This is a genomic window from Parapedobacter defluvii, from assembly GCF_014642075.1.
GTDB lineage: Bacteria > Bacteroidota > Bacteroidia > Sphingobacteriales > Sphingobacteriaceae > Parapedobacter > Parapedobacter defluvii.
The window spans coordinates 57,672-115,342 of record NZ_BMIK01000008.1 but is presented as its reverse complement, the minus strand read 5'-3'; the positions used below and the strand labels follow the sequence as shown (position 1 = coordinate 115,342).

Annotated in this window: 45 protein-coding genes (2 of these 45 cut by a window edge); 17 read left to right on the top strand and 28 right to left on the bottom strand. The window is 46.2% G+C overall.

From position 1 onward, the window contains the following. Both IEX60_RS12955 and mnmC2 read left to right on the top strand, forming a co-directional pair. On the top strand, positions 1-615 hold the 3' portion of the coding sequence (locus IEX60_RS12955) for a replication-associated recombination protein A (protein ID WP_188751281.1). Its footprint begins 666 nt before the window's first position; 615 of the gene's 1,281 nt are visible here — the last part of the coding sequence; its start codon lies off the left edge, out of view; its stop codon occupies positions 613-615. Further along, positions 605-1,279 (top strand): tRNA (5-methylaminomethyl-2-thiouridine)(34)-methyltransferase MnmC2, encoded by a 675-nt coding sequence (gene mnmC2 / locus IEX60_RS12950; protein ID WP_188751279.1) that lies wholly within the window; start codon positions 605-607, stop codon positions 1,277-1,279. Before IEX60_RS12955 ends, mnmC2 begins: the two co-directional genes overlap by 11 nt. Before the next feature lie 3 nt (positions 1,280-1,282). Here mnmC2 and IEX60_RS12945 read toward each other — a convergent pair whose 3' ends face one another. The 6 genes from IEX60_RS12945 to IEX60_RS12920 all read right to left on the bottom strand — a co-directional run bounded on the left by IEX60_RS12945 (position 1,283) and on the right by IEX60_RS12920 (position 6,937). Next, positions 1,283-1,780: an FKBP-type peptidyl-prolyl cis-trans isomerase gene (locus IEX60_RS12945; RefSeq protein ID WP_188751277.1), complete on the bottom strand. Its 498-nt coding sequence runs from the start codon at positions 1,778-1,780 to the stop codon at positions 1,283-1,285. Positions 1,781-1,819: 39 nt separating this feature from the next. Continuing rightward, entirely contained in the window at positions 1,820-3,826 is a 2,007-nt protein-coding gene (locus tag IEX60_RS12940) for a thioredoxin domain-containing protein (protein ID WP_188751276.1), read from the bottom strand. A gap of 40 nt (positions 3,827-3,866) precedes the next feature. Continuing rightward, a complete protein-coding gene (locus IEX60_RS12935; RefSeq protein WP_188751275.1) occupies positions 3,867-4,364 on the bottom strand; it encodes a SixA phosphatase family protein in 498 nt (165 codons plus the stop codon). A gap of 51 nt (positions 4,365-4,415) precedes the next feature. Further along, positions 4,416-5,399 (bottom strand): glycosyltransferase family protein, encoded by a 984-nt coding sequence (locus tag IEX60_RS12930; protein ID WP_188751274.1) that lies wholly within the window; start codon positions 5,397-5,399, stop codon positions 4,416-4,418. Positions 5,400-5,590: 191 nt separating this feature from the next. Further along, positions 5,591-6,376, bottom strand: a complete 786-nt coding sequence (locus tag IEX60_RS12925) for a glycosyltransferase family 2 protein (protein ID WP_188751273.1) — start codon at positions 6,374-6,376, stop codon at positions 5,591-5,593. Positions 6,377-6,403: 27 nt separating this feature from the next. After that, positions 6,404-6,937, bottom strand: coding sequence for a hypothetical protein (locus IEX60_RS12920; protein WP_188751272.1), 534 nt, complete (start codon positions 6,935-6,937; stop codon positions 6,404-6,406). A gap of 487 nt (positions 6,938-7,424) precedes the next feature. Here IEX60_RS12920 and IEX60_RS12915 point away from each other — a divergent pair, with 487 nt between their 5' ends. Together IEX60_RS12915 and IEX60_RS12910 are read left to right on the top strand one after the other, a co-directional pair. Continuing rightward, on the top strand, positions 7,425-8,228 hold the full coding sequence (locus IEX60_RS12915; protein ID WP_188751271.1) for a glycosyltransferase family 2 protein: 804 nt from the start codon (positions 7,425-7,427) through the stop codon (positions 8,226-8,228). A 12-nt stretch (positions 8,229-8,240) separates the two neighbouring features. Then, on the top strand, positions 8,241-9,194 hold the full coding sequence (locus tag IEX60_RS12910) for a glycosyltransferase family 10 domain-containing protein (RefSeq protein WP_188751270.1): 954 nt from the start codon (positions 8,241-8,243) through the stop codon (positions 9,192-9,194). On the opposite strand, the gene IEX60_RS12905 is transcribed toward IEX60_RS12910, so the two are convergent. From IEX60_RS12905 to IEX60_RS12875, 7 genes are all read right to left on the bottom strand, one after another. Further along, entirely contained in the window at positions 9,191-10,315 is a 1,125-nt protein-coding gene (locus IEX60_RS12905; protein ID WP_188751269.1) for a glycosyltransferase family 2 protein, read from the bottom strand. The two genes, IEX60_RS12910 and IEX60_RS12905, sit on opposite strands and share 4 nt — an antisense overlap. Positions 10,316-10,343: 28 nt before the next feature. Next, the gene (locus IEX60_RS12900) at positions 10,344-11,402 is read right to left on the bottom strand and encodes a glycosyltransferase (protein WP_188751268.1); all 1,059 of its coding nucleotides are present in this window, start codon (positions 11,400-11,402) and stop codon (positions 10,344-10,346) included. After that, the gene (locus IEX60_RS12895) at positions 11,366-12,292 is read right to left on the bottom strand and encodes a glycosyltransferase family 2 protein (protein WP_188751267.1); all 927 of its coding nucleotides are present in this window, start codon (positions 12,290-12,292) and stop codon (positions 11,366-11,368) included. Before IEX60_RS12895 ends, IEX60_RS12900 begins: the two co-directional genes overlap by 37 nt. A 92-nt stretch (positions 12,293-12,384) precedes the next feature. Continuing rightward, positions 12,385-13,152 (bottom strand): glycosyltransferase family 2 protein, encoded by a 768-nt coding sequence (locus IEX60_RS12890; RefSeq protein ID WP_188751266.1) that lies wholly within the window; start codon positions 13,150-13,152, stop codon positions 12,385-12,387. After that, positions 13,149-13,877, bottom strand: a complete 729-nt coding sequence (locus IEX60_RS12885; protein ID WP_229717553.1) for a glycosyltransferase — start codon at positions 13,875-13,877, stop codon at positions 13,149-13,151. The genes IEX60_RS12890 and IEX60_RS12885 overlap by 4 nt, the downstream gene beginning before the upstream one ends. 4 nt (positions 13,878-13,881) lie before the next feature. Continuing rightward, positions 13,882-14,640 carry a glycosyltransferase domain-containing protein gene (locus IEX60_RS12880; RefSeq protein ID WP_188751265.1) on the bottom strand — a complete coding sequence of 253 codons (759 nt, stop codon included), beginning with the start codon at positions 14,638-14,640 and terminating at the stop codon, positions 13,882-13,884. Next, complete coding sequence (locus IEX60_RS12875) at positions 14,637-15,461, bottom strand: glycosyltransferase (protein ID WP_262892318.1); 825 nt, start codon at positions 15,459-15,461, stop codon at positions 14,637-14,639. Before IEX60_RS12875 ends, IEX60_RS12880 begins: the two co-directional genes overlap by 4 nt. A 182-nt stretch (positions 15,462-15,643) precedes the next feature. Here IEX60_RS12875 and IEX60_RS12870 point away from each other — a divergent pair, with 182 nt between their 5' ends. Next, positions 15,644-16,507, top strand: coding sequence for an alpha-1,2-fucosyltransferase (locus IEX60_RS12870; protein WP_188751263.1), 864 nt, complete (start codon positions 15,644-15,646; stop codon positions 16,505-16,507). Between the two features lie 30 nt (positions 16,508-16,537). Here the strand turns inward: IEX60_RS12870 and IEX60_RS12865 are convergent, their stop codons facing one another. From IEX60_RS12865 to uvrB, 4 genes are all read right to left on the bottom strand, one after another. Beyond that, the gene (locus tag IEX60_RS12865; RefSeq protein ID WP_188751262.1) at positions 16,538-17,662 is read right to left on the bottom strand and encodes a glycosyltransferase family 4 protein; all 1,125 of its coding nucleotides are present in this window, start codon (positions 17,660-17,662) and stop codon (positions 16,538-16,540) included. Next, on the bottom strand, positions 17,659-18,693 hold the full coding sequence (locus IEX60_RS12860) for a glycosyltransferase family 9 protein (protein ID WP_229717552.1): 1,035 nt from the start codon (positions 18,691-18,693) through the stop codon (positions 17,659-17,661). The genes IEX60_RS12865 and IEX60_RS12860 overlap by 4 nt, the downstream gene beginning before the upstream one ends. Then, complete coding sequence (locus IEX60_RS12855; protein WP_188751445.1) at positions 18,693-19,298, bottom strand: DUF4254 domain-containing protein; 606 nt, start codon at positions 19,296-19,298, stop codon at positions 18,693-18,695. Before IEX60_RS12855 ends, IEX60_RS12860 begins: the two co-directional genes overlap by 1 nt. Before the next feature lie 246 nt (positions 19,299-19,544). Continuing rightward, a complete protein-coding gene (gene uvrB, locus IEX60_RS12850; RefSeq protein ID WP_188751261.1) occupies positions 19,545-21,578 on the bottom strand; it encodes an excinuclease ABC subunit UvrB in 2,034 nt (677 codons plus the stop codon). A gap of 92 nt (positions 21,579-21,670) precedes the next feature. Between uvrB and upp the strand changes: the two genes are divergently transcribed. Next, positions 21,671-22,315, top strand: a complete 645-nt coding sequence (upp, locus tag IEX60_RS12845; RefSeq protein ID WP_188751443.1) for a uracil phosphoribosyltransferase — start codon at positions 21,671-21,673, stop codon at positions 22,313-22,315. Positions 22,316-22,481: 166 nt separating this feature from the next. Further along, entirely contained in the window at positions 22,482-22,955 is a 474-nt protein-coding gene (locus IEX60_RS12840) for a ribonuclease H-like YkuK family protein (RefSeq protein ID WP_188751260.1), read from the top strand. A gap of 14 nt (positions 22,956-22,969) precedes the next feature. Here IEX60_RS12840 and IEX60_RS12835 read toward each other — a convergent pair whose 3' ends face one another. From IEX60_RS12835 to IEX60_RS12825, 3 genes are all read right to left on the bottom strand, one after another. Then, entirely contained in the window at positions 22,970-24,799 is a 1,830-nt protein-coding gene (locus IEX60_RS12835) for a glycoside hydrolase family 20 protein (protein ID WP_188751259.1), read from the bottom strand. A gap of 66 nt (positions 24,800-24,865) precedes the next feature. Then, positions 24,866-26,068 (bottom strand): beta-galactosidase, encoded by a 1,203-nt coding sequence (locus IEX60_RS12830; protein ID WP_188751258.1) that lies wholly within the window; start codon positions 26,066-26,068, stop codon positions 24,866-24,868. A 55-nt stretch (positions 26,069-26,123) separates the two neighbouring features. After that, positions 26,124-27,812: a GH39 family glycosyl hydrolase gene (locus tag IEX60_RS12825; protein ID WP_188751256.1), complete on the bottom strand. Its 1,689-nt coding sequence runs from the start codon at positions 27,810-27,812 to the stop codon at positions 26,124-26,126. A 290-nt stretch (positions 27,813-28,102) separates the two neighbouring features. Between IEX60_RS12825 and IEX60_RS12820 the strand changes: the two genes are divergently transcribed. From IEX60_RS12820 to IEX60_RS12790, 7 genes are all read left to right on the top strand, one after another. Further along, positions 28,103-28,987 carry a ComEC/Rec2 family competence protein gene (locus tag IEX60_RS12820; protein WP_188751253.1) on the top strand — a complete coding sequence of 295 codons (885 nt, stop codon included), beginning with the start codon at positions 28,103-28,105 and terminating at the stop codon, positions 28,985-28,987. 11 nt (positions 28,988-28,998) lie between these two features. Next, positions 28,999-29,589, top strand: coding sequence for an RNA polymerase sigma factor (locus IEX60_RS12815; RefSeq protein ID WP_188751251.1), 591 nt, complete (start codon positions 28,999-29,001; stop codon positions 29,587-29,589). 51 nt (positions 29,590-29,640) lie between these two features. Next, the gene (locus IEX60_RS12810) at positions 29,641-30,798 is read left to right on the top strand and encodes a FecR family protein (protein ID WP_188751249.1); all 1,158 of its coding nucleotides are present in this window, start codon (positions 29,641-29,643) and stop codon (positions 30,796-30,798) included. Positions 30,799-30,969: 171 nt separating this feature from the next. Next, on the top strand, positions 30,970-34,404 hold the full coding sequence (locus tag IEX60_RS12805; protein WP_229717550.1) for a TonB-dependent receptor: 3,435 nt from the start codon (positions 30,970-30,972) through the stop codon (positions 34,402-34,404). A gap of 20 nt (positions 34,405-34,424) precedes the next feature. Further along, on the top strand, positions 34,425-36,182 hold the full coding sequence (locus tag IEX60_RS12800; RefSeq protein ID WP_188751246.1) for a RagB/SusD family nutrient uptake outer membrane protein: 1,758 nt from the start codon (positions 34,425-34,427) through the stop codon (positions 36,180-36,182). Between the two features lie 42 nt (positions 36,183-36,224). Beyond that, the gene (locus tag IEX60_RS12795; RefSeq protein WP_188751244.1) at positions 36,225-37,184 is read left to right on the top strand and encodes an IPT/TIG domain-containing protein; all 960 of its coding nucleotides are present in this window, start codon (positions 36,225-36,227) and stop codon (positions 37,182-37,184) included. Positions 37,185-37,232: 48 nt separating this feature from the next. Continuing rightward, positions 37,233-38,216, top strand: a complete 984-nt coding sequence (locus IEX60_RS12790) for a hypothetical protein (protein WP_188751242.1) — start codon at positions 37,233-37,235, stop codon at positions 38,214-38,216. 81 nt (positions 38,217-38,297) lie between these two features. On the opposite strand, the gene IEX60_RS12785 is transcribed toward IEX60_RS12790, so the two are convergent. From IEX60_RS12785 to IEX60_RS12755, 7 genes are all read right to left on the bottom strand, one after another. Continuing rightward, on the bottom strand, positions 38,298-40,094 hold the full coding sequence (locus IEX60_RS12785) for a RagB/SusD family nutrient uptake outer membrane protein (protein ID WP_188751240.1): 1,797 nt from the start codon (positions 40,092-40,094) through the stop codon (positions 38,298-38,300). 5 nt (positions 40,095-40,099) lie between these two features. Next, positions 40,100-43,186 (bottom strand): SusC/RagA family TonB-linked outer membrane protein, encoded by a 3,087-nt coding sequence (locus IEX60_RS12780; RefSeq protein ID WP_188751238.1) that lies wholly within the window; start codon positions 43,184-43,186, stop codon positions 40,100-40,102. Positions 43,187-43,376: 190 nt separating this feature from the next. Continuing rightward, positions 43,377-44,327: a TIM barrel protein gene (locus IEX60_RS12775; protein ID WP_188751236.1), complete on the bottom strand. Its 951-nt coding sequence runs from the start codon at positions 44,325-44,327 to the stop codon at positions 43,377-43,379. A 99-nt stretch (positions 44,328-44,426) separates the two neighbouring features. Continuing rightward, positions 44,427-46,544: an outer membrane protein assembly factor BamB family protein gene (locus tag IEX60_RS12770; RefSeq protein WP_188751234.1), complete on the bottom strand. Its 2,118-nt coding sequence runs from the start codon at positions 46,542-46,544 to the stop codon at positions 44,427-44,429. A 12-nt stretch (positions 46,545-46,556) separates the two neighbouring features. Further along, positions 46,557-47,453 carry a phytanoyl-CoA dioxygenase family protein gene (locus IEX60_RS12765; RefSeq protein WP_188751232.1) on the bottom strand — a complete coding sequence of 299 codons (897 nt, stop codon included), beginning with the start codon at positions 47,451-47,453 and terminating at the stop codon, positions 46,557-46,559. A 29-nt stretch (positions 47,454-47,482) separates the two neighbouring features. Next, complete coding sequence (locus tag IEX60_RS12760) at positions 47,483-48,640, bottom strand: Gfo/Idh/MocA family protein (RefSeq protein WP_188751231.1); 1,158 nt, start codon at positions 48,638-48,640, stop codon at positions 47,483-47,485. 11 nt (positions 48,641-48,651) lie between these two features. Continuing rightward, positions 48,652-49,506, bottom strand: a complete 855-nt coding sequence (locus tag IEX60_RS12755; RefSeq protein WP_188751229.1) for a sugar phosphate isomerase/epimerase family protein — start codon at positions 49,504-49,506, stop codon at positions 48,652-48,654. 257 nt (positions 49,507-49,763) lie between these two features. Here IEX60_RS12755 and IEX60_RS12750 point away from each other — a divergent pair, with 257 nt between their 5' ends. Further along, entirely contained in the window at positions 49,764-50,816 is a 1,053-nt protein-coding gene (locus IEX60_RS12750) for a LacI family DNA-binding transcriptional regulator (protein WP_188751227.1), read from the top strand. Between the two features lie 53 nt (positions 50,817-50,869). Here the strand turns inward: IEX60_RS12750 and IEX60_RS12745 are convergent, their stop codons facing one another. Further along, on the bottom strand, positions 50,870-53,134 hold the full coding sequence (locus IEX60_RS12745) for a glycoside hydrolase family 20 protein (RefSeq protein ID WP_188751225.1): 2,265 nt from the start codon (positions 53,132-53,134) through the stop codon (positions 50,870-50,872). Between the two features lie 98 nt (positions 53,135-53,232). Here IEX60_RS12745 and IEX60_RS12740 point away from each other — a divergent pair, with 98 nt between their 5' ends. Beyond that, a complete protein-coding gene (locus IEX60_RS12740; protein WP_188751223.1) occupies positions 53,233-56,124 on the top strand; it encodes a triple tyrosine motif-containing protein in 2,892 nt (963 codons plus the stop codon). 221 nt (positions 56,125-56,345) lie between these two features. Beyond that, a protein-coding gene (locus IEX60_RS12735) for a SusC/RagA family TonB-linked outer membrane protein (protein WP_188751221.1) crosses the window boundary here: on the top strand, positions 56,346-57,671 show its 5' portion. The gene runs 1,800 nt beyond the window's last position; 1,326 of the gene's 3,126 nt are visible here — the first part of the coding sequence; its start codon is at positions 56,346-56,348; its stop codon lies beyond the right edge, outside the window.

Below are 57,671 nucleotides of genomic sequence, written 5' to 3'. Positions count from 1 at the left end.
GTGCTCAAGCAGGTACAGCAAAACATGGCTATCTATGATAAGACGGGTGAACAGCATTACGACATCATTTCGGCCTTTATCAAATCCATCCGGGGTAGCGATCCGAATGCGGCGGTGTATTGGCTGGCCCGTATGATTGAAGGTGGGGAAGACCCGCTCTTTATCGCCCGTAGGTTACTTATTCTTGCCTCGGAGGATATCGGCAACGCCAATCCGAATGCACTGCTGCTTGCCAATAATTGCTTTCAGGCGGTGAATGTGATCGGCTGGCCCGAATCCCGCATTATCCTTTCGCAGACCGTTACGTACCTGGCATCATCCGCCAAAAGCAATGCTGCTTACCAAGCCATTAACAAGGCACAGGCCCTGGTTAAGCAGACGGGCGATTTGTCTGTTCCATTGCACATCCGCAATGCCCCAACTAAACTGATGAAACAGTTGAATTACGGAAAAGATTATCAGTATGCCCACGATTACGAAGGAAATTTTGTAAGTCAGGAGTTTATGCCTGACAGTCTGAGCGGCACGAAACTTTATGATCCGGGAAAAAATCCTGCCGAGGAAAAACTACGCGAAAAATTACGGCAAAACTGGAAAGACAAATATGGATATTAAGTCATTCGTGATCACGGGCGACGGTTCGAAAACCCTGTATCATGCCGGAATCGGCGAGCACTACCACTCCCGGCATGGTGCAGTACAGGAAAGCAAGCATGTTTTTGTCGGCATGGGATTGTCTTATTTTTTGGAGTTGAACCACCCGAAAGCGGTGTCCGTGCTGGAAATCGGACTGGGTACAGGGCTCAATTTTTTGTTGAGTGCCGACTATTGTGCGGGAGTCGACGTTCAGCTTGACTATGTAGGCGTTGAAGCCTACCCGCTATCGGCAGAAATGGTTGCACAGACCGGCTATGGACAGTATATATCATCCAGCTTATGGTATTCTTTTCTTGCGCAGTATACGGATAGCTGGCACAACACACAAACGTTAGCCGCGGATTGCCTGCTAACCGGCATACACCAGGAAATATTACAGTTTACTACCGATAAACGGTTTGACATTTTGTATTTCGATGCGTTTGCCGCAGTTCGGCAACCGGAAATGTGGACAGCGGAAACGTTACAGCACGTTGCCGGCTTTTTGAAAGCGGAGGGCGTATTTGTAACTTATGCCATCACAGGACATTTGAAACGAACGCTGAGGGAACTGGGCTTTACGGTCGAAAAAGTGCCCGGAGCACCCGGTAAGAGAGAAATGCTCCGAGCCATTAAAATTTAATAATTAGTGATGATGCGAGCCATCTGGACCATGCGAATGGCCGTGTGCCAATTCATCTGCCGTTGCTTCACGTACGGATAATACTTCAATGGAAAAATGCAGATTTTGACCCGCCATTGGATGATTCAGGTCAACCACTACCACTTCCGGGCTTACCTCGGTCACCTTACCCCGGAATTGATTCCCCTGGTTATCCTGCAAAGGTAGAATCTGCCCCACGGCGGGAACACCACTTTCCTTGAACATATCAATGGGCAGCGTAGCAATTGCCTGCTCATTAATTTCGCCATATGCATCTTCTGCGGCCAGCTCAAAGTCGGTCGTGTCTCCGGCTTCAAGCCCGGCAATATTTTCTTCGAATTTTGGCAGCATCATGCCCACACCGAACAGAAAGTCCAGGGGATTGTCCCGGCCAGCTTCTTCAACGAATGTTCTTTCTCCATTTTCCACGGTGTGGAGTTTGTAGGTCAGCGTAACAACGCTGTTGGGTTCAATAGTCATCTTTGTTTTAAAATTGAGGGACATACAATGCCCCAGTTATCATTGTGTAATTAATTGCAATAATGCGTCGACGTTGTCAACAGGCAGGCTGCATGTTTTACCGTGGCACACATACGCCTGGACCGTATCCCTTACCCTTCCTGTTAACAAAGGAAGGCCTTCATTTGTTCCGCCCAAAATTAATTTATTGGGAATGTAGGCAGTATCCAATTCCCGCCGTATCATCTGCCATCCTGGTCCGGTAATTAGTATTTCATAACAACCGAACACCTCTTCTAGTAACTGAATTGCCCAGTTGGAATATGCCGAGCCATATGCGGCCATCTGCGGAACAACATTGGCCAATACTTGTGAGGCAACATCCGTATACCGCTGCTCGTCAAAAATCAGGCCCAACCTATTCAGTGATCTTACGATACTTGAAGTGGAAGATGGGATGACATTATCCATTACCTCTTGCTTACGGGCGATAAGCTGTTCGGCAAGCGCCGAAGTGTAGTAGAATGAAGTGGTCGGTCTGTCATAAAAATGATCCAGCACGTAATTCAATAAACGTTTTGCTTCGTACAACCAGGTTTCGTCAAACGTCGCTTCATAGAGTGCGACATAGGCTTCTAGGCAAAAAGCATAATCATCCAGAAACCCCCTAAGTAACTTACCATTTGTCGCCGGTTGATGCAACAGCCCTCCGTCATCGGCATAGAGGTATTGACGGATAAATGCTGCGTTGTTCAACGCACAATCTAGGTACTCCGATACATCAAATACGCGAAATGCATCAACAAACCCTTTAAGCATCAATGCATTCCAAGAGGTCAGCTGCTTATTGTCCAGGCCCGGTCGCACCCGTTTGTTTCGGTAATCTAGCAGCATTTGTTTGCCCGCTGCTAGATAAGTACTCCATTCCTCGGCGGAAAAACCCGCTTCTTGTGCCATTTTGTCTGCATCGACATCGATTTTCAGCACGTTCGTATGTTCCTCTTCCCAGTTTCCGGTTTCGGTAACTCCAAAGTAGCGAATAAATAATTCGGCATCTTCACCCAATACATGCTCAATTTCAGCCCTTTGGAAGGTATAGAACTTTCCTTCTACTCCCTCGCTGTCGGCATCTAGTGCACAGTAAAACCCCCTTTGGGGACTGGTCATTTCGCGCTGCACCCATTCCAGTGTTTCGGTTACCACCCGTTTATACTGTTCAGTAGGCCGGTGCTGCCATGCTTCCGTATACAGGCTGACCAATTGAGCATTGTCATAGAGCATCTTTTCAAAATGCGGGATATGCCACCGGCCATCCACCGAATACCGCGCAAATCCTCCTCCTACATGATCATAAATACCTCCGGAAGCAATCTTCCGTAAGGTAAGATGTACCTGTTCTATGATTTCAGGATCTTTTGTCAACACACCATACCGCAGCAAAAACAACCAATTGTTGGGCATGGGGAATTTAGGTACGCGTCTATGCCCACCTTCCTCCTTGTCAAAAAGGCGCCGCCACGGCGAGACAATGGCTTCCAAATCGGGTAAGCTATAGGTTTCGGGAATCCTGCTTATCGGCAGTTGTTCACTCTGCTGGATGCCCTCGGTGAGCCGTTGCGCATAATCTATTGCCACCTCCGGTTGTTCCCGCCACATTTCGGCCAGCTGCAGGAGTACGTTTTTCCAGTCGGCCGGCCTGAAATAGGTGCCTCCATAAATCGGTCTACTGTCCGGCAAGCAAATGCAGTTGAGCGGCCATCCTCCTTGGTTGGTCATGAGTTGCACTGCAATCATGTAAAGCTGGTCGATATCCGGCCGCTCTTCGCGATCTACTTTGATGGATACGAAATACCGGTTCATCACCGCAGCGATGTCTTCGTCCTCAAAACTTTCGCGCTCCATCACATGGCACCAGTGACAGGCTGAATAGCCGATGCTGACAATAATTAATTTGTTTTCTGCACGGGCTTTCGCTAATGCTTCCTCTCCCCAGGGATACCACTCAACGGGATTATGCTGATGTTGCAACAGATAGGGGGACGTTTCGTTATGGAGCCGATTAGCCATGTGGAGGTAAAGGTAAGCTTTTTATTTTTTATGGGATGCGCTATGCTTCCTGCTTCGGGTAGGTAAACCATAGCTGACTGCCTAAGCCGCCGCTAATGGACGCCCAATTGTCAGCGCTATCGAACCGGATATGTACCAATCCACATGGGGGGAGATTATAAATCTGCTCATCGGTAAGGTAGTTGATTAACAACGTAAGCCCCGGATTATGCCCGAAAAGGGCAACACTGTGGTAGCGATCGTCAAACTCACCAATGACCTTCAGCAGGGTTGCGGGCAACGCTTCGTAAATACGGGCATCGGTTTGGATGGCACCAATCGGTATTTCTAATTGGCTTGCAAATAATTGCGCAGTAGTCAAAGCTCGTTTTGCAGGGCTGCTCACCAACAATTCTGGCTTGGTCGCGTATGCCTTCAATCGTTCCGCTATTTTCGGGGCGTCCGTAAATCCGCGCGTGTTAAGGGGCCGATCGAAGTCGCTGACGTCGAAGCTCCAATCTGATTTTGCATGTCTGATCACGAACAAATCCCTAGCCATGGGAAAATGGTTACAATAATCATGCCCATCGGACATTTACAAAGTTCACCCTTAAACGGTGCGTATACCTACCATTTTCTTGAGGCCTCGCTTAAATGATTTGCGAAAGCGTTTAAATTCCGCCTTGAAAATACGACGTTTTTTCTTTTGTTTTACCTCAGGCGATATTCGGTCGAGTATATTCAGCAGGACATCGGCAGATGCCACAACATCCAGTTTCTCTTCAGCGATTTCTCGAAGGCGTTCGCCGTCACAGGCATTATACTTTTCAAATTCTGCTGCCAACTCGTTTTCCGTATATATATGATTCCGGAAACGACCGGAACAATTAGCCTGCACAAACGAATTAAATAAGTCCGGATACAGGTACCCATCCCCTTTGTTGCCGTTGTACACCCGATAGTCAAAGACGACACATGGACGGCCGCAGGCCATTGCATCGTAGATGGAACGCCCAATCCCCACCACCATATCGGCTTTATTGATTTCCCGTTCAATTGTGAAATTCGGGTTTATATGCTTGTGGAACGACACGAATTCCAACCCTAATTTGTTGCACACATTCTGCAACATTGCGTTGCCCTCCTCACTTTGACAAAGCGACAGCACCTTCTTTAACTGTTCATTGGGAGGGGTCATCGGCCGCTTTTGCTCCAGGTCAAGCCCATTAAGCACCAATCGGTTTGGGAAGCCCTTGCTATCTAAACTATCGCATATTTCTCTGGAAATTCCTACGTGATAATCTGCATATATCGAGGGAAATTCCAGCTCAAGGATCGCACCATGACAAATTTGGATAATCGGACCTTTTCCACGCAATGCGTCTACGGTAACATTGTGCGTGGTAAGGATCAAGTCGTAACGTTCTTTGCTCAAATGACGTACACCAAGTTCATTCCTGACATAGTCGGACAACCTCCCTTGTACCATGGCAAAGAACTCCACATCTACATCGTCTCGCTGTTTTAATTGTTTGATGAGATCACAGGTATACAACTCCGCACCGCCGACGCGGTCTAAGGAGTAGATACCCACCAATACTGTTTTTTTCGCTTGCAATACTCGTCCTCACAAAAGCAATTTGGTGAATTCTGCTTAATAGGGGCACAAACAACAGGCCAAAGGGAAGGTTTGCAACGCGAAAATTACATAATATTGAGTTCGTACAGCAAATCATTCGGACATGCATCACCGCCAACGGGCGTTGCTTTTCTGAACAGGTTTAACTACTGAAACTTTTTCACACCCAACGCTTTCAACCAACGAAATCCTTTCGATGATTGTATCCTTTTCAGGATTTGCAGTGTGTGTTCGTGCTGTTCATAGTCGTCGAGAAAACGCCCAAAATGCTTCCGCAGAAATTGCCGGCGTTCGCGGTTAATTTGCTCAAAATTTACCGGATCGGAGCTCATCCCATTCATATCGAATGTACCAACAACGTCGGGGATATACTTAACAGACACGTTTTCCTTTACGATAACTTTGGTAAAAAAGGCCCAGTCAGCGACAATTTTGTATTCGGTTTCATATAATCCATATTTTTCAAATAAATCGCTGCGGATAAAGGTAGAAAGGTGTCCGATTGTTTGGTTCAAAAAATGCCCAAACGTCAATTTTTCAGGAAAATAATGGATCCTATACGTATCGGTCCATACTTGCTTTAGGTTACCGTAAATAATGGCCTCCCCCGTAAGTTTCGGCATTGCATTTTCAATAACCGTATGATCGAACAGCTGATCGCCGCTGTTGAGAAAAAGCAAATAACTGCCTGTTGCCAATGCGATGCCTTTGTTCATTGCATCGTATACTCCCGTGTCCTTTTCCGAAATCCACCTGTCGATAAAAGAAGTATTCTGCATTAACGCTACACTTCCGTCGGTAGAGGAACCATCTATTACAATGTATTCAAAGTCCTGACAAGATTGATTAGCAATGGATGCCAATGTCTTTGAAAGCCCTTCTTTATTGTTAAGATTGACCGTAATGATGGATAATTGATGGTTTGTTTTCAATTTGTTATTCGTTTGCAACGGTTATCATTAATAGGTAGATGGGCTATCCAGATTACCATCCTCGTCAAATTTCCACGAGGCGGATTCCGAGGATGTTTGCATGTAATAACGCTGTTCTTCCGAAAGGTTTTTCGGATCAAGATACCAACCCATGTGTTTACTGGTGAAGTTTCCACCAAGCCGGATGGCTTCATAAAACCGCCTCATTTTTGCGTTAAATTTTGATGGATACTTTGGCTTGTAGAGCGCAAAGGTCGTATCAATGTCTGCATGGAATACGTCCTTTTCCAATTCGTCTGTCCAATACTGCCGTTCCCAGTTTAATACTTTTTCTTTTAGCGGAAAATAGTCCGGAATGGTATCAATTTCCAGGGCAAATCCTACTTTTTGTATTCCGAAGTGGTATTTATCCATTTTCTTTAACATAACTTCCATAAAATTGGAAGGAAGCTTCGGATTGGGTAAAATATCCGGATCAGTGATCACATAATATCCCTGTCCATATTTTTGCTGTAGCTGTTCATGCTCGAAAAAAACCATATGGCCATAATTTTCCGGCATGATTTCTACCGTAACGGTTCTCTTTATCGTTTCATAATAATCTAAAAGGGGAGGGTAACTTGAGTTGTTATCTATGATAACAATGTTTTTCAGTTTTCTATCCTGAAGAAATGTTACCAAATTCTTCAGATTGGTGAGTTGATTAAAGTTTATAATAATAACCGGAATAGTTAAGGGATTTTTCCGTTGCATACCTACCAGCTTATTAAAAGCGTGGATATAATAGTATTGTATATGATAGCGTATAAAGTGTTTTATTTTTTTTGTTGTTTTACCCATTACAGTTGTATAACGTCCCGGTGTCAGCAATTGCTACTCAACCGTAAAAACAAGCGACAAGTGCAGTCAAAGATAACTAACCCTTCGTAAAGATCGCAACGATGCTAAGGAAGATACAGGTACGAGCTAACAATTCTTACCAAAAATTCGTTATTTTTGCAGGAATACGCCATGAGATCGTTTACAAGATTCGAAGTTTAAGCGCAATATGCACATCAGTTCGTCACTTATCATATCGACTTACAATTGGCCGGAAGCGCTTGATTTGTGTTTAAAAAGCGTACTGGACCAACACCAGCTTCCCGATGAAATTATCATTGCGGATGATGGCTCGGGGGACGAAACCCGGGCGCTCATTCAACGGTATCAGAACGACTCACCCAAACCCATCAAACATGTGTGGCATTCAGACGAGGGTTTCCGCAAGACGATTATCCTGAACACAGCAGTTAAGGAGGCAAAGGGTGCGTACCTCATACAAATAGATGGAGACATCATCGTCCATCCCGAGTTTGTGCGTGATCACTTAAGCGTGGCGAAACAGGGACAATTTATCCGGGGAAGCCGTGCCATGCTCGACAGTTCCACAACGCGGCATGCCCTACAAGTGCGGCGGACACACTTCGGCCCTTTTTCAAAAGGAGTTAAGCACCGCTTAAACGCCCTGCACATCCCCGCTCTTTCGTCCTTTATTCGAACGGACCCATACAATCCGGCTGACGTCAAGGGTTGCAATATGGCCTACTGGAAATCGGATTTTGTCTTGGTCAACGGCTACAATAATGACTTGACTGGGTGGGGTCATGAAGACATCGAACTTGCTGCTCGGTTCGTGAACAACGGTATCCGAAAACGTCACCTGAAATGGGCTGCAGTCTGCTTCCACATCGACCACCCGCACAACTCCCGCGCAAACGAATCGGCCAACAAAGCGGTATACGAACGGGTGCTCTCCTCGGGTACCAAACAATGTACCAATGGCTATAATTCAACCCTGAACCAACCACAATGATTTTCAACGACCATGCATGTCAAGCGTCTTCTCCAAAAAATTGGATGGTATCGAGAGCCTGCTAATTACACCTACCTACCCGACGAAAATCACATCGAATTACTTAATTTCTGGACGTCCCAGCCACGCGAGGAAATATGGCTGTATCAATTCATTCTGCAGCATGTAGGCTCCAGGCTGTCTAAGGATAACGGTGTTTTGTTGAGCTCCGTATTCGGTCCCAGGAACGCCATCAAGGAAAGCAGGAGCCGCATAAAAGTATTTTATACGGGCGAGAATGTAAGAAGATTCCACGAATACCGTGACCACTGCCTGAATGATGTTGATATATCGCTTGGGTTCGATGATATAAATCATCCCAAATACGTCCGTTTTCCCATTTGGATATTTTATTTTTTCGGTATTACGCAGACACAGCAGGAAATCCAATATGTATTAGATAACTTCTCGCTCCCCCCTCCACCGGAACGCGGCTTCTGTTCGCTGGTATCAAGCCATGATAAAAACGGCATTCGGACCGGACTCTTCCACGCATTGGGCCGCATCGAACAGGTAACCAGTGCAGGCCGATTGCTAAACAATTCCGATGTGTTGCGAACCCGGTATAACGACGACAAAACAGAAATGCTCCGGGCTTTCAATTTTAATATCTGCCCGGAAAACACGGATTACCCCGGATACGTGACGGAGAAGCTCTTCCAATGTTTCCGGGCCAGTACAGTCCCCATCTATTGGGGCAGTGGTAACGAGCCGGAACCGGATATCGTAAATCCCGACGCCGTGCTTTTCTATCAAGGGAAACATTCCCTCAACCAGCTTGTCCGGCGGGTGGAAGAACTCCATCGGGACCCGGAAAAGTACCGGGCATTTTTAAGACAGCCAAAGTTCAAACCTGCGGCTGCCGCACATATCTGGGAACGAATAAATCTCTTGCGTGAAAAACTGGTTAATCTGGTTAACGGTTAACGCAAACACAAGTAACCTAAAAGCAATAACACAAAAATGTACAACACCCATTTCACGATCTTATAGGTATTGAACTGAAAAAAACCATTTCTGTGATGCTGCCCTTTGAACTCGAATCGCTCGCCAATACCTTTTAAGCGCCCTCTGCGAAGGTTTGCCATAAGCATACCGGTGGAGTACGCAAATTTCAACCGCAGGACATAGTAAAGTATCGGAACCGTCACAGATGCATGCCGTTTAGCAAGCTGTATCCATGTTGCAATTGCCTCAGCAACCACAACCCAACCGAACACGGTTATCCATACAACTAACCCCGAAGAAGAAGCAATAGCAGCCACGGGCAGCACTACAACCATTAAAAATAAAGTCTCCGGAGTATTAGGAAAATCATAGTACGCATATTGGGGATTAAACGCTGCCAGGTAGCTGTTCCCTTCGCCATATCGGAAATGACGCACAAAGTCCGGTTTACCTTCTTTCCACCACGGGTGGCAAACCACCGCTTCCTTCAATGTCCTGTAGTCCCCGCATTGGTTTTTATCACGCACGCTCAAAAAGAAATCCACGTCCTCCCCGCCCCCGAATTTCGGGTATTTTTCCGAAAACCTGATGTCGCCCACGGCACTGCGCTTCACCATCATGTTAGCCGTAGCTCCCCACGAAAATGACGGGGTTTTTTCCGCGATACCGAAAATCATCATCGATCCATTCATCAGCAGTGCTTTTGCAAAGGCCGTGGGCGGAGGTGGCAGCTTAACCAAACCGATGAAACCAATTTCTTCCGGATATCGTTCTATCGCATTCACATAGTGAAACAAAAGCTCATTTTCTGCTCGGATGTCATCGTCCAAAAATAACACCCATTGACCTGTACCTGCTTCCATCCCCCTGTTCCGGCTCAAAGAAGCACCAAGGTTATAGGGATTTATCAATAAGGTAACCAAACCGGTTGCGGCATATGACTCGATTTGCGGTGAGATCTTTACGGCAGGATTATCTACAACGATAAAATAATTAAACGACCAACCTTCCGGTTTTGGCAGGTCAATCAGGGGGATGATATACTTCTCCTCTAACCGATACGAGGGGATAACAATATCAATATTTTTTTTGCTTTGCATTATCACAACCTATCCTACTTTTACTCAATCAACGCAATTTCAATCGATCTATAACAAAGTTCACGCATTTGGGTAATTGTTTTCGGTGAATACCATATAAACTGGTCATGCTTCCGATATAAGTTGCCAACTTGATCTTTTTCGCGGGAGTGGCATTCCATAACCAGGAACCATACCGTTTGATAACTTTAAATCCAAATTTAAAGGCTGTCTGCGGTTGGGGAGCCCATTCTTCCCGGTATTCCGGAATCAGTTCGGCAATAGCTGCATGAAAGTCCAGATTACTACCGAACGCCAACCGCCCCATATACTGCAAATTGGCTCGCTTTGCCGGGATAAGATGCGCAACTCCGAGACGGGGCGATTGCCCCGCAGCGAAACCTTCCCGTACACATAACATGACCATTTGGATGTCTTCTCCACTGGCCAATGTTGCCCCCTTCCTACCAGTCGCCGACAGTTCACCTCCTTTTACCCACGAAACATATGGTTTGAGAATATCCATGCACATGGCTAGACCTGTTCCAAATGGATAACACGGTTGCCAATTTCGGATGGACGCAAATTCTGTGAATCTGATCTCCTTTCCCTGAAAAATATGATAAGCAAGCCCCTCCAGACCATTTGCTATCCCATCTGTGAATTCAACCTCCACATGGCCGGGACCCCAAGCCCCCACGGATGGATGCCTTCTGCGAAGCTCACGCAGTTCCTGTAAGTAAGTTGGTTCAACTTCATTGTCATCATCAAGAAACAATGCCCATTGCCCCTGAGCAGCCCCTATGCCGGCGATCCGGGCATTCACTAGCCCCTGTTCCTTGGCCGGGACAAGGCGGGTATCAGGGCTATTGTTTAAGAAATGCCGCACATATGGACGTTCCGCTAATGGAGGAACGCTGTTGTTGTCAACGACAATCGTTTCGACGCCAATTCCACGCTTGTCCAATAGCCGTACAGCTTCCAAGCACCGAAGCAGCAAGCGATCATCGGGATTGAAAGAGCATATAATGATACTATAGTCCATGTTTGAGATCCGAATGACAATTGCGTTCAATGTTTCCGGGAAGGATGTTTCCAATTGTCCCATATCGCACTTCCCAGCACTTTGACATAACTTGTTTTTTTCGAAGCAGGTTTACGAAAATACGACATAATTGTGTTTTGAACTTGCGTATCAAACCTTTGCCGTCTTCTCCAAAAATCTCTAAATTTAGCTTTATAACCGACTTTATATTCTACATCCCCAATGATTCCTTCTTTGTAAACTGTGCTAAGCAGGTGTAGTTCTTCGACAAAATTATAGCCCGAGCTGTATGCCGGTCCGCTCACATCACCATCGTGTTTGCGAAAATAATTCAGCGCTCTTCCATCGATATTTACCGTGCCTGTCAACGCCAACCGGATCCAAAACAACCAATCGCCACAAAACCGGTAGTCCAAAAAATCCTTTTTTAGGCCAGCATATAACTCTCTCCGCCAAATGGCCATACTCGCATTCCAGATAGCATTACCCTTTACCATGTGTTCCCGCACAAACCGGTCTCCCCGCAGGGATTCCTGAAGTCTGGGATAGTGCGACTGAGATTTGATGCGACCTTCGTCGTCTACCATATAACACTGGCAATAACTGATTACGCAACGACTATCTGCTTCCAAAGGCGGCAATAACGATGCTAAGAGGTTACACTCGCACCAATCATCGCTTTCTGCAATCCAAATATATTTCCCTTTCGCAAGCACGATTCCTTTTTCCCATTGCTTAAATGGACTCCCGCTATTCTCCTCATTATATACAATATGTGATACACTGGTATTTCCACGATAGGATTCAATGATATCCTGACTACCATCCGTCGAACAGTCATCCAACAGAATGATCTCAAAATCTTGGAAAGTTTGTGCAAGCACACTATCAATACGCCTCCGCAAGTACTTTGCATGATTATAGTTTGGGATAATCACAGAAACCGTAGGCATATCTTCTTTTAAAGGTTACACTCATTTCTTGCATACCGTTGCCGGTAATTAACTAAACGAGCAAAAAATTGTTTTCGATACACGGGTTACCCTTATTTCAACAGTCCGAGAAAAGCCAACAGTTTATTGTATGGCTTAGACCAGGTACGGTGGATGCGTAACGGACCACCCAATACATGCCTAAAAAATTCAGTATGCCGGGCATTGAGCAAATCGTTTATCTGTTTTTTCAACTTCCGGGTCCGTATCCGTTTGGAATTGGGCCGGATGCGGTATTGGTAACCGATCATCGGCAACCGGACCACTTCCCCACCGTTTTTAAGCATCGAGATCCAAAAATCCCAGTCTTCTCGCCCTTTCATTTCCGGGCAGTAGCCTCCTGCTTGCTTCCAATCCGACTTCCGGTAGAGCGCGCTGACATGGAGAATATTTTTCCGCGCCAACAAGCGGATATCAAACTCCGGCAGCTTGCGGCGGCCGCTCTTGTCGCCAAAAAATTCACCTTCTGCAGTTACAACCTTTACCTGGGGATGGGCTTCCAATACATGGACCGCTTCGGCGATGAATCCCGGACAGATCCGGTCATCGCCGTCCAACGGCAAGATGTAGGTACCTTTTGCTTCGCTGATACCATAATTCCGTGCTACGGATACACCCTGGTTTTCTTGTTGCAAAAAGGAAATATGATCCAAACGCCTAGCGTAATCTTTGGCAATCGCGGCACCGCCGTCTGTGGATCCATCGTCAACCAAAATGATTTCCATGGGCCGATATGTAGATTCCAGTGCCCAATCAATAGTCTGAGCCAAAAACCCTTCCATGTTGTAAAATGGAATGACGATGGATACCAACGGGTTCATATCTTGTCCCTTCTTTTCAGAAACTTAAGTAGATAATATTTTAACGGGTTGGTATACTTCAGTTGTTTCCAGGGCCGGCTGCCATGTGGCCTATGCCAAACGGGAACATCGTACAGCAGGTAGTTTTTAAACCCCATATCCGTTGCCTGGTAGGAAATAAAGGTATCAAACCAATCTTTTGATTCATTGAGATGAACAAAATCATACTGTTGGAGAAACTCGAGCGAGATCAATGTACAACAGAAACTCAAGCTCTTTTTTGTCTCAATACTACCGGATTCAATGGATTGGTCTTTAAAACGCAGGTAGGGAAAATTGACCGTTCCCTTTTCATCGACCGTAACCGCACCAATAAGGCCTGCATTCGTATGCTGCTTATAAAATTCAAGCAACCGCTCAAACGTATCCGGCTTGACAATGACATCAGACTCTACGATAATTAAGGGGAGACTTTCCTTCAACGCCTGCTGCTGTGCATCCTGGAGGACACGCCTGTAATTGGGTGAAGGGTGACTGGTCAGGTCTTCAAGATGAATTAACCGATAGCCGAATGACCGCTTTTGCTGCTCAAGTACTTCTTTCGTTTCTGCAAGGCTGAAGTCGTTATAAACGATGTGTTTGACCGTCGTTTTACTTGCGTGGACTGCCCGTATGGTTTCCAGTGTGTTTTCGATGGCATCTTTGACTGGAGTAACAACAATTGCTCTGATAGCCGGGAATTCCATTTGCCTATTTATGAATTTTAACCAGTCCCAACCGTTCCTTCCACCGAAATTTCCATAATTTGGCGGTCCAGTCTTTCCGATGTTTTCCTAACATATAAAAATAACCATTTCCTCTGCGGATATCCCCCGGAATTATCCGATACGTAAATCCATGTTTCCACGCAACATAATTGAAGCTTAATTGATCCCGTTTGCTATAGCTTTTGACCATGTACCACCAATCTTCCATTACCCGGATGAGCTGTGGATCATGATGCCTGCGAACCAAGACCGTACCGACTATCAATCCCATACGTTCCGGATATTGGTGGGCACGTAAAAATTCAATATGTTGCTTCATTACCTGTGGATCATCTTTATAAATTCCTTGGTGCTCTGCCAGCTGTTTTAAAAAGTTATACTCGCTATAAATGCAATTGCGCGGGTCACGTTTAGCCTGCTCGTGGTCAAAACAAGCCATTGCGTAATCAGCCAATACCGTCTCAACCAATCTGTCCGGATTGCCGATAACAAGCATATTACCGTCTATAAAGATACTGATCTCATAATCGGGAAAAAATAAATGAGGATTAATTTTTATGAACCGGTTGCTCCGCGTGTAATCTCCTGGAACCGGTGGTTCAATCAGCCGGATTTGCCAGGGTGAAGCCTTCAGGGACGGATTATCGGTGAAACATACGAAATCCCATCCGGCTATTTCCTTTTGGGGCAATAATCCCTCATAGTTTCCAAATATGGCTGTGTATATAACTTTTTGGCTCATCCAACAAGTGACAGCTTTTCAATTCCGTTTAGACACCGGTACTGCCGTGAGGCTTGCTTTTGGCGGAGCAATGTCATATTTTCTTCCTGCGAACTCCAGCTTTCCACATGATACAAATGGTACTGTACCGCAAAGTGCTTGACTGATACAATCCGATAGCCCATTCCCTTGAAACGCCATATCAAATCGATGTCTTCACCAACCGCGGGCCGGGTATAGTCTTCGTCAAATCCATTGATGGCCAACATAGCCTCCTTATAACAGGAAAAATTACACCCTTTTATCGAACTAATGCCGAGCATACGGACAATAGCGTTTGAAAGCGGATTAAGCGGTATATACAGGGCTTCTTCCACAAACTGCGCCCCATCTTTCCGTAATTGCCGGATACGCCCCAATATGCTCCGCTGAAAACACGGCACCGGTGTTTTTTGCAGCTCGCTGCTGAAAAGCGGGCCGAGCTTGACACGTTTACCGGCAAGGATATCTTTCTGACAGGCTAAACGTACATGATTTTCAATAAAATGCGTATGGAGCACACAGTCGCCATCGATAAAAATCAGGTAATCGCCGGAAGCGGCAACAATTGCCCGGTTTAAGGCCTCATTTTTCCGCCATCCCCTGTCTTTCTGGGTAAGGTGGATCAGCGTCAGATCACTTTCATACCCTGCGAGGAATTCCTGCATTTCCCGGCTATCGCCATCTTCTGAAACAATTACCTCATCCGGCTTCCGTGTTTGATAGCGAAGACTGGCAAGCACTGCATTCAAGAACAACGTATTTTTATATACTGATATGATTAAACTGGTTTTAACAGACATACATACATAAACGTTGGCCATCCAATTGGGTTGCTCCATTTGCGCAAAGATAGCGAAATTGAACAAAGACAAAAGCGCGAATCAGCCGATCCGGTGATATTATCAACGTTTGTTTGAGATTTTGGTTATTTTGCTATTTTTGGTCCGACTAATTGTAAATCAATGGAACCACCAATCCAATAATGATCATTTTCAACGAACAGAAAAATCAACTTTGTAATCGCCTGTTTGCTTTTCTACCGTCCATTGCTTTTGCATTGGAGAACAATGAAAAGATGTTGGTACTATTTTTTTCGGAGAAGTATCTATCCTTGTTTCCGAATTTGGCCCAACACAAATTGATAAAATTCTCGCTGTCTTGTAAAGATGTTTATCCCAAAGGATGGCTAAAGGCACTTTACCTGATCACAAAAGGAATCGGTAAGACAGCAGTTTTCGGGCGCAAAGAATTCTCTTTTCTGGATGTATCCCGCAACAGGACCCGGCTCCTTTTTGTAAGGGGCTGGAAAGATCGGTACGCGCCATCCTACCTCGCAAAACATCACGAAGCGATCCAAACCTTATTCGAGCCAACCATTCATGTCAAAACAATGGTAAACAGCGCCTTGCCTTTGAGCGAAGATACGGTACTAATTGGCGTGCATATAAGACGTGGCGACTACAAAAACTATAAGAATGGAATCTACTATTATAGCGACGATGTATATGCTCATTATATGGACCAACTTCAATCAATCCTATCTTCACAGGACAAAAAAGTCAGCTTTCTGCTCTGCTCCAACGAGCCTATTTCCGAAACCTTACTACTGAATTATCCGGTTATCCGAATACCCACAAATGATCCTATGATGGAATTGCATGCACTTTCATGCTGTGATTTCCTCATCGGTCCGCCCAGCACATTTTCCCAGTGGGCATCCTTCATCGGGAAAGTTCCCCTAAAATTCATTAGGAGTAAAGACGAAGAAACCTTTACCCTTTCGGATTTCAATTATATCTTGTCGATCGACCGTTTCAACAATGTCAATCATCCTATTGCTTACTAGCCATCGCAACCAACACCATCAGCAAGCGCATTAATCGGTCGGAACTAACCCTCGGTACAACCGCATCAATTGGTCCGCAATACGGTCATCATCAAAGTGCTGGCTATAAGTAAATCCGCCTCTGATCATTCGTTGACGCAGCTTGGAATCGGTCAGCACCGTACGAAGCGCATCCGAAAGTTCCTCGGCATCCCCAGGAGACACATAACAGCTATGGGGACCTCCGGCTTCGTGAAAACATCCGGTATTTGAAGTGATAACGGGTACCCCCGAGTACAACGCTTCGATAATTGGTATGCCAAAACCTTCGAATAAAGAAGGGTAAACAAAAAGAAGTGCGGATTGATAGAGCACTGCCAACTCATCGATGGTGGTTCCATGGATAAACGTCACCTTAGAAGTGAACTGTCTTTTCTCCATGTAGTCGACAAGTTCCTTTACATATGGCGTTGCTTTTCCAGCAATTACCAAATGTATATCCAGATGCTCAATGGCTTTGACAATGAGCAGGGCATTTTTGCGGGTTTCGATGGTTCCCACGTTGAGTATAAAATCGGGAGGCAGCCCGTATTTGTCACGAATAGCCTGTTTGTCGATTACTGAATACTGCCGCTTGAATGCTGGATGACAGCCCTGGTAAACCACGGTTACTTTGTTGGCGTCAACTTTCAGAAAGTCGACGACATCACGCTTGGTCTGTTCGCTGATAGCTATTACCCGGTCTGCGTGATGGGCAGCATACTTAAACTTATGAAAATAAATGGTCCGGTCAATCTTGGAATACAATTCGGGATACCGTAAAAAAATCAAGTCATGGATGGTGACCACACTTTTGATACCTCGTGTCGAGAGTCCGATTGGCAGTTCACCCGAAAGGCCATGAAACAGTTGAATACCATCGTCCGGAAGATCGTGTATGACATTACGTTGCCGCCACAGATTATAAAACAATCGGTCGAACTGCGACCGCGGCAGTCGCTCAACCACTGTTGCGGTTCCGGATTGAAATAGCCGGTGCACGGCGGGTTTCGGATTATACAGGTAATAGGTATTTTCAGGGTGGTATTTGCTCAGCATCCGTACAAGATCACGCCCGTAATTACCCAATCCTGTACGGTTATGAAATATACGCTTGGCCTCGTAACCGATGTTCATAATCCAATTTCCCGAAGTTTATCAATAACCATTTCAGGTGCAATGAGCTCCATGCTGTCTACACCGTCACACAGGCAGGGTTTGTTGCCATAGATCGAACTCGGCCGGGAAGGATGGTCCACCTGAATGCAATCTTCCAGTTGCTGTCCATAGCCCAAAAACCCCGCATACGGATGTGTAGCTCCCCAGATCGACAGCACGCGCACGCCCATGAGCGATGCCATGTGCATATTTGCTGAATCCATACTGAGCATGACATCCAAATGGGAAATGATAGCCAGCTCCTGCTGTAAAGTAAATCGGCCAACCAGGCTGCGCACGTTTCTAAACCGCTCCTGCCAGTTGTCAGCTACGCGTTGCTCCGCTGTGCCGCCGCCGAAAATGAAAACAGCATGTCCCTGCCGGTCAAGATAATCAATCACTACCTCCATACGCTCAAGCGGGTAGACCTTGGGAAAATGCTGTGCGAAAGGAGCGATACCGACCTTAACGGACTGGATGCCTGAAAATAAGGGCACAGCTACTTCAGGGAGAGACAACGGCAACGGCCGCAACGTATGGCTCAGGGTAATGGGATAGCCTAACTTCCGAAAGACATCCGCATACCGCTCTACCGTGGGCTTCAGTTGTTTCCGTATCTTATTGTGCGGTCTTGTAAGTGCCTTTTTTTCTTTTCTACCCTTATCCAGTTGGCTTACCGGAATTCCTTTTAACCGAAACAGTATAGCTAGCAACCTACTACGAAGGCTATAGTGCAAATCTGCTATCGCCCGGGGAGTATACTGCTGCAGTTCTTTGAAGAGTCGATAAATCCCGCGTATCCCTTTGTGTATACCTTGGGGATAAAATGGATGAAAGATGAGACCAGGGATATTCAGAAAAAAAGGCTTAAATACTTCCCGGCTTACTACTACCAAGGTAAGATCAGGTTGTTGGACCGCCACTTCACGCAATAGGGTCGCTGCCATGGCCACATCGCCCATGGCAGAAAACCGGAAGACCAACAGGGTGGGATTCATTTCCCGTTTCATCACTTTCTCGCTGCATAGAGCACTGGATTTAGGGATGCGTCGTTGTACATTTTCATCTGTTTGTATACTTTCATGTACTTTCTGCCCGTACGGATATCTTCCAACAACTCGTCAATACTCCGACAAAGATCTTCATGCTGGCGGAGCAATATCATGAGCTTCTCCATACACGATGCAACATGGCGGGGAGATGCATCTATTTTTTGAGTTTCCTGGCGCATGTGGTAAATCTTTAAACACAGGATAGACAAACGGTCCAACGCCCACGCAGGGCTTTCCGTATTGATCCGTGCGTCCCTGCGTGGCGACACATGCGAGAAATAACGAAGAAAATAATTATCAATAAATTCGACAGTGTCCGTACGTAACTGATTTGACTCATCAATCCGTCGTTTCCACTCCAAGCCGACAATCGGCTCGATATCCGGATCCCGAACCTCGTCTTCCATATGCCACTGCATGGTATCGATCCAACATTTCCGATACAAAAGATACTCCAGGGTGTGATCGGGATAAGGGTTATGGAAGGGACAATCGATGGAATCAAAAATGTGATAATTTTCAATTACTTGTTCGAATATACGGTTTGCCTTTTCACTAATCATCATATATTGTTCGGAATTAATAGATAACAGCTAAAACATCTTATTCACACTATACGAAAAATGATTCCGAAATGCTACAAATACAGTCTATTTAACAAATCATTCACCCGTTCTTATTGACTTATAAACAATTAGATTGCATTTTGTTTTTCATATTCCCTTAACATAAGCATAAAAATGATGCCAGTTGTGGAAAACAACAGCTTTTCTGTGGTTATATTTCTACGGAACAGGATGGACAGACTGTCAATTGCCGAATAAATCTGCATAGGTTTTTTCCAATGAAAACATTTCGTCGCGGAGTTTGGCAGCCTGAAGGAAGTCCATTTCCTTGGCGGCTTTCTCCATATCTTTGCGTACCTTCTCTATCGCCTGCCGCATCTGTGGCTTGCTCATATATTGTACCAGCGGGTCTGCTGCTACGGCACTGGTCGGTTCGGGTTCCACATAGATTTTCGCTTCGCCGCCCTTAAAGTCGGCTACGGAGGTCTGCTCCAATATAGCTTCGCGCGATTTACCCACAGTTCGTGGCGTGATACCGTGTTCTTCGTTATAGCGGATCTGCTTTTCCCGACGGCGATTGGTTTCATCGATTGTTACCCGCATACTTTCGGTAATGGTATCCGCATACATAATTACGCGGCCCTTGTCGTTGCGGGCAGCACGGCCGATGGTCTGAATGAGCGAACGTTCTGACCGCAGGAACCCCTCTTTATCGGCATCCAGGATAGCCACCAACGTAACCTCGGGCAGGTCCAGCCCCTCACGCAACAAGTTGATTCCTACCAACACATCAAACTCGCCCAGGCGGAGTCCACGTAAAATTTCCACACGTTCCAATGTCTTGACTTCCGAATGGATGTATCGGACACGGATACCTAATTTAGACATGTATTTGGTCAGCTCCTCCGCCATCCGCTTGGTCAAGGTGGTTACTAACACCCTACCTCCTTCTTTGGTCACACGGTCTACCTCGTCCAGCAAATCGTCTACTTGATTGACCACTGGACGGATTTCAATCTGTGGATCCAGCAAGCCTGTAGGCCGTATTACTTGCTCAACAACCACCCCTTCGGTTTTCTGTAGTTCATAATCGCCGGGGGTCGCACTGACATAGATGGTCTGGGTTACCAACGATTCAAACTCGGGGAAATTGAGCGGCCGATTATCCAATGCGGCAGGTAGACGGAAACCAAATTCAACCAACGAGAGCTTGCGGGAACGATCGCCTCCATACATCGCACGGATCTGCGGAATGGTTACGTGGCTTTCATCAATTACCATCAGGTAATCATCGGGGAAGTAGTCCAACAAACAGAAGGGGCGCATACCCGGTTGCCGTCCGTCAAAGAAACGCGAATAATTCTCGATGCCACTGCAATATCCCAGTTCCCGCATCATCTCTAAATCGTAATTAACGCGTTCCTCCAGCCGTTTAGCCTCCAACGGCTTCCCATCGATCAGCAATTGTTCTTTCCGCAACTCCAGCTCTTCTCCGATAGCCCACAGCGAATTGACAAACTTTTCCCGTGGTGTGACAAACAGGTTTGCCGGATACAACGCCATGGTTTCCATTTTTTCCAGCGTCTTACCCGAAATGGGATCAATGACACTCAGCTCATCGACTTCATCCCCAAAAAAGGAAATTCGGTACGCTTCGTCCATATAAGCGGGAAAAACGTCTACGGTATCCCCTTTGACACGGAATGTGCCCCGCTTAAAATCGGTGGTGGTACGCGCATATAAAATCTCCACCAGCCGATGCAGAAAGGCATTTCGGCTCACGACTGTGCCAACCCCGAAGCGAAATACCGAACGGGAGAAGTCTTCGGGATTACCCATACCGTAGATGCACGACACAGAGGAAACCACGATCACATCGCGCCGGCCCGACATCAAAGCAGAAGTGGTACGTAACCGTAGCTTTTCAATTTCATCGTTAATAGCCAAATCTTTTTCAATGTACGTATTGCTTGACGCTATATACGCTTCCGGTTGGTAATAATCATAATAAGAAACAAAGTAATTAACTGCGTTCTCTGGAAAAAATTGCTTGAACTCCCCATAAAGTTGGGCTGCCAATGTCTTGTTATGGCTCAAAATCAATGTTGGCTTCTGAGTTTGCTGGATGACATTCGCAATCGTGAATGTTTTGCCGGAGCCGGTAACCCCCAGCAGCGTTTGGTACATTTCGCCGGCATTGACCCCTTCGACCAGTTGACGGATGGCCTCCGGTTGGTCACCCGTAGGTGTATATTCGGAAGTGAGCTTGAATTTCATCTATACTGAGCCATAAAACCAAGATAGACTTGGATTGTTTAAGACAAGAATACAAAGGTAACAAATAAGAAGTAAATTGGTTATATTTGAACATGCTCAACGTCCTGACTAAACAGAATAGCGCCGCCAATCATTTCCTTGCCGAAATCCGTGACAAGGATCTGCAACAAGACCGCATGCGCTTTCGCCGAAACCTTGAACGTTTGGGCGAAATCTTCGCCTACGAAATCAGTAAAACACTGACCTATGTACCTGCTGAGATCGAAACCCCGCTGGGCATTGCTGAAACCTCTCTCTTATCCGAACAACCCGTACTGGCCACCGTCCTTCGGGCCGGCATCCCTATGCATCAGGGTATGTTAAATGTATTTGACCAAGCGGATTGTGCTTTCATTGGTGCTTACCGAAAAACCAAAAAAAGTGGTACATTCGAAATCCGCAAGGAATACGTAAGCACCGTCAACCTGGATAACCGAACACTGATTCTTATCGATCCGATGTTAGCAACAGGCAAGACGGTTGTGCTTACCTGTAAAGAGCTACTTGATGATTTTGCCATCAAGTCGCTCATCGTCGTATCTGCGATCGCCAGTGAAGAGGGCATCACACACGTACAAGCCTTCTTACCACAAGCGCAACTCTGGGTGGGCAACATAGACAGCGAGCTAACCAGCAAGGCCTATATCGTTCCGGGATTGGGCGATGCGGGAGATCTCGCTTATGGGATGAAGGAATAGTCGGTTATCGGCTTTCAGATGACGGTTATCAGCCAACGGTGTTCAAAACCGATTGAATGTTAATAAAAACTTCACACTAAGTTATTGGGGTTAAGGCACTTTAATTGGTAACTTTATATCGTATATCAATTGCGTTCTTTTCCGTATCCATTAAAACCCATCTTTTATGACTTGGAAAAAATTCAGCGGCGAACCCATCCGCCAACCCATTCTCGACGAAGTATCTGCTACCATTGCGCGCGAATACCAGTTGGGCAATAAACTCAAAGTCTGCATCGGAACCGACTCACAGGTGAAAGGTGCAATTACGGAATTTGCCACCGTTATTGTGTTTGTCCGTGAAAAGAAAGGAGGTTTCATGTATATCCATCAAGACCGGACCTCTCTTAAAATGAGCATCAAGGAGCGCATGCTGGCCGAAGTACAGCGTTCCATTGAGACTGCCTATTCACTTTGCGACACATTGGACCGCTACGAGGTTGATCTGGAAGTACATGCCGATATCAACACGAACCCCATGTTCAAATCTAACCAGGCGTTACACGACGCTATGGGCTACATTCTGAGTATGGGGTTCGTGTTCAAGGCTAAACCCGAAGCATTTGCCAGCTCAGCCTGTGCGAATAAGGTGGTGCAGTAATCGGGAGGAGCTCATTACTCGATAACGACGGAATCAGATGGCAATGTGGTATCTCCCATCAGAAATGCCTTCATATCCATGTAGTACGATAGCGGTGGAACGGCGTTCTCTTTTAAATAGGGGATTCGTTTTTTGTTACAGAGGGAATAGAACTCTTCCAATTGCCTAACCAACGATTCTTTCCTCCAGCGGCTATCGCCTACTTTTAGAAAATGAGGCCCATCAGGCACACCGGTTTTTTTTGCTATTTCCAATAAGGCATAAGTTAAGGGCATGCGGGCGATTTTAACCCGTTCAAGCAGTTCCGCATCAGATGCCACCTTACGCTCTGCCCGGTCGAACAGCTGTCCATAATGTTGCAAAGCTTCGGTGCTTAAAAAACCTGATAGATGATCTTCAGGTGCACCGTATATGGTGAGTCTGATGTTAGATTCATCCAATAAATTGTGCATGGATTGAATGTATTTATCGATATAACGTCCCGCCTTTCCGTAATATCCGTTCAGAAAGTCAGTCATTTCCCTTGAGATATCCACTTCAGGATCCCACAATAGTTTGGCAATCAGATAAGGACGCAGTTCCGCGAATTCTCCTCCGCTGGTAATATTACCTTGCTGAAAATGAACATGCACACCATGGCTGTTGAAATATTGGATATTGGGTTGCAATGTGCGTAAATTCGGGAACGGCGCATATAGGTTTGAAAACTGTACGACATAATCCCACATTATGATATTATCGGTCAATTTTCCCCAACCTTCAAAGTCCTTTCGAAAGTCAGCGCTAAGGCTGTCGGTTGCAATCGGCCGCTGCCGGTCGCACTCAATCGTGCACAACATGATATTCACATTGCTATCAAGATTCAGATGTTGCGGAGGGCGACGGCTGTAACGATAAGCCAGCGTTGATATCACATGGTTCGGAAATTGTTTGGCAATATCATTCACGAATGTAACAAGAGATCCACTTGGTGAACCCGTTATGGAATCAATTTTGGCACACTCCTCACATGTACATTCGTACCCGCTATGCGCATAGGTGTCATTCTGGCTAACCGACCAATATTCGGCGTATGGGTTCTCACGTATAAAATTGCTTAATTTCTCAACTATAAGCTGGCGCACTTCCCGATTGCTCAAGCACAGCTGGGCCTGCAGATGCGGGTCATCCTGAAACCCACGTCTTTTACCGTCAACTAAAGCGAAATATTCGGGGTGCGTCGCAAAATACTTCCCAGCCGGTATAAATGTGCTGAAGGTATGTACCCACAGCCCCCAATCGGGCTGCATTTGATCAAGTTTATGCCAGTCTCGATAAAATGGGTCTTTTGCTACATGATAGAAGACATTGCGATAGCTGTTTTGGGGTTGCTGCACATCGTAAAGCGTTGCTGGCAACACAATTCGTCTTCGCTTCGGATACGTAAGTACCTGTGGTTCGTAACAACGATATCCTAAATATTTTTCAAAAAATGAATATACACCGTACAATATGCCCTTGCCGCCACCGCCGTCAATAATAAGCCGGTTCTTCTCCACTTTAATTACAAAGCCGTCTTGTCCAAGTGTACGCTCTGTTTCAAGCAAACCTGTGGAACCCTCACGGATAACCACCTCTTTGTCGCTGGCCGAAGTACCTGTAACCAACGGCAAAGAAACACCTGCCCGCATTTCAAACAGACGCTGGAATTCGTCGGCGGCATGCTTTGTTAACGCAGAAGCGTCTGAAGATATTCTTATTTGGTAAGCAGAACGGCCATGATTGGCTAACTGCAGCAACTGATTAGCAGATAGAATAAACGGAATGAACTGAATAAAAAGAAATAATGTGCCTCTTGTTATCATCGTATTTTATTGTAAATAAGTTAAAATTCCATCCTGAATATTACTTCGGACTGACAACGAGGTTCACTACCACGTGTACACCAATATATCGCCCGGTGCCACTGGCAATTTACTGATATAGGCGTCAGCATTCACGATACGCCCATCTTTCAACACGCGCTTCAGCCGCTGATCGCCCGCTATGGTCACTGACATGTTTTGCTTAAAATCACGGTTTACAACAACCAAATAAGACTTATTTTCTTTTTTTAAGACCGATACAATAGCTCCTTCACCTTCCGTCTCAAATTTTGTAATCACATCAGGTAGCTTTTCCAATCGATGGGTGCCTTGTGGAATTTTCGCTCCGGTATGTGATACCGAAATCACTTCGGCATTCAAAAAAACGTCGGATAAAGCGCTGATTTCATGATTCATCTGGGTGATGTAATCATAAATTTCCGTCCGCTTTTTGGTGTCGTATTCAATCGGGCCATGATGAAAATCCCACGTACCTGGCTTTGGTGTCCAATAGGTGAAATATTGAATCCCTTGAGCCCCATACGCTAAATTGCTATATACCTGTACCCGAATCTCTGCGGGCGTGGGGATTGGGTAAGGTTCGTGGGCAACGGTTAATGCAAATCCCCAAAAAGGTTTTCCTGCTTTGCGGGCCTCGTCTGAAAAGATCTCCAGATTTTCATAATACTGTTCACGCATGGTACGATGACCGGATGTATCTACGATGATGGGATAGTGATCAAACGATAACAATTGAAGCGGCACTTCTTTGATAAACAGTTGTACGTGTTCACGATATGTCTCCGTGCCTAAGGCTTCTTTCGACGCGTAATTTGGAAAAAGGTTGAGGTAGCAGAAATGTTCATTGTCAACCGCTTGGATACGTCTTGCCCATTTTCCCAATTCAGGGAAATCGGCACGCCCCGGTTCGTCTCTCAGGAAATAACCTGCCAACGCCGGATGGTCTTTGAATTGCCGAGCAATCTTTTCAGGCTCCTTCTCCAATTCCGGACAGTGGATGATCATCTTAACCCCTACCTTCTGAGCCGATTCCATAGCCGCGGCAAGTTCATCCACGCTATTGAAAAACGTAAAGTTATGGGTGATACCCGATTGGCGTAGCTCCTCATAACGCTCCACCGTACTTTCCTCGGATGATACTCCATACCACGCAAGGATGGGAATTTGCTCCGCCGTATTCCTTTTCTGCTGTGCGAGCAATGGCGTGGAACATCCAATCAGACTGATGAATAAAAACAGATGTTTCATTGTAGTAGCTTATTTATCGTAGTGTTAGAAATCTACAACATCAAACACGGGATAATTAGTTGATCGCTATTTCATATAGCATGACCCCATGAAGCGGAATATCGGTGCGAATATGCAACATTCCATTCTCCAAATTGAACTGCTCCGCTACCGGGTGTATCTCGGCGCAAGAACGGTAAAATGGCTCTCGGCTCTTAAAAAATGTCACATGCTTGGCATCTTTCAATGTCGGTGGCTGAATGACAAAACTATCTGACGACCACCCGAAATCGTCCGCAGTAATCCCCATGCGTTCCCGGTCAGCCAACCACTCGTCAAAAAAATTCGAATCGTCACTAACCAAACTTCTCGTAGCCACTAGCTTTTGGCTCTTCGAATCGATTCCACGGATCGTACAGGATATTTCGCGGATAGCAGCATGGTGTAGGGAGTCTGAGTAAGCATAAAATAAAAGGTATAACTTCTTTCTTTGTTTATCCCACGCGGCTATAGCTCCGATATCCTCTCCCGGCACACTTTTTCCAGCATGGTGCTCCAATGGCAAACGGATACTTCCTTCCATTTTATAAAATAATGCCGATGTTTGGGCCGAGACGGAAGGAATACCCGAAGATATACCGTGTGTCGTATATGCCCAATGGCTGAAATAATCAACATCCGTATCCATTAGGATCCGATATAACCGCGCATCATAAGCAGCCTGCCACGTTTGTCCTACCGCTCTGGGAAATAAAGGTTTGCCGTCCATCCCTGAAAGGATACGGCCCTCATCCACCCCATAGAAAAGCTTGTCAAAGCCTTCCTTTATGGCGGCTTTTCTCAATAAGTCAATCGTTTCCACGAAAGAAACATTTCCCGCAACCCGCTTACCGGGGCGTTCATCGTAATATGAGGCGGCCAAAAAATTCAGGCGGGTTCCCGTTTTGCCAGTGCAATAATTTTTACCCCGGGCACAGTGAGCAATTAATTGCCGCTCATCCCACAAGCCTTCCGATACGGTCATACTATGTGCCCCTACGCAGCTATTTTTTCCCAACACCTGCTCTATCGCATCTACGGTATAGTCATATAATTTGAAATAGGCATCTCTTGTCTTTTCGGGATCATCCGCTACTGAAAACCACGATTTGTTTTCATACTCCGTAACCACCCCGAACCGCCATGCCTGCACGTTCTTCCTGCCAAACTCGCCCACCAGTGCATACATCATCGCTTTAATATACGCGTGCCATAAGTTGTAATCGTAGGGAGGACAAACATTCACACCGAAATCTTTGCTGACCTCCGGGTTTGCCGCGTATTTCAAGGGTACGTTTCCTAATTTCAGGTGCGGTGTAAGTTCTTGTCTCACAATATTCCGGCATGCCCGGATCAGCGGTGAAAAATCATAATCATCGGTCACCGAACGATCATGCGGATCTTTAAATAGGTCCCGTTCTACGCTTCCGCCAGCTGCTGTCATCAACTGGATATAGCGGACATAAGGGAAATTTTTACGGAAATAATCATCCGGCTGCTGCTCCATATCGTCATGCCATTCCGCTGCGTAATTCCAGACATTGATGTGATCCACAGGGTTCCAGATTTTAGGGCCCAATTGCTGGATGCTGACATGGAATGCGTGATGCGCTGTGTCTACTAAAGGCAATGAATTATGAGGTATCAAATGGTTATGCGCGTCCGTCAATAGCGGCGAGAAGCCTATCAGGAGCGGCACTAAGAATAGTATAGCGTACTTCATCATTTTCTTTGCCATTCGCACTGTCAATCTTTGCTTCAGTAAGATAGTTGATACTTATCACCGACTTGCGACATGAAAATTGTGTTTTAATTGGTTACTAACTAATCACAAACTACAAGCGAACATAGGGGTTTATGGGTGTGGGTGCAACCTGCACCATACTGGTTGGTGTCATCATGCGGTTTATCGATGCTGTTGGGGCAAAATCAATACACTTAATTACCGGGAAAGCAAATAGTCAATTTTTATTTCTATTTTCGATGTTCATTTATAACTATCAAACGACAGGTAATATGAACATCCGCTATTTGCTGTTCCCGCTGCTCATATTTGGTTTGTCTTTTTGTATGGCGGCCATTGGGGCGGAAAAGCCCGGATTTACACTATGGCAATTGCCGGCGCAGTCCTCCTCACAGATGAACTCATATGTACTCTTAACAGACAATGGTAAGGTATGCGTGATGGATGGGGGCACAGCCGCTGATGCCTCATACCTAAGAGGGTTCCTCGCTGCACTGGGAAATGAAGTGGAGGCTTGGTTTATTACACACCCCCACAGCGATCACATCGGCGCGCTGAACGAAATCCTGAAAGCTCCGGTTGGCCTGAAGATTCACACGATTTATCATGCTGAATTGTCAACTTCGTTTGTGCAGCAATACGAAAAGGGAGCCGAAGGGCTCACCAAAGAATTTTATGAGAATGTGCGAAAATTTGACGGTAAAGTCGTCAACATGACCGAACCCGGATTGGTCATTTCCATGGGAAATACGACATTTAAGATCTTGGGAGTCAAAAATGAAGAAATTACAACAAATCCATATAACAACCAAAGCGTGGTCATCAAAGTCTGGGACACAAAGAAATCGGTATTATTTCTTGCTGATCTGGGAATTGAAGGTGGGGACAAACTGTGGAACGGTCCGTACCGGTCAGACCTGACCTGTGACTATTTACAGATGGCCCATCACGGCCAAAATGGCGTAAGCAAAGATTTTTATCGGAACATCAGCTTTAGGGCCTGCTTATGGCCAACCCCGCGCTGGCTGCACGACAACGATGCCGGAAACGGATATAACACCCACAATTGGGAGACGATAGAAATCAGGAATTTGATGAACGAAATCGGCATCAAAGAACATTATTGGCAATTTGAAGGCCTCCATAAAATCGAATAAATAGTGATGCAATGACATCCATTCATCGGCACGATACAGACAAGGAACTGGTTACGAAACTCCGGCAGGATGATGAAGCCGCTCTTTCCGAAATATATGAGCGGTACTGGGATCGGCTGTTTGTAGTTGCCGCTAACCGTTTGGGCGACCCGCAGGAGGCCGAGGAATGTGTACAGGATGTCCTGTATAAGCTGTGGCGACTGAGAGAAACACTACACATCGAAAATGATGACCTTTCTGGGTATCTAGCTGTCAGCATCCGCAACCAAGTGTTTAATCGCAGACTGAAACGTCACCGTGAGCGCCTGCGAGTGGCCGAATACGAGACGACCGATGCCGGACACCCTTCTCCCGAACTCGTGCTGATTGCGAAAGAGTTGCAAAAACGTATCGACCGTGCCATAAACAACTTACCCACCCAATGCCGGATTGTATTCGAATTGAGCCGGCAAGAAGGCAAAACCGTAAAACAGGTGGCTGATCAGCTAGCCATATCTGAGAATACCGTAAAATATCACCTGAAAAAAGCCAACCGTGACATCCGCGAAAGTCTGGACTTAAGTGTATGGCTGGCGGTGATTTATTATTTTTTCCAAAAATAACCTACCCGTCCAACCCGTTTTGGTGTCTATACTAAAAAACCAATTACGGAAATGGACCAAGATAACCGCATCGACGACCTGATTGCTAAATTAAAAGCGGGAACACTCACCGACGAGGAACTGGCGGATCTAACCGATTGGTACAATAGTTTTGATGATACGCAAATAACACTGCCTACGACTGGGGAAGATACTGTAGAAGAGCTGAAAGCGCGTATGTATCAGCGGTTAATGAAACAAATAAAACCAGGAAGCCATGCAACTCGCACACGAACCATGCGGTGGCTCCCCTATACAGCGGCCGCAATACTGGCAGTAGCCGGTATGTGGTACGTGATAAGGAACACAACGAATGATCCTGCGGCAGTTGAAGTGACGGCTGAGGACATCGTACCCGGTGGTAACCGGGCGATGTTGACATTAGCTGATGGCCGGACGGTCTCGCTGAGCGAAGCACAATCCGGAATTATGGTAGGAGATGGAATTACGTACTTTGACGGGAGTTCTGTGATCGGTGAACAGGGCGATAGCAGACTAAATCCAGCTGATTCAGGTCTACAAAGTCACGCGCACAATCGTTCACTCATGCTGAGCACCCCGAGAGGAGGCACCTACCAAATAGCACTACCCGATGGAACGCTGGTATGGCTCAATTCGTCCTCTATGCTGAAATATCCGAGCCGGTTTGATGGCCCCGAACGTGTGGTAGAGTTAGCAGGTGAGGCATATTTTGACGTAAGCAAACAGCAAAAAAAACCATTTAAAGTGATAAGCGATGGCCAGGTGGTAGAAGTACTGGGCACGCAATTTAATATCGCCGCTTACTCCGATGAGCCCCGAACAAGAACAACATTGGTAACAGGAAGTGTGCGCGTAGTGCCAAGCATCGATGCTGGATCGCCAATCACCATAATGCCGGGCCAGCAGTCTATCATCATGGATGGGGATGTTCAGGTGGCAGCCGTGGATACCAACCAATACATTGCCTGGAAGCAGGGATTTTTCTATTTCGATGCTACTCCCCTGGAAGAGATGCTAAAACAGATTGAGCGGTGGTATGATGTGAAAGTGGTTTATAAACGAGGCATTCCCAACGAAACTTTCACGGGAAAATTCAGGCGAGATGTTTCATTAAAAGGTGCAATCAACATTCTGCGCCTGTCCCTGATTGATGCGAAACTAGCTAACAGAACACTGATTATAAATTGATCGTAAAATAACCAATAGATAACTTAAAAATGCAAAAATATGAGATGAACATGTGACCCCATAAGATGAACAAGGGAAGTGCTGCGAACACTCCCCTTACCGTTCAGAAAAAACCAGTAATAAAAAGCGTATTAAAACCAGTTAATTAACTTATCTAAACGAACAAACGTAATGATAAATTATGATTTTTCCCTATTGTGGAAAAAGAAGATACCGGATGGTATCGAGCAATTATTCCGAATCATGAAATTGACCTCGCTGTTGCTTTTAGCCGTTTGTCTTCATTTGAGCGCAGAAACGCGGTCGCAAACGGTTTCGCTAAACGTCAAAAACCAACCGATCAAGAATGTATTCCAAGCCATTGAAAAACAAACCAATCTCACGGTGATCTTCAATGACCGTTTGGTAAACCGGTCCGCCCCGGTTTCTATCCATGTCCATAACATGTCACTGACAGAAGCCTTGGAAACATTGCTGAAACCGGTATCACTGACGTATCAGATCACCGAAAATACCATTGTAATTACCAAACGTGCTACTTCACCACCGCCCGAAACGCTGCGTGCCCCTGTACTACAGCAGCAACAGCGGGTGATCAGCGGACAAGTAACGGATAATCAAGGTGAATTTTTGCAGGGGGTTACAGTGAGTATCCAGGGAACTGCGGTGGCTACAACAACAGACGAAGCCGGCCGATACCAACTCACCCTCCCAGCGAACAGTACTACGGTGATATTCTCACTGGTGGGGTATGAGCGTATCGAACATGCCCTCACTGAAACCGAAAATACGGTAAATATTTCAATGATCCCAGCTATCAGCGATTTGGATGAAGTCGTTGTTGTCGCATATGGAACGCAGAAAAAAATCTCAGTGACCGGTGCTATCGCTTCGATCCAAACCAAAGAAATCAAACAAAGCCCTGCAGCCAATCTCGCTGTGACCTTAGCAGGAAGACTGCCCGGTCTCACCGCTTTACAGCGGAGTGGCGAACCCGGCAGGGACTATACGGCTCTGTTTTTGCGCGGTATGGGTACGCTGAACGCAACCGCTCCCATCATCTTGGTAGACGGTGTAGAACGCGAAATGACCTATATTGATCCCAATGAGGTAGAAAGTGTATCTATCCTAAAAGACGCATCTTCTACTGCCTTATTTGGTGTACGGGGTGCGAATGGCGTTATCTTGGTAACCACGAAACGTGGAAGCAGCGGCAAACCGGCTATCGGACTGACCTACGAACAGGGATTACAGGGGTTTACACGTTCACCATCGGTTTTAAACGCCTATGAATGGGCCAGTTTACGCAACCAAGCTTGGACAAATGATAACCCAAATGTAGATCCCAATGATCCCGTAAACCAACCTCCTTATTCGGAATACGCCCTCGATCGGTTTCTGTATCAGGATTATCCGGAGGCTTACCCAAATACCAACTGGCAGAAATTGTTGTTTAACGATTGGGTAAGCCAGCAACGGTATAACCTCAATATCACCGGCGGTGGAGACTATGTGCAGTATTTTGTTAATGTGGGATTCCTCGATCAAGGCGGACAGTGGAAGATCAGCCCGGATGTCACGGAATACGACCCGTCAGGCTTTCTGAAACGGTATAATTTCCGGTCCAATATCGATGCCAAGCTAAACAAATCAGGGACGTTGAGTACCTTTTTAAATGCTGCTGGATATTTTGAACAGGTCAATTCACCAAATGCTGACACGGAGGAGATATTCAGAAGGACGTATAGTTTCTTCCCCGTGGTATTACCAGGACCACTTAGCCCAGACGGCGAAGTACTCATCGGGCCCGGCAACTATAACGTGTCGCCTTGGGCGCTGATTAACCGTTCGGGCTACCGGCGGGAAACCCGAAATAATATAACCGCATCCTGGGGGCTGAAACAGGATCTTGACAGGTTGACCGAGGGCCTCTCGGCCAAGTTCATGGCATCTTTTGACACCCGAACCGTTTACTCACTCACGGCATCAAAGGAATACCAGCGGTGGATACAGGTTATCGATCTCAATACGCCAAACCACCTCGGGATGGATAGCGTTGAGTACCGTCGTATGTTCTTGGAGCTGGAAAACACGCCACTAAGTATCGGTAGCGGGTCAAACTTTCAATCGTTTTTCAACTTCCAGTTATCGGCTGACTATCAGCGTACCTTTAACGACAAACATACGGTAACCGGAATGCTTTTGGCACAACAGGAAGTGAGAGTAATGCCCAATGACCGATTGCCGTTTAACCTAAGGGGTATTTCGCTGCGTGCCATGTACGGATATGACAACCGGTATTTTGCAGAGTTTAATGCAGGATACAACGGTTCCGAACAATTTGCTAAGGGGCGGCGATACGGGTTTTTCCCAACGATATCCGGTGGTTGGCTGATATCAAACGAGAATGTCTTAAAAGACAACCCTTACCTTACGATGCTCAAATTACGTGCCTCCTATGGCCGTGTGGGCAGCGACCGATTGGGGAGCAGACGCTTTCTTTACCTTGATGACATCCAGCGTCAAACCGGAGGTGGTTACAGCGGATCGCTGGGACGGGGAGGCAAAATTGCCGAAAACTACTTAGGCAACCCTTACATCCAATGGGAGGTAGCCGAAAAAACCAATATCGGTCTCGAACTTGGTCTATTGAATGATATCACCTTGATGGTAGATGTGTTCAAGGAAAACCGGAACAATATCTTAATTAACAGGCAGACGATACCAATGGTATATGGCATAGAAGCTTCACGTATGAGCCCCGTTAATATGGGGGTAGTCGAAAACCAAGGGTATGAAATCGAACTCAATTATAATAAGCGGATCAACAACGACTGGTCCATCCTCTCCAAACTTAATTATAATTTTGCTCGGAATAAGGTCGTGTTTTCTGACGAGCTACCATACCCCGATGATTATGCTCATCGCTATCGCCAAACTGGCTACCGGATAGGTCAGGTATTCGGCTATCCGTTACGCGACGGATATTACGCAAGCTACGACGAAATTGAAGCCGAGGGCCTTAATTATGTAGGCTATACAGTCAGACCGGGCGACTTCAAATATCAGGATACCAACAACGACGGTATGATCGATGAACGCGACATGGTACCTATCGGCTATTCAGGAGTTCCGGAATATACGTTCGGCGGAGCTTTTAACGTCAACTACCGCAATTTTGATGTGTCATTCTTATTTCAGGGGATACTGAATGTTACACAGCCGCTCTCGGGATATGGTACCATGGGAATGTACGATTTCCGGGATCGCCACCGCTACGCATGGACCGCTGAACGGGCCGCCGCCGGCGAAGAGATCAGGTATCCGCGACTTAGCTTGGGAAGCTCCGTCAGCGAACGGGACGTAAATGCATTCTTTATTGAAAACCGCAGCTTTATCCGGCTGAAAAATGCAGAAATCGGATACCGCCTTCCCACATCGGTGAGCAATCGCATCGGGGCGAAAGAAGTCCGGTTTTATGTAAACGGACTCAATCTGATTACATGGGATTGGATGCGCACGAATGATTTCGATCCGGAGGTAAACAATTCGTTGAGCTATCCCGTATACCGGGTATTCAACGGGGGAGTTAATGTCACTTTTTAATGGATTTTGGGATAAAAAAAATGAAAAAATCAATATATAAGCTATTGATGCTGTCGGTGTTGGTAGCCACAAGCTGCCAAAAGGATCCGTTGGATATCATGCCCGATGGACGCTTGACCCTGGAACAGATCTTTGCCGACGAAATGATGACTGCCGAGTATGTGAATACTATTTACGACAATATTAATCCATACGGTACGGCCTATGATTATTTTACATTGCTTGCTGGCTTTTCTGATGAGGCTCATGACAACGATTTTCCACAGGATATGGGCCGCGCCCCTTCCCGCTGGTACAATGGTGAGCTACGTCCAAATTGGAATCCGTTGGATATTCAGTTCTCAACGGGATCTTCGAATCCCGAAACAAATGGTAATTACTATCGGAAAAACTGGGCTGGTATACGTCAAACTAATGTTTTTCTGGAAAACATCAGTGGTACACCATTTGCCAACCCCCAAGTGAAAGCCCGTTTGATCGCCGAAGTAAAAGTACTGCGGGCATTTTTTTACCTAGAGCTTATCAAGATGTACGGTGGCATGCCGGTAGTTGACCGGCCATTCGGTGGGGACTATCAGTTCGAATCGCTGCCAAGGCAGTCTTTTCAGGAATGCGTTGCGTTTATCAAACAGAATTGCGATGAAGCCATTCTCGAACCGTACTTTCCTTACCGCATAGTGGCCGAGCCGGAACGCGGGCGTTTTACCAAAGCAGTTGCGCATGCGATACGGTCACAGGCCCTATTGTTTGCCGCAAGCCCGCTTTGGAATGAGACCAACAATCAAACCTTGTGGACGGAAGCTGCCGAAGCGAGCAAGAACTCACTGGACGCATTGCTGGCTAACAATTACGCCCTTCATCCGGAATATGAAGCCTATTTCGATAGCCGCACGGATATCAGTGCTAACCCCGCAGATAAAGAAACCATTTTCGAAATCAAACCTTATCGTGCTCACGAATTCAGCCACCTGATGTTCCGCATGCATGCCATCCCAACGTTGGGGGGTGATAAAGCTGGTGCGAGCCCATCTCAAGAGTTGGTAGATGCCTATGACATGGCGAATGGTGAACCTGCCATTCTGGGTTACTACGATGACGACCACCTCTATCCCATCATCAATACGGCATCCGGGTATGATGAGGCAAATCCCTATGAAGGCCGCGACCCGCGGTTTTATGCAACAGTGTGGTACAACAATGCTTATTACGGTGAGATAAACGGACAGCCTTACTATATCCAATCGTATCTGGGTGGTGCCGATGGTATTTCCAATATCTCACAGCGTACCGGAAACGGGTATTACCTGCGGAAATTTCGTGATCCGGCGCAGCTAGATCCGAATACAGGAACGTCTCGGTTTAAAAAGTACCGCTTGGGCGAACTATACCTGAACTATGCAGAAGCTGCCAATGAAGCTTACGGCCCCACCGAAGAGGTTTATACGGCAATCAATGCCATCCGGAGCCGCGTGGGTATGCCCGGACTTCCCAGCGGGCTGAGCAAGGAGGAGATGCGTGAACGTATCCGCCGCGAACGCCGGGTTGAGTTGGCATTCGAGGAACATCGCTTCTGGGACGTCAGGCGTTGGAAAATATTGAGCAGCACCGATAAGTTGACGACCGGTATTGAATGGACCAAGACCGGCAGCGGCTTCACCGGAAAACGCATCGTAACCGGAAGGCGGAAATCATGGACCGATAATCACCTGATTTTTCCCATCCCCCTGAGCGAGCTGACATTGATGCCACGGTGGGAACAGAATCCTGGGTGGGAATAATGCCTTCGGATTGAAGTTGAACAATTGAATATATCACGACAAATGAAAACGAGCAATCTTAGCATATATCTATCGTATGCCGCCATACTGTTAGTGAGCGGATGCAGCAAAGAAGAATCTACGCCGGTAAACACCGCACCGATTCCACGAATCATCGCATTGCAGCCAGCCAATGCCGCAGAAGGAGACACCCTATCCATCATAGGCCTCAATTTTTCATCCAATACAGCAGAAAACGAAGTCAAATTCGGCCAGTCGATTATCGAGGCACTGTCTGTTTCGGATACCTTGATCCGGGTCGTCGTACCGGCAATCGAGGGCAACACGATCGGCGTATCCGTACGTAGCCGGGGCAAGATCTCCAACAAGCAAAACCTCTCACTGGTGCGCGCAAAAGTTTTCGAAGATGACTTCAACCGGGCAGATGTGCCTTCCGTAGGGTCGGCAACCGTTCCCAACCCGATTGGATCGAATTGGCAGATCATAAATGGCACATTTGCATTAAGCGAAAATCAGCTTTTCAGTCAAGACGGCGGATTGGAATCGTACATGCTTTACAGGGACGCCGATGTGAATATGAAAGTAGGCGATGGAAGTTATTTTGAGCTAACTGCGACGATGAGTAGCTCTCCCGAATCTTTTGCTGGCATCATTTTCAATGCACAAAACGACAATAAACGCTTTTACCTACTGCGTACCACAAACAACATGTTGCAGCTACTGAAAACAGGAAGCAACGGCCTTGGTGACTGGGCAAACATTATGGTAAATCAGACGTTCGAAGGGTTTGCAGCCAATACACCATATCAAGTGGTGATATCCGCCTCGCAGCCCGGCAGCTTCCGCATAAAAATCACCCATGCAAATACGAATGCCATACTCTTTGAACAAACTGTCGAAGACCCTGATCCTTACTTGGGAGGGGCACCCGGTCTTTACTACTTTGGGCTGGCTAATCCGGTCACGATTACATTCGATAATTTCCACTTGGAATTGCTGTAAGACGAAACCGATAGGATAAATAATCATTAAAAATAGAATTGTAAATAGATGAAGCAAATTAAAACATTCGTTACTTGGTTGGGAATAGGGGGAGCTTGTCTAACCGGGTCATGCGCCGCCGGTGGCGGGGTAGAAAAACCAACGGAAACAACGAGCCAATACGATACATTATCGCTGCTCGGAGACCGTTCTTTTGAACAGGGACTGGTGCGCAAGCGTGCTGACGCGCCATCACCCGGAACCATACAGCCTTTTGGTACCACAACCTTAGCTCCCATATGGGAGATGGCCGAATGGGGAACAAAATACGAACTCGAAGAAGGAGATAAGGAAATAAAAAACGATGGATGGGTTAGCTATGCCAACGACGGAAAAGCCATCGCTTTTGCAAAAGACGGAGATAACATACGCGTGGCTATGGATGTATATGCGTCGGCCGAGTATGAATCCCCGAGACAACCAAACCAGGCATGGCCACACCTGCTCATTGAACAGGCCTTTCCTGAAAAACCTTATGTAAAAGACCTGGAGGGACTGGTACTGAAATTTAAGGGTCAACTGACCAAAGCTGAAATGAAGATGAATCAAGGTGACTTCGATCCCGGCTTGCATACCGCCCAATTCCAACTTTTTATAACTGTGCAGGACCTGAACCCCAATTCGGCACATTACGGGGACTATCTTTGGTTCGGTATCCCCTTTTACGACTACCGTTATGAGGAGATTCCGCTATATGCCGCCCAGGATGTGGGCAAAGGCGATGCAACCGGCAAATTCATATACAGTGCCGGGAGCGCTGACTTCATGGAAGGGTCGTTTCAATCGGGAAATTGGATTACCCTAGAAAAGGACATCTATCCATTGATTGTCGACGCATTAAAACTGGCAAAGGAACGGGGCTACCTAACCGGTTCATTTTTTGAAGATTTCCAGATTTCGGGAATGAATCTCGGATGGGAGGTGCCGGGTACCTTTGATGTGGGCTTCCAGTTTAACGGATTTGATCTGTTGGCAGTCACTAAAAGAAAATAGGCAAATCAGAAGATGGCCATAAGTAAGAACGGAGGCTCGACTGTAGCAATCGAGTCTCCGTTCTCTTATTGACGAATTTGGCTACCAAAAAGGATTCTGAACCACCAACGGGCTTACATTAATGGTATTCTGATCAATTGGCCATAGGTAATGTTTCTTTTCAAAAACACGAGACTTAAGGTACGTCCGTTGATAGAATTCATCGTCTTTTAGTGAATTTCCAACGTGGATATTCATTCCATACAGGTCAATCTTATTGGTTTTTTCGGCAATTAACCACCTTCTGGTGTCAAAATACCGATGGGTTTCGAAAGAAAGCTCGATACGCCGCTCGTGACGTATTCTCTCCCTCATTTCCTCTTTGCTTAATCCTGTTGGCAGACCTGGCAGCCCTGACCGGTCCCTAACCGCATTTACGTGGGTATATACAGCCTCAACAGGCCCCTGGGTTTCATTAAGTGCTTCAGCATAGTTAAGATATTGCTCTGCAAGTCTGAAATAGACCCACGTTTTCAATACAAAGCGCCCCTCCCGGATGTTGACATTGTTCTCGTCCATGAATTTCCTGAGCAGGTAACCGGTCACAGAATATAGCTCGGTTCCACCTTTTGATTTTCCTTCTGCACCGGAATTCCAGAATTCCAATTGTCTCCCCCGCCACATCGCGCCGTTGTAATTTACAGTAGCATAAAACCGGGGTTCACGATTGGCATACATGTTTCTTATTCCTGCCGGATAATACCCGGATGGGTGTGCTTCATTGGCATAACCTGTTTCTTGGTAACCCGAAACGGTGTTGATAATGGGTTGGCCATTCGATTCATAGCCCGTTATCGGCGTGCTGCCATCTGCCATTTCATAAGCATCAACCAACCGTTGCAGCGGGCATAAACCACTCCACCCACCCTCGCTATTGGGTGCACCTCCCATTTCCTGCCAGCTATGAACGCCCAGGTTTCGGGCAAAGAGAATTTCCTGATTGTGCCGCTCCGTAAAAATTTGCTGATAGTTCTGAACGGGGTCATTACCTGCTGCGCGGTAAAGCCGGTAACCCGCAGCTTCCGAGCGCTCGATGCTGGCCTTTGCCGCATCAGCAGCCCGTTGCCAAAGCTGCCCATCATAGGATGGAAACAACTTCGTTCCTTCGGCATCGACAAAATCAGCGTAATCCGGATTACCATTAAATAGTGGGCTTGCGGCATAAAGTAATGCCCTTGATTTCAAGGCTAAGGCCGCAGCAGCAGTTGCCCTGCCTTTACTGGCTGCTGGTACCGTCATGGGTAAAAGTTCAACCGCTTCATCGCATCGACCTGCAATGTAGTTGATACACTCGGTTAATGTGTTTCGCTTTAACAGCGAGAAATCGTCATTGGGTTGAAAGGAATGATCAACGATAGGCACCGGTCCATAAAGCCTAACCAATAGAAAATGGAAAAAGCCTTTCAGAAATTCCGCTTCCCCAACCCAAGTTCGCTTTACCTGCTCATCCATAGGCGTATGCGTAATATTCTCCGTGAACAGATTCAGCCTTCGAATGGCTTGATAGGGTATCGACCAATGTTCATTGCCGGGGACATCATTTGGACCCCATGTACCTCCATTCATCCGGTGTGAAAAACGATTCAACCATGACATCTCCATATCATCCGATGCGCCCACGAATGGGTTTCTACCGGGTATTTCAGCAAAATCGATCTCCGTTGGCAGGTAATTATAAGTCGCTGTCAAAAAGCGTTCCGCATACTGCCGCTCCGCAAATACATCGTCTATGGTGAGGTCTTCATCTGGTGCTTTGTCTAAGAACCCCTTCTCACAAGAGGCGGACACCGCGGAAACCAAAATCAGTAAAACAATGTGTTTTATATATCTTTTTTTCATGACTATCAGTTAAAATTTACATGAATACCAAAATTTATGCTCCGCTGAAGCGGGTAGCTACCAATACCATCATTTGATTCGGGATCAATAACTTTTACATCATCCCACGTAATTAGATTCATTCCATTGACAAACAGCCGAAGCTGCTCGATGCCGATACGGTGACTAATTTGTGTGGGAAATGTGTAGCCAACTTCCGCATTGCGTAGTCGGATATAGCTCGCATTTCGCTGATAAGCTGTGCTAAACCGGTAATTATTGGGATTGATGTCATCTGTTGCCGCAGGGTACTTCGCGTTGTCCATATTATCTGGAGTCCACCGATGATCATAAAATTCCCGGAGAATATTATATGAACCTTGTCCTTTCATAAATGGCATGATACTGGGTCCGTTTAGGTAAAGACTGGTCCGCCCCGCTCCATTGAAAAATAGGCTCATATCCACTCCTTTATAAGCTATGGTACCACCAAAGCCATACATGATTTCCGGAGTACGGGGATAGCCGATAGCCACCGCATCAAAATTATCGATTACCCCATCTTCGTTGATGTCTTTATATCTGATATCGCCGGGTCGCACCAAGTCTTGAAACATTTGTTTAGGACTGTTCGCGATTTCGTCATCATTTTCAAAAAAGCCAAGCGCTACTAAACCGAAAGGTTGATCAATGGGACGACCTTTTGCCGATTGATATGCCCATCGCTGAATCGGCTCATCGTTTTCCTCAACCTTGCTTCGGGCAAACGTGAAATTACCCATGAACGAATAATAAACCCCACCGTTGTTGACGCGTTTGAGCTCAAGCATACCCTCAATACCCCTGTTTGTGGCGATTCCAATGTTTCCGTAAGGAATGGATCCGGGGTTGAAACCAGCCATATTGGGGATGGTACGGCGCTGGATGAGAATGCCCTCTCTCCGTTCATGAAACGCGTCGACCTGCACAGTTATCATGTTGCTAAGGAAGCTGACGTCAAAGCCAACATTCGACTTGGTAGAAACTTCCCAGGTGACATTATTCGTACCGATCTGCATTTCGTCAATCCCCGGCCAAAAAGTTTGTTGATCGCCGAAGAGATAGCCCTGTGCCGTGCGCGCATTCATCGAAGTAAGGTAGAGAAACCTGCGGCCACCGATCTGATCGTTACCAACTTGTCCATATGAACCGCGGATTTTCATCGAATTCACGAAGTTGATGTTTTCCATGAATGGTTCGTTGGAAATTAACCACCCGCCGGAGATAGACGGGAAAAAACCAAACCGTTGTCCCTTTGGGAAGTTCTCCGAACCGTTATAACCCATATTAAACTCGGCAAAATAGGTATTCCTATATCCGTAGGTGGCCCTTGCCGCAATACCCTGCCGCCTAAAGGGCAGCCCATCGATTGAAGTTCCAGCAGTAATATTAATATAATCTCGCTGGTTATAAAGTATCATGCCAGACAGGTTATGATTACCTAAACTCTTTTCGTAGTTGATAATGGCCTCCGAATAAATCGCCCTATTTGAATTATTCCAAAGCCAATAATTCATGGGTTGTTCTTCCCGTAACACCGTGTATTGGGGTTCACCTGTTTCCTCATCCTGACCTGTATAGTATTTGACTTCAAAAGACTTATGCCTGTTTATCCCGCCCGAATAATGATGATCGTATGAAAACCGCCCGCTGACCGAAAGGCCGGGGGTTATGAAGGTAGACATATCCCATTTCGCAGATAAAGTACCCTGTACATTGCTATGCATGTGTACGGAATAGCCGGACTGTGTGGCAAGTCCCCAAGGATTATTCCCGATTAATGTGGGCGTACCCCCGGGACTTCCGTCGGGATTCCTCGCGCTATAAGCAATGGGCGGTGTAACCCGGATTGCATCCAGCAACGCATCTGATCCGGTAGCCGGGAAATCGCCCTGTTGGATAATACCGGCAATACCTAGCTCAAGCACAAGATCTTTACTTACATTCACATCCACATTGGAGCGAAGATTGTACCGACGCATCCGCACATTTGTCTTGTACGTGTTAGCCGGATCATTTTTCCAGATGCCGTTCTGATCCGTATACCCTGCATTGGCATAGTATCGTACGATTTCGCTACCGCCGTTTACATTCAGGTTGTTAATCGTTTGGTATGTATGCTTACGCATGATTTCTTCTGTCCAATTGACATCCGGATACAGATAAGGGTCGCTGCCGTTACCAAACATTCCGATCTGCTCGTCGGTCCACCGTGGTCGCTGCCCGACATGCTCCAAACCTTCATTCATTAAACTCGCATATTCCACTGCATTGATATAGTTAGGCAGGCGAATGGGTTGAAGCAAGGCTGATTCCGACCGGAAAGCAACCTTTGGCCGCCCCATCACACCTTTCTTTGTAGTGATGACAATTACCCCATTTGCCCCCCGGACCCCATAAACAGCAGTAGCGGAAGCGTCCTTTAAAACGGAAAAGGTTTCGATCTCCTGTACATTGATATTGTCCAGGCTGCGTTCCACTCCATCGATTAGCACCATGGGTGCCCGGTTTCCCCAGGTACCCATCCCACGGATATATATCTGTGCCTGGTCGGATCCTGGTTCGGCACTTGACTGTCTTGTCATGATGCCTGGTAATCTACCGCCTAGTGCGTTTGAGAGTGATGGGGTACTGGTTTTAGCCAATTCCCGCACAGCTACCGTGGAGATAGCGCCCGTTACAGATATCTTTTTCTGTGTACCGAAACCTACCACCGTCACTTCATCCAGTTTGGCCTGCTCTTCGTCAATGGTCATCGAAAATTTTCGCTCACGGTCGGTCCCAGTCAAAACTTCAAGTGGATAATAACCAACATAGCTAATCAACAATGTGTCTGTGGGGGCTGTAATTTCAAGGATAAATTTACCATCCACATCGGTTAATACACTCCGTTCGCTTCCCTTAATGACCACGCTGGCATTGGCCAGGGGTTCATCACGCTCATCAACCACCAAACCGGTCAGTACATGCTGGGCACTAGCAGTTATGGAAAGCAATAAAATAGGTAATAGTAGAAGCCAAATGCGGCTCAAATAAGCGGGAATTACATAACGTTTGAATTTCTTTGTTTTCATTGTTTCATAATTTGTTTTTGTTTTTATTCATAATTGATAAATCGCATAACGTGCCATCCAGCAATGAATACCGGAAGTAAAAAATTAAATTTTATGCAACGAAACCCTCTTGTTTACATAAAGTCAACGTTCACTATTTTGCAAAAAACAGTAGTGTGTGCTCATAAATAAGCTTAGGTGGGCATTGACGTTAATAGGTTGCCAGCGCCCGTTTGTCCCCGATTTCCGCAAGGATTTTTTTCAGTCCATCGATCTCATCCCTTAGTCCCTTTTCGGCATCTTCGTTCTCATTGTGGTTGATGATACCGATTGTTCCTCGGTATTTGCTCTTCCAAACCTGTCGGATCATCTCTTTTTCGACATCTCCCTGACCCGTTCTAAAAAACCGATCGGTAACACCGGATTTTAAACCTGCGATATTAAGCGCAAATAAGTGCGGCAATATTTTAGGGAAAAAGGTCGAGAAACGCTCGTGATGCAGACGTGCATGATGGAAGTTATAGACCATCCCGACGTTTTCGAGATTCAGCTCATTGATGATTTCAAGTTGGTTCTCCGGCTCACCGAACCACCCCCCGTGGTTATAAAGTGCAACTTGACAATCCAGTGCGGCTGCCTTTGCTGCGATGTATGCAATGGGCTTACGCATAGCTTCAACTTTATCGTGTTGGCTGAGATCGCCAAAGCCTTCCCATTCGCCCATTAACAGCCAGATCTGGGTTTTAACCTTATTGCGCGCTATGAAATCAAAAATCTGCCGGATATAGGGATCGTCTTCGGGATGGTTGCCAGACATCATCCAAAATGCTTCCAGCTTAATTCCATATTTGTTGAGTGCGTGTAATTCGTCATCAAACGTGGGGATGTGTTCTTCGCGCCAATCGTATGCAAGTTTTGTTATGCCCAGATCTGATAACATTTTAGCCCGTTCTTCTGGGCCACGGTGTTTGGCATCAAAGGGTACTATACACCAAGCCGCAAGGTTTTGTTTGGCAAATACGTCTTTAACGGGATGATCCTTCGGCAGCTTAAAACCAGCCAGCGGCACAGCCGCAAAAACGGCGAATATAAAAAACCAAGTCATCAGCCGTTTGCCGTGCATGCTGGTAAATAGCGGTTGTTCCTTTCTTTTTAGTTCCATACGTTATTTATAGTTAGTTAGCTAATTCTGTCAAATGATATTGTACGAATGATTGATTCTTTTCTACGATGTTAACCATGATCTCGCCCTATAGTTGTGCTATTTCTTCACGATGCTAGCTGGCAAGGCAAAAGCAACATAAGCATCGCCTGTCGGCGTGCCCAATTTACCGCCGCCGGTGGCCGGGATGATCACATACTGTTTCCCGTTGACTTGATACGTACTTGGCACAGCAAATCCTCCAAATGGTAATTTGGCTTCCCACAACATCTTACCTGTATCTTTATCGAACGCCCGGAAACACTCATCACGTGTGGCTCCTACAAATACTAAACCACCTGCAGTGACAATGCTGCCTCCGAAGTTTTCTGTTCCAGTAATAGGTATGCCCTGAGCTGTTAGTTCTGGGTATTCGCCTAAGGGAACCTTCCATTTTATTTTACCGGATTCGAGGTCGATTGCATTTAGGGTCCCCCATGGAGGTGCCGTAGCCGGGTACCCCTGCTGATCGAGGAACTTATTATAGCCCGTAGAACGAAAATACGGCTTGCTTGATTCTTTTTGTTCTTTACCGGATACTTCAATATCTAAAAGGTAAGACGCGACCAGTTGCACGTCATCTTCTGGCAGATGCGCAAAGGGTGGCATCGCACCCTTACCCTTTTTTATGATATCCACGACCTCTTTTTGGGTATATTTCCCGGAAAGGTTTCTCAAAACCGGTGTCCCCCCCAATCCTTGGCGATCAGCACCATGACAGCTTGCACATCCGCTAGAAAGAAAAACACTCCGGCCCGCATGTTGCTTTGTATGTTCTCCAGTATTAGCGGCGGTATTTGCGTCATTTATATCCCGCATGACAATATGCCAAGCCAGTTCATTGGAATTGACGTACATCACATTTTCAATGGGGTCATAGGATCCGCCCCCCCACTCCGCGCCACCATGTATGCCGTAGTAAATAATACCTTTGGTCGAAGGAGGGACATACCATCCGGCTTCCGCACGATTGAACTGCTCCAATGCATCGGCGTGCGCTTTTTCACTAATGTTTGTCAAATCATCAGCGGTAACTACCTGCTTTGAAAAAGGTTCCGGCCATTTGACGAATGGTTGGGTGGGAAAAGCGTATTGTCCCGGTAATGTGCTCACTGGAACGGGGCGTTCCTCAACGTCGGACAAAAGTTCACCGGTAAGCCTATTAAACATGAAAACATTACCGGTTTTGGTCAATTGTATAACGCCAGGGATTTCCTTACCGTCTTTGCGGAGTGTGGCCAATATGGGAGCGCAGGGCAGGTCCAAATCCCATAAATCATGATGTATCACCTGGTAATGCCATAGCCTTTCCCCTGTTTTGGCATTAAGAGCCACAATCGAATTGCCAAAGAGATGTTCACCTCCATTATCGGGCCGATAAAAATCATCTTTCGGTTGGCCCGTCGCAAAATACACCATTCCGTTTTCCTCATCCACGCTCAGACCTCCCCAAACATTCACACCGGCACCTGTTTTCCAAAAATCTTTATTCCCCCAACTTTCATATCCGTATTCACCGGGTTGAGGAATGGTGTGAAAAATCCATACCCGCTCACCGGTGTATACGTTAAAAGCGCTTACATTCGCCGGTGATGCCCACGTCATAGCTCCCACAATTACGAGATCACCGAATATGACCGGTGCTCCCGGTGAGCTGATTCCCATTTTTTCGGGTGGTTTTACCAGACCTTCATTCAGCGAGATCCGACCCTGATCCCCGAATTCAGGCACCGGTGATCCATCTTGGGCATATATGGCGTTCAGAAATCCACCACTGGTAAAAAAGATGCGTTCGCGCTCTCCTTTCTTGCGCCAAAAGGAAATTCCCCGATTAATTCCTCCAAATTGTTCATCCTTCCTGGCCGGATTAAACCGCCAAACCTGTTTGCCCGTAGTGCCGTCAACGGCGATAACCTCCTGCAGTGGCGTAGTCACATAGACCTTGCCACCCACAATTAGCGGGTTCATCTGTACGTTTCCTGAAGGTACTCCCGAATTAAATATCCATGCTACTTCCAGATTGGCCACGTTGGATTTGTTGATTTGTTTCAACGACGAATATTTGGTTTGCCCCCCGCTGCCCCCGGGATACGCCCAATCAGATTCCGAAAAGGTATCGGACGATTGGCAACCCCATACCGCTAGTATGGAAATAACAAATAGTATGATTAACCGCATGTGACCGAGAAATCAATTGTGGATTGGCTTATGTGGAAAATTGTAATCCCATTTCCACGTATCGGCCATGTTCGGATACTTTTTCCTGCACGCCAGGTATTCCTTGATCATACGTTGCATAGTTGGACTAAGGGTTTCTATGTAATAAGGCGTAAGCAATTGCTCATTCAACAGGTAAAAGTGCCAGGTAGGCGGATATGCCGCGCTATGATAGCCCATATGCAGGGTTCGCCGCGGAACTTTCATGGTCTCCGTGTATCCTCTATGTATCAGATTATTGTTATAAAGAACAGCCTGTCCGGCCTTGAGAGTTACGGGAATCCCCCCCGGCATCTCCGCGCCAATCGGAGCATAATGTTTTGAACCTGCAAACGCCGCATTTTCCTCGGGTGTATTGGGACGGTTATGACTCCTCGGCACTATCCATAAGGAGTTTTCTTCGACCAATGGTAAGTTGATCTGCACGCTATTATGGAAACGCTCCTTCGAAAAAAGCCAATCGGCTATTTCATCTTCGGGAATCTGGATCACATCGCGGTGCCAGCCCAGTGAATAGGATGTCCCTTCGTTGGCCGCCAATATCGAGGCGTTATTGATAATCAAGTCAGGGCCGATAATTTCCTCGACAGCTTTTAAAATGATAGGATGGTGAAATGCATGGAGAATGGGTGCGGTACCTTCCTTGGTAAGCAGATGAAAGTAATATTGTCGTGCTTCCCGGCCGAAGTCTGCCAGGTCATCACCCAAATGTTGGAATGACGAACTGTGCTTCTTCGTATCCTCCGCTTTAACCTCCGGGTTAAGCAACGCATCCATAAGAACCCTAAACTGACTGATTTCCAAATCTGTTAATACATCGATGATGACATATCCTTCTGTAAGGAACTGGTCTTTAAGTGATGTTTTCATTTATCTTTGTTTTTGACTGTATTTGATAGTTATTCAACGCGTATAGTTTTCCGTTCAGTTGCCGATTTCAGACCGGCTTCGAGTACTTTCAGAATCGCGATACCGTCTGCAAAATCAGGCTTAATCGCCGTGCCGCTACCCAGTGCCGTTACAAAATCTGCGGCGGCATGGATAAAAGTATGTTCGTAACCGATGATGTGTCCAGCAGGCCACCAATGTTTGATGTAGGGATGGTTTTCATCGGTCGCGAGTAATGTGCGGAATCCTCTCAGTCCATCCGGGTCCCGGGTTGAAAAGTACTGCAGCTCATTCATCCGTTCCAAATCGAACGTAATAGCTCCCTCGCTCCCGTAAATCTCGAAAGAAAGCTTGTTCTTACGGCCATTGGCAAACCGGGTTGCTTCAAACGATCCAACGGCACCATTTTCGAAATTGACGAGCATAAGTGCTGCGTCTTCCACAGTCACTTCACCCATGCCATAGCCAGCAGCTTCAGCTTTTAGGTTCCCCATTGCTCCTTCAACGGCCAATGGCCGCTGATCAATAAAACGCCTGGTCAAGGCCGTCACGTCAGTGATTTGCCCAACAAGGTAATGCGCCAAATCCACACAATGTGAATTGAGGTCCCATTGGGGTCCGGCTTGTGCCAATTCGCGTTGCAACTGCCAGGTGAGGGGAAAATTTGGATCGGTAATCCAATCTTGTTGATAAGCTGCCCGCCAATGATAGATATTCCCGATTAACCCGTCAGCAATCATTCGCTTGGCCAAAGCAATCGCCGGCACGCGCCGATAGTTGTGATTCAGGTAATGTGTTACTCCACTGTGCTTGCATACCTGCAACATTGTCTCAGCTTCTGCGCTTGTCATGGCCAATGGTTTTTCGCAAAAAAGATGCTTTCCTGCCTTTGCGGCTGCCATAGCGATTTCCGCATGCAGGTGTTGAGGTGTGGCAATGTCAATGACATCAATGTCATCGCGTTCGATAAGGCGTCGCCAATCTGTTTCCGTTTCTTCCCATCCCCATTTCTTGGCAAACTCCATCAGGCTATCCCGATGCCGTCCACAAGCTACCTTTAAAACCGGTTGAAACGGAATATCAAAGAAAAGCGATGCCTTCTTCCAGGCATTGCTATGCGCCCGCCCCATAAATTTATATCCAATGATGCCGATGTTTAATTGCTTCATGGTGCTAATCCCTAAAAATTTGTGATCTTCCGCAGTTCAGCGATACTTTCATGCACTACCTCCTCTTCCTTATTGCTGTAATCCGGATGAAGAAAGTCGATTTCGACAGCTAAAAACCCTTGGTACTCATGGTCATGAAGTATCCGGGCTAGTTTACGGTTATCTATCAATCCTTGATTGGTTGGAACACAGGAGAAAAAGTACCATTCACTAACGGACACTCCTTTGACCGGGCGTAGGTCCTTGATGTGGGTGGCGTACACGTAAGGGGCTAGTTTTTCCATGGCTTGGATCGGATCGTCTAAAACCCGTAAAAAATTACCCGTGTCGAAGTTCACTCCGAAAAAAGGTGAATTTACATGATGCACCAACTGTAAGATTTCATCGGCGTTATAATCAATATGGTTTTCAACTGCCAGTTTAATACCGTATCGTTCTGCTATTTTGGTTGCCTCTGTAAACTGTTGGCCCAATTTTTCGAGTTGCGGACCATGGGGCTCAAACCGGAAACGGAGACTGCTACCCACCACCCGCATCACCTCCGCACCAAGCTGACTGGCATACTCAATGTGTGCCAACATCTCGTCATAAGCCGCCTGATTTTCTCCTCGCTCCAGCCCATCGGGATGCCCCCAAGCATATACGCGATCCATCCCGGCACCGTCTAATGTTTCTTTGACTGCCCGTAAATACGAAGTATCAAACTTTGGAAAAAAACAGGATTCCAGTGAAAGACCATCCACGGGTAGCTGGATAGCTTTCTGCAAAAAATCATCAAAAGATAATAATCGTTCGGGGTGATCTTGTTGGGGATATACTTCTCCAAACAGTCGGTGATAACAGTAACTATCAATACCGATTTTCATAATTTAACTTGTAAAAACTGGTTAGTAATAACTTAAATTTTAAAAATAGTGAACGTTAACTATTCGATTTGTTAAAAAAGCGAATCAATCGCTTTTAAATAGTGAACGTTCACGTTTATGTTGCAATAATAAATATAAAATTTTGAAAACCTAAATTTTCAAACTTTTTTTTCATATAAATCATTAATTTACTTGTATTTTTGTGTCCTCTAACCGGCTCACCTTTGTACTGGTTAGCCAATTAACGATCGTTTGTGATGAAAAAAAATCCTGTTGGCATTAAAGATATTGCCCTTCACGCGGGTGTTTCTACTGGCCCTGTAGACAAAGTACTCAACAATCGGGGAGGGGTTTCGAAAAAGACGGAAGAACGGATTTTAAAAGCCATCGAAGAGCTGGGTTATACCCCAAATATCCTTGCCAGCCGCCTAAAATCGGCGAAGCAATATTCGATTGCTGCCTTGCTGCCTGAAGCCACACCTGACATCCCTTACTGGAAAGAGCACGAGCGGGGTTTTGCCGATGCTATGAATGAACTTAAACCGTACGGTTTTCAGATCGAGGTTCACCGATTTCATCAAAATGACAAACAAGCGTTTGTGAAACAAACAGCCTCTATCTTGGAGAACAACTACGATGGTGTATTTATGGTTCCCATTTTTGCGGCTGAAACGGTAAAGTTCGTGCAACGACTTAAACGAAATGGTATCCCCGTCATATTCTTTGACACACAGTTGCCTGAACTTCCAAATATTCCATTTATCGGCCAGCATTCTTTCGATAGTGGGTTCCTGGCTGCCGAACTGCTGGATAAATCGGTATCTGGTTCATCAACGATCTTAATTATCTCCTTAACGCAAGAGCAAGATAATCACTTACATTTCACCAGCAGGGAAAACGGTTTCAAGGAATTCTTTAAATCAAAGCAACGATCCATCATAAAATATGAAAGTACGCTGGCCAATGAACACATAGAAACTGAACTTTCGGGATTAATCAAAGCCAGTCCCCTGGTTGAAGGAATATTCGTGACTAACGGTATTCAACGGGTAGCACCGGTGTTTTCGCCAAAAAAAAATCACATACTAATTGGTTATGACCTGATTGAGGAAAATGTAAAGTATTTGAAGAACGACGTAATCGATTTTCTTATCTCGCAGCAACCCTATACACAAGCCTATGCGGGTATCCAGTTATTTTACGACCTGTTGATTCTAAAAAAGGCTATCAACAAGAAAAGCTATCTTCCAATCGATATTGTTATAAAATCAAACCTAAAATATTACAACCACATTGGTCATGGCGGTTAAAAACTTTCCTCGTTTAACCAACCGAACACTGATCTCTCAAAAAAAGGAATACGTCAATACACCACCACCTCGTCTGTAAGTAACAATTCATGCTGTACATTCGTTGCCACAATACGCAGGTAACGGGCCGTCTGCGGAGAATCGAACTGGAATTCAAAAGTCTTGGACACAGGGAAACGTTCTTCTGGAGATATATCATTTACCAGGGTGCCTGCTTCGCGGAAATTTTTACCATTGTCAGACAGCAATACTTTCACTTCACCGGGAAGATAGCCATTTACAGCTCGGTCCTGCAGGAAATCCACAGCTACGCGATGCAATTCCTCACGACGTTCAAAATCAACGGTTACATCCACATTGTTGCGGAATCCCTGCCATTGACCGTCATCGGCCCGCTGCCCACCTTTACTTCCGTTTACCAGCGTACGGGTCTCTTCCGCCGCATAGGTATCCCAGGGTGTTTGGTAAGAAACGGTTTTGCCAATGGCTTTATGAACATCGGCCTTGGCCATCGTTACCGGTCCAACACGACCCGAATCCACAAAGTATGCCGCCTTCACGGTAGCAGGCACCGATAGCTCGATCGGTTCGGTATACAGTGCCGATTTCGCATCTGGCTCCTTGCCATCGGTCGTATACCGGATACCCGGCCCGTATTGTTCGGTGGACATGGACACCGTATTGGTCAACGTATCTGGATTAAAATGCACCGCGATATCTACCCGGTATGACGGGCGGTAATAATTGACATGAAACTTTTGCAGCAACTTGTAGTGCTGCTGCAGTCGCTCATTGAAATCTTTCCAGTCCCGCTGCTTCGGATCGGACCACACGACCTCTGCTAAAGCTAACGCACGGGGAAAAGCCATGTATTCAACCTGCTCAGTTGTAGGCATATATTCGGTCCAAATATTACCTTGTGCACCCAAAATATGGATTACTTTATCTGCGGCTACGCCTGCGGGAATGGGTTCATATTCGTAGACGTTACGCAAAGGAATATAACCACCAATAGCCTCGGGCTGGGTCCGCGGATCACTTTGGTAATAATCGAAATAAAGGTGTGAATTGGGTGTCATAATTACATTGTGACCTGCGTTAGCTGCCTGGATTCCTCCCTCCTCTCCACGCCAACTCATCACCGTTGCACCCTCGGGAATTCCCCCCTCCAGTATTTCATCCCAGCCAATCAATTTCTTCCCTTTCGTTTTCAAAAAGGCGTCAATACGTTTTACCGCGTAACTTTGCAATTCATCCACCGTCTTGAGCCCTTCTTTCTCCATTAACGCCTGGCATTTGGGACACGTCTTCCACGATTCTTTACCTGCTTCATCTCCACCAATGTGGATATACTCCGAAGGAAAAACATCGGCAACTTCATTCAATACGTTGGTTAGAAACGTAAATGACTCCTCATTTCCTATACAGAATTCAGCGTGTTGGTATGCTTGTCCGGAACACGATAACTCAGGATAAACAGCCAGCACTTCATCGGAATGCCCCGGCATTTCAATCTCCGGAATAACAGTGATGCCTTTTCTCGCAGCATAGGCCACCAATTCCCGTGCTTCGTTCTGCGTGTAATATCCGCCGCTTGCGTTGGGATCGCCTTCATTTAAATATCTTCTCCCGTTTTGCCACCAATCTTTCCATGTTACATGTGTGCGCCAAGCCGCTTTCCGGGTAAGCTCGGGATACTGCTTGATTTCCAAGCGCCAGCCAGCACCGTCGGTAAGATGCCAATGGAACATATTGAACTTGTAGAGCGCCATCAGATCAATGAACTTCTTAAGAAACGATAGCGGATAGAAGTGCCTAGAGACATCAAGATGGAGCCCGCGATATGCAAAACGGGGCCTATCCTCAATCATCATGGCGGGCAAGATCCGGCCATCAGGCTGGGTATATGCCAATTGCAATAGTGTCAATATTCCATTGATAATTGCGGCAGGCTGATGTGCTGTAATCGTGACACCTCCTGTATCTACCACCAATCGGTATGCGTCGGCCGGAAGCTTATCTTCCTCCCGCGCCCGAATGAGCCTTACACCATTTTCAGGTATCCGTTTATGAGATTTGATACGTTCAACCGGCGTGAAGTGTGCATAAGGATGCTCAGACAATAACAAGGCGACGTCTGAAAATTCATCAAATGCGTATACCGGCGTAACCGAAGGAAATACAAATTCTCCTTCGTGAATTTCTAAGGTATTAGGCTCCGGGATAAGGGATAGCTGATTTTGAGCGAGGGCAGGTATCACCGCCATAGACGACAACACCAACAAACCCAATACCAATCTGCGTGCATATTGAGTCATGCGATCTGTTTGTTTTAGTGTATCTGAGACAAACTTACTCAAAATGCTCAGATTATGCAATTATCCGTACCTTTGTTGGCAGAAAAACACACTAACCATTGAAACAAACAATCTTTATCGGTTGCTGTCTTGCGTTTGTGTTGGTCGCCTCAGCTCAACATCGGGTAGCCATTCCGCAGATCATTAATTATAACAGCGATCAGTATAAAGGTGGATTACAGAACTGGGATATTGCGCAAGATACCCAAGGTATCATGTACTTTGGCAATAACGAAGGCTTGCTGACATTCAACGGACGTTACTGGAATATTTATCCACTGCCTAATGCCACGGTAGTACGGTCTGTCGCCATTGCTCCGGATAATCGAATTTATGTGGGTGGACAAGATGAGGTAGGATACTTCAACGCAGACAGTGCAGGCATACTTCGTTACCATTCATTGGTCAACCTGATCCCCAAGCCGGAGCGCCAATTTGCCGACATTTGGGACATCGTGATCATGGGTTCTGACGTTTTTTTCAGAGCCAATTCCAAGCTATTGCATTACAAAGAGGACCGCATTACCGTAGACAAAGCAGCTAGCGAGTGGCAGTTCTTGGGTCAGGCGGCAGGCAAGCTGTATGCGCAGGCCCTGCATCAGGGAATCTTCCGGTTTGAAGATGGTTTTTGGAAACCGCTGACCACCGACACAGAAGTCAGCGACAACATCACGGCGATTATGCCCTACAGTGAAGACACCCTCTTGGTCTCCACCCTCAAACAGGGCTTATTCTATCTCGTGGGTAACGAGTTAATCCGCAAAAAAACCCCCTTAGATGATTTGTTTTCCGTAGACAGAATCTATTGCGGATTACCGGTCAATGAGAACTGGTTTGTTTTTGGCACAACCTCAGCGGGAGTACTTATCGTGGATCGCAACGATAAGCTCATTCAGCAATACGTATACGGAGAGGGCTTGCAAAAAAATAACGTCCGGAGTGTATTTATTGACCGAAACCGGAATCTGTGGCTGGCCTTGGATGACGGCATTGATTTCATTGCTGTGAACAGTGCAGTGAAGTACATCCATCCCAGCAAAAGCAGCCCGATCAGCAGCTATGCCATACGTCTCTTTGATCAGCATCTTTATATTGGCACATCCAATGGGTTATATGCTACCCCCATCGACTTGAAGCAAAAAGACGTTAGCCTTTCCAAAGCTGATTTTACTGAAATACCGCATACAGAAGGTCAGGTATGGAGCCTCAACGAAATTAATGGTCGCCTGTTAATGGGACACGAAGATGGGGGATTTGAAATTGCGGGCCAGTCTGCAAACAAAATCTACACCGTTCCCGGCACCTGGCTTTACCAGCCCATGTCGCGCGTGTTTCCATCTAAACATATCATCGCCGGCACATACCTGGGCTTACAACGTTTGGATTTTGACGGCGTCCGTTTTAACGATGTCACCCGCATCGAAAGCCCCTATGAATCTCTACGTTTCATCTACTATGATGATCATGCACAAGCCGTTTGGGCTTCACATCCTTACCGTGGGATTTTTAAATTCCATCTTTCAGATGATTACAATCGGGTAACTGAACAAAAGACCTATACGGTCGATAATGGACTCCCTTCTTCGCTGTATAACTACCTCTTTTTCATAAAAAACAAAATTACCGTAGCCACCAACGATGGTATTTACGAATACGACGAACACAAAGACCGTTTTGTACCTTCCCCGCTGTTTTATCCACGGTTCAAAGGGATGGAACTCCAATACCTCAATGAAGATCGAAATGGAAATGTATGGTTTATTACCCATAAAAAACTTGGTGTGGCCGATTTTTCCATTCCTAATGAGGATATCCCTTTTTCAGTTACCTATTTTCCCGAATTAAACGGTAAAGTGTTAGGTGGATTTGAATCCGTTTACGCCTTGAATGATGAAAATATTTTCATCGGTGCAAACAAAGGCGCAATCCATCTCAATTACAAAAGGTATAAAGAGACAATCAGCAAGCCCGATATACTATTGAATGTTATCAATGTAATCGACGGCGAAAAGAACGAACGGATATTGTTTGGGGGGCATCCCTCCGCCAAAATCGCATCACCCCATCTGGATTACCAATCTAATTCATTTCATTTCTCATTTTCAACTACCCTGTATGACCAACAGGATAATGTCGAATTCAGCTATTTATTGGAAGGGTTTGACCGGACCTGGTCCAGTTGGAACGACCGGAGTGAAAAGGAATACACAAACCTTCCGGCGGGCACCTATACCTTTAAAGTCAAATCAAGGAATAGCAATGGCAATGAATCTGCCGTGAAGGCCTATCGATTTACCATTGCACCACCCTGGTACAATAACGCCTTCAGTAATACCCTCTATGGGATATTGATTGGGGTTCTCATTTTTCTGCTATTTAAATGGCAAAAAAGAAAGCTTCAGCAAAAGCACGAACGTGAATTGTATTTAAATCAGTTGGAATTGGAGCGCAGCGAAAAGGAAGTGGTGCGACTAAAAAATGAAAAACTGGAAACGGAAATCATGTTTAAAAACAAAGAATTAGCCAACATGACCATGCATCTTGTCCAGCGTGGGGAGGTCTTGGCCAAAATAAAGGATACCATACTTAATGTAATTAAAAAGCATGAATTCGGCGATAGCAGCATCAATTTCAGGCAGCTGATCCGGCTGATCCGTAATGCCGAGCGGACCGATGAAGATTGGGAACAATTCAGTGTCCATTTCAACCATGTAAATGAAGGCTTTTTCACCAATCTCAAAGAACAATATCCCGATTTGACGCCTAATGAACTGAAATTATGTGCTTTTTTTAGAATGAACTTATCATCCAAAGAAATTGCTCAGCTGATGAACATCACGATCAAAGCCGTGGAAGTAGGACGATACCGGTTGAGAAAGAAACTCAAACTGGATCCGGAACAGAATTTGTATGAGTTTCTGTTACATGTTTCTGTAAGCAAACAACCCTAAATAGGTATTGCACTGTCCCAAAGCCAGTTGCAATAAGCCTGTAGGGGGATTGTAGGTATATTTATCCCTCAAAATCGTCAATTTCATAACTGTTGTAGGGGTATTGTAGAATGCCTTAAATACTCCGGTTTAAACCTTAACCTTAGATTTGCGTTAACCTTTTGCATCGAAGTGCAAAGGATTAAAACCAATTTGTTAACCATATTTAATAATTCGTCATTATGAAAAAAGGAGTTCTACATGCATTCATTATGTTGTGTATGTGCGTATCCCCATTTGCACTTGCCGCACAAACGCTGCATGTGACAGGTAAGGTGACGGCAGCGACCGATGGAAGACCATTGCCAGGTGTCACCGTTACCATACAGGGTACCGGTACTGCTGTTAGCACCGATGACTCGGGCTATTACACCATTGAGATACCCCAAGCCGAAGCAACACTGGTATTCCAGCAATTGGGGATGATGGCACAACACATCGAGGTCCGAACAAGCGGCGCGATCAACGTGTCGCTGGAAGAAGATCTCAGCACACTCGAAGAAGTGGTTGTAATAGGCTACGGAACACAAAAGAAAAGTGTAGTAACCGGAGCGATCACCAGCGTAAAATCCAGTGACATCGAAAATCAGGTGGTAGGTCGGTTAGAGACCGCACTCCAAGGCCGCACTTCGGGAGTAACAATCACATCCAACTCGGGCGCACCGGGTTCTCCCGCTTCGATACTGGTACGGGGCGTAACCACTATTAACAACAATACCCCCCTCTATGTCGTGGATGGGGTGGTCGTGGATGCAGGCGGGATCGATTACTTAAACGCATCCGACATCGAGTCCATCGAAGTATTAAAAGATGCGGCATCTGCAGCCATTTATGGAACCCGTGCGGCCACAGGTGTCATCTTGGTGACAACTAAAAAAGGACATGTGGGTGATATGCGGATCAATTATAACGGCTACTATGGCACACAGGCCCCCGCAAAAAAATTGGATTTGCTCAACGCTACCGAATATGCCACGATCCGGAATGAAGCTTCCCTAAACGACGGTGGTGGAATCATTTATCCTAACCCCGAATCATTGGGTGAGGGGACGGATTGGCAAAGCACCGTTTTTGAAAATAATGCGCCGATCCAAAACCATGAGCTGAGCATCAGCGGCGGAAGCGACCGTTCCACCTTCTATACATCGTTCGGATACTTCGGCCAAGACGGGGTTGTGACACCAGAAATTTCTAACTATAACCGATACAACATACGTTTCAATTCCGACCATAAAGTCAAAAAATGGCTTAGATTCGGACAAAACCTAGGGTACTCTTACATCAAAAGCCAGGGGGCACTTGCTACCAACAGCGAATTTGGCGGTCCGCTTAGCTCGGCTATCAATCTTGACCCACTGACCCCGGCAGTAATCACCGACCCCGATGTAGCCAATCAACCACCCTATAGTACCCAGCCTGTGGTGCGGGACGCTAATGGAAATCCATACGGAATATCCACCAATGTGGCACAGGAGATGACCAACCCGCTCGCATATGTTGATACCCGT

Bases quoted from the DNA above. Each gene is read 5' to 3' on its own strand.
- mnmC2 (WP_188751279.1), top strand. From the start codon at position 605: ATGGATATTAAGTCATTCGTGATCACGGGCGACGGTTCGAAAACCCTG.
- IEX60_RS12945 (WP_188751277.1), bottom strand. From the start codon at position 1,780: ATGACTATTGAACCCAACAGCGTTGTTACGCTGACCTACAAACTCCAC.
- IEX60_RS12940 (WP_188751276.1), bottom strand. From the start codon at position 3,826: ATGGCTAATCGGCTCCATAACGAAACGTCCCCCTATCTGTTGCAACAT.
- IEX60_RS12935 (WP_188751275.1), bottom strand. From the start codon at position 4,364: ATGGCTAGGGATTTGTTCGTGATCAGACATGCAAAATCAGATTGGAGC.
- IEX60_RS12920 (WP_188751272.1), bottom strand. From the start codon at position 6,937: ATGCCGGAAAATTATGGCCATATGGTTTTTTTCGAGCATGAACAGCTA.
- IEX60_RS12915 (WP_188751271.1), top strand. From the start codon at position 7,425: ATGCACATCAGTTCGTCACTTATCATATCGACTTACAATTGGCCGGAA.
- IEX60_RS12910 (WP_188751270.1), top strand. From the start codon at position 8,241: ATGCATGTCAAGCGTCTTCTCCAAAAAATTGGATGGTATCGAGAGCCT.
- IEX60_RS12905 (WP_188751269.1), bottom strand. From the start codon at position 10,315: ATGCAAAGCAAAAAAAATATTGATATTGTTATCCCCTCGTATCGGTTA.
- IEX60_RS12900 (WP_188751268.1), bottom strand. From the start codon at position 11,402: ATGGGACAATTGGAAACATCCTTCCCGGAAACATTGAACGCAATTGTC.
- IEX60_RS12895 (WP_188751267.1), bottom strand. From the start codon at position 12,292: ATGCCTACGGTTTCTGTGATTATCCCAAACTATAATCATGCAAAGTAC.
- IEX60_RS12890 (WP_188751266.1), bottom strand. From the start codon at position 13,152: ATGAACCCGTTGGTATCCATCGTCATTCCATTTTACAACATGGAAGGG.
- IEX60_RS12885 (WP_229717553.1), bottom strand. From the start codon at position 13,877: ATGGAATTCCCGGCTATCAGAGCAATTGTTGTTACTCCAGTCAAAGAT.
- IEX60_RS12880 (WP_188751265.1), bottom strand. From the start codon at position 14,640: ATGAGCCAAAAAGTTATATACACAGCCATATTTGGAAACTATGAGGGA.
- IEX60_RS12875 (WP_262892318.1), bottom strand. From the start codon at position 15,461: ATGTCTGTTAAAACCAGTTTAATCATATCAGTATATAAAAATACGTTG.
- IEX60_RS12870 (WP_188751263.1), top strand. From the start codon at position 15,644: ATGATCATTTTCAACGAACAGAAAAATCAACTTTGTAATCGCCTGTTT.
- IEX60_RS12865 (WP_188751262.1), bottom strand. From the start codon at position 17,662: ATGAACATCGGTTACGAGGCCAAGCGTATATTTCATAACCGTACAGGA.
- IEX60_RS12860 (WP_229717552.1), bottom strand. From the start codon at position 18,693: ATGAAACGGGAAATGAATCCCACCCTGTTGGTCTTCCGGTTTTCTGCC.
- IEX60_RS12855 (WP_188751445.1), bottom strand. From the start codon at position 19,298: ATGATTAGTGAAAAGGCAAACCGTATATTCGAACAAGTAATTGAAAAT.
- uvrB (WP_188751261.1), bottom strand. From the start codon at position 21,578: ATGAAATTCAAGCTCACTTCCGAATATACACCTACGGGTGACCAACCG.
- upp (WP_188751443.1), top strand. From the start codon at position 21,671: ATGCTCAACGTCCTGACTAAACAGAATAGCGCCGCCAATCATTTCCTT.
- IEX60_RS12840 (WP_188751260.1), top strand. From the start codon at position 22,482: ATGACTTGGAAAAAATTCAGCGGCGAACCCATCCGCCAACCCATTCTC.
- IEX60_RS12835 (WP_188751259.1), bottom strand. From the start codon at position 24,799: ATGATAACAAGAGGCACATTATTTCTTTTTATTCAGTTCATTCCGTTT.
- IEX60_RS12830 (WP_188751258.1), bottom strand. From the start codon at position 26,068: ATGAAACATCTGTTTTTATTCATCAGTCTGATTGGATGTTCCACGCCA.
- IEX60_RS12825 (WP_188751256.1), bottom strand. From the start codon at position 27,812: ATGATGAAGTACGCTATACTATTCTTAGTGCCGCTCCTGATAGGCTTC.
- IEX60_RS12820 (WP_188751253.1), top strand. From the start codon at position 28,103: ATGAACATCCGCTATTTGCTGTTCCCGCTGCTCATATTTGGTTTGTCT.
- IEX60_RS12815 (WP_188751251.1), top strand. From the start codon at position 28,999: ATGACATCCATTCATCGGCACGATACAGACAAGGAACTGGTTACGAAA.
- IEX60_RS12810 (WP_188751249.1), top strand. From the start codon at position 29,641: ATGGACCAAGATAACCGCATCGACGACCTGATTGCTAAATTAAAAGCG.
- IEX60_RS12805 (WP_229717550.1), top strand. From the start codon at position 30,970: ATGATAAATTATGATTTTTCCCTATTGTGGAAAAAGAAGATACCGGAT.
- IEX60_RS12800 (WP_188751246.1), top strand. From the start codon at position 34,425: ATGAAAAAATCAATATATAAGCTATTGATGCTGTCGGTGTTGGTAGCC.
- IEX60_RS12795 (WP_188751244.1), top strand. From the start codon at position 36,225: ATGAAAACGAGCAATCTTAGCATATATCTATCGTATGCCGCCATACTG.
- IEX60_RS12790 (WP_188751242.1), top strand. From the start codon at position 37,233: ATGAAGCAAATTAAAACATTCGTTACTTGGTTGGGAATAGGGGGAGCT.
- IEX60_RS12785 (WP_188751240.1), bottom strand. From the start codon at position 40,094: ATGAAAAAAAGATATATAAAACACATTGTTTTACTGATTTTGGTTTCC.
- IEX60_RS12780 (WP_188751238.1), bottom strand. From the start codon at position 43,186: ATGAAAACAAAGAAATTCAAACGTTATGTAATTCCCGCTTATTTGAGC.
- IEX60_RS12775 (WP_188751236.1), bottom strand. From the start codon at position 44,327: ATGGAACTAAAAAGAAAGGAACAACCGCTATTTACCAGCATGCACGGC.
- IEX60_RS12770 (WP_188751234.1), bottom strand. From the start codon at position 46,544: ATGCGGTTAATCATACTATTTGTTATTTCCATACTAGCGGTATGGGGT.
- IEX60_RS12765 (WP_188751232.1), bottom strand. From the start codon at position 47,453: ATGAAAACATCACTTAAAGACCAGTTCCTTACAGAAGGATATGTCATC.
- IEX60_RS12760 (WP_188751231.1), bottom strand. From the start codon at position 48,640: ATGAAGCAATTAAACATCGGCATCATTGGATATAAATTTATGGGGCGG.
- IEX60_RS12755 (WP_188751229.1), bottom strand. From the start codon at position 49,506: ATGAAAATCGGTATTGATAGTTACTGTTATCACCGACTGTTTGGAGAA.
- IEX60_RS12750 (WP_188751227.1), top strand. From the start codon at position 49,764: ATGAAAAAAAATCCTGTTGGCATTAAAGATATTGCCCTTCACGCGGGT.
- IEX60_RS12745 (WP_188751225.1), bottom strand. From the start codon at position 53,134: ATGACTCAATATGCACGCAGATTGGTATTGGGTTTGTTGGTGTTGTCG.